Raw genomic sequence first — 57671 nt, forward strand, 5'->3', positions numbered from 1 at the left:
GCCTTTAATTATAAAAGGTTTAACAAAGGACTGGCCTGCAAGGGAAAAATGGTCAACCGATTATTTTAAAGAAATCGCAGGGGATATTGAGGTAAAACTGGTTGATAATTCTAAAGCTGATCCTACCAAAGTAATCAATGCTTCTATTGCCACTATGAAATTTGGAGAGTATCTCGATTTAATAAAAAGAGAGCCAACACAGCTTCGTATTTTTTTCTTCAATCTTTTTAAACACAGACCCGAGCTAATTAATGATGTAAAAGTTCCAAAGGAATTAATGGGTGGTTTTATAGAAAGCATGCCGGCTATGTTTTTTGGAGGTTCAAGTGCTTTTACTTTTTTACATTACGATATCGATTTGCCTCACCTTTTTCACACCCATTTTGGAGGAAGAAAACACATCATATTGTTTGATTATAAATGGAAGAAAAGACTTTATTGCGTTCCTAATACTACTTATGCCTTGGAAGATTATGATGTTGCAAATCCTGATTTTGAAAAATTCCCCGCTTTAAAAGGTGTTGAAGGTTATGAGGTTTTTCTGGAACATGGAGACACTTTGTTCATGCCAACCGGAATGTGGCATTGGATGCGCTACGTAGACGGTTCTTTTTCATTAAGTCTTCGTGCATGGGATCGATCTATAACGCGAAAAATGGCCAGCGTTTGGAGTTTATTTATGCATGGCGCAGTTGATAGTGCTATAAAAATAGTTTTTAGAGAACGTTATGCGATATGGCGTGAGAAACTAGCTTTTAAAATAGCTGACAAAGAATTGAAAAGAAACAAGCCAAAAGGTAGTGTGGCTTAGATTTTTTTTATTCAGTTTTTGGGAGTCTGATTTTTGTTTTATCCCATTTGATTATATCTGAGTTATAATATTCATCATTTTTCTTTTTGTATTTAAGAACAGTATCTTCTTCTTGTGTTGTTCTTCTTGTAGAAAAAGATCTTAGTTGGTTTTCATTTAAATAAGAAAGTAGAGCATTATTTCTTATAGTATCATTTTGAGATGCAATTACAAGCATGCGTTTCATTTCATTTCTATTTGCAACATTTTGTTTTATAAAATCAATAATGCTATTATTTGGCACTTTAATTATCTCAATTGGTTTAATGTTGAAAAAATCTGGAATTGTATCTTTTTCTGATTGAATGCAATGCCAAGGCGTATATTCTTTTTGATAAAAATAAAAATCCCCTTTTTGATCTATAATTAGATTGTTGTAGGAGTAAAATCCAGAAGGTGGGAGTGGAATATTTTTCTTTTTTAATTCATTTAAGAATTTGCTCTTCTCGATGGAAATTACATAAGAAGTCTTCTCTTCTTTTTTGTTGCAATTCAAAAGAAGCAAGAAGACCACAAAACCAAAAAAAATTCTCGTCATAACAATCAAGATTTAAAATAAAGATATAAAAAAATCCCATTTGCCTTAGCGAATGGGATTTTATATGATTAGAAGTTTTAAAACTATCTAATTGTATTATTTTGAATCAAATCGATGTACAAGTTGATCTTGTCTTTCAATTCTTTTCTAGGCGTGATAAAGTCTAGGAAACCGTGCTCTAAAAGAAACTCAGCAGTCTGGAAACCTTCTGGCAAATCCTTACCCGTTGTGTCACGAACAACACGGGGACCAGCAAAACCAATCAAAGCACCTGGCTCAGAAATATTGATATCTCCTAACATAGCGTATGATGCGGTTGTCCCTCCGGTTGTTGGATCTGTACAGAGCGAAATATAAGGTAATTTAGCTTCAGCTAACTGGGCTAATTTTACTGATGTTTTAGCTAATTGCATTAATGAATAAGCGGCTTCCATCATACGAGCTCCTCCTGATTTAGAAATCATGACAAAAGGTAATTTGTTTTTGATGGCGTGATCAATACCTCTGGCAATTTTTTCTCCAACAACAGCTCCCATAGATCCACCAATAAAGGCAAAATCCATACAGCAAATTACAAGCTCTTTTCCTTTAGATTTTCCAACTCCTGTACGAACAGCGTCCTTAAGGTGCGTTTTCTCCATTACATCTTTTAATCTTTCTGCATATTTTTTTGTGTCTACAAAATGCAGAGGATCTTTAGATGTCATGTTTTTATCTAATTCAACAAATTCGTTATTGTCGAATAAAATTTCAAAATAGGTTGCGCTTCCAATTCGAACGTGAAAATCATCTTCTGGGCTTACAAATAAGTTTCTCGCTAATTCGTCAGCATCAATAATTTTTCCAGTAGGAGATTTGTACCACAATCCTTTCGGAACGTCCATCTTATCTTCAGTCGCGGTCGTAATTCCTTTTTCGTGTCTTTTAAACCAAGCCATATTTATTAATTTTGTTGTTTCAGGTTTCAGGTTTCAAGTTGCGACACTTGAAACCTGAAACTTTAAACTTTTACTTATAGTGTATTCACATTATTCAAGTCTGCAAAAGCTTGCTCAAGTCTTGTATTGAATGTCACTTCGCTTTCACGTACCCATCTTCTTGGGTCATAATATTTTTTGTTAGGAACATCAGCACCTTCTGGGTTACCAATTTGAGATTTTAAATAGTCAAGGTTTTTAACCATATAATCACGAATTCCTTCTGTATATGCAAATTGTAAATCGGTATCAATGTTCATTTTGATAACTCCGTAGCTGATTCCTTCTCTGATTTCTTCAAGTGTTGAGCCTGAACCTCCGTGGAAAACGAAATCTACTGGGTTATGTCCAGTGTTGAATTTGTTTTGAACGAAATCCTGAGAATTTTTTAAGATTTTTGGAGTCAATTTTACGTTTCCTGGTTTGTAAACACCGTGAACGTTTCCAAAAGCTGCAGCAATTGTAAATTTAGGACTTACTTTAGATAATTCTTCGTAAGCATAAGCAACTTCTTCAGGTTGTGTGTATAATTTTGAACTGTCAACATCAGAGTTGTCAACACCATCTTCTTCACCACCTGTAATACCTAGCTCAATTTCTAATGTCATACCCATTTTACTCATTCTTGCTAAATACTCTTTACAGATCTCAATATTTTCTTCGATTGGCTCCTCAGACAAATCGATCATATGTGAACTGAATAATGGTTTTCCTGTTTCTGCGAAATGTTTTTCAGATGCATCTAACAAACCATCAATCCAAGGTAGTAATTTTTTTGCACAGTGGTCAGTATGTAAGATTACAGTTGCCCCGTAAGCTTCTGCCAAAGCGTGAATATGTTTTGCTCCTGCGATTCCGCCAGCGATTGCTGCTTTTTCGCCTGCGTTAGACAATCCTTTTCCTGCGTTAAATTGTGCTCCTCCGTTTGAAAATTGAATGATAACTGGCGCATTAAGTTTCGCTGCAGTTTCAAGAACTCCATTAATTGTGCTTGACCCCGTAACATTTACTGCTGGAAGTGCAAATCCTTTTTCTTTCGCATAATTAAAAATCTCCTGTACCTGATCTCCTGTAGCTACTCCTGGTTTAATATTGTGTGCCATTGTAATTTTTTTTAGTTGTTTTTAGGTTTTTAGGTTGCAAAAATAAGAATTAATTAGCATTAGAAAGGATAATTTATTCCAAAATTTAAAACGGAGTGCCCAAAATTGTACTCTTTGAACCAACGGTCTCCCTTCTCATGCGCCGGATTATAAGTCTTAAAGCCTAAATCCAATCGAACAACAAAAAAGCTTAAATCGTATCGTAATCCGAATCCTGTACCTAAAGCAATTTCAGCTAAATCGTTTACGTTGTTAAATGTTGCCTTATCATCGGTGACATTATCGAGCACATTCCAGATATTTCCGGCGTCTGCAAAGACAGCTCCTTTAACATCTCCAAAAACTTTGAATCGTAATTCGGCACTTAATGCAATTTTCATATTTGCCTCATTAAAATCATCTAACGCATCTGTGCTTCCAGGTCCTAATGAATAAGGTTGCCACGCACGATTATCATTTGAACCCCCGGAATAATAACTTCGTGAAAACGGGATATAATCTGAATTACCAAAAGGAATCGCAATTCCGAAAAAGCTTCGGACAGCCAAAACTTTTTCTTTTCCAAAGTCCCAATGTTTAATATAATCAAACTCTGTTTTAATATATTCTGAATATTCTAAGTTGAATATTTCATAGTTACCGTTCACATTTTGAGGAAGATTCGCAACGTTTGAAATTAAGGACAACAAAGTACCGGCTGATTCTATTTTAGCTTTAAATTGATAGAAATTATTGTCGGCAAGATCTTTTTTTGTTGTTTTAGTAAAGGTATAACTTGACGCTAGAATAAAATCATTTTCAGTCAAACGAACTCTTCTTTCTTCTATACTCTCAACATCTTTATATTGTTGGTCCGCTGGAGTTAAGGCTGTTTGTCCGCTTAAAACATCATCAGTAAAACCTGTTGTTCCTGAGGAAATTATTAAATTTCCATTACTATCAACATTGCTTGGTGTTGTATTGTAAACATTTGCAATACCATTTAATTCATCATATGAAGAGGTGTAAACATTAAAATAATTATCAGGATTTAAGTTACGCACAAATTGAGCATTAAGTACTTCTAATTTGGCGGTGTTCAAACGTTTTGGAGACCAGTTGTATGATAATGCGCCGGTAAAATTTTCTTTATCTAAACCAATATTTCGCTGTTTTGAGAAACCAGCTGCAATACTGGTAGAAGGAATCATTCTTTTAGGAATAATCTTTTCTGTTCCAAAAGGCATTAAGATTCTTGGAAAATTAAGTTTAGTATCAATTCCATATTCCGAAACATTAAAGAAATTATTATTAGGATTGGCCATATCCTTGGATGAACCGACATTTACACGTGCTGAAATTTCTAATGTTTCAGCTCTGTTAAAGACATTTCGAATCGTTTCTGAAACACTGGCTCCAATTCCAAAATCCTGAATATTAGAATGTGTTACATCTAGCGTTGCGCCAAAACTATATTTTTTTCTTGGTGTTAAATAAACATTAGCGACTAAGGATTGCGCAGTCGAATCGCGTTTATCGACTTCATATTGTATAGAAGGATAATTAAAAATCTTAAGGTTATTTAAATAACGCGATGAAAGTGTTGTTCTTGTGTCAGAGTAGGTACTTCCTTTATTAATAAAAATAGCGTCTGTAATTGCTCTGGGTTTGTATTTTAGCTTTTTGTAGCTGTATAAATTAAAGTTTTTATAAGTTGTACTGTCCGTTATTTTGCTTTTTGCATTGGCAGCAGAGTAATCGGTATAAATATTTACATCGCTTATTTTATATAATTTAAATGGTTCAGTTCTGCTTGAATCTCTTTCCTGAATATTATTATTGCCAATTTTTAAATTAATATCTGCCTTATTTTTTTTACCAATTGTATCGATATCAAAAGTAACATAAGTTGGTTGGAAGAAATAAGCACCGTGATTTCTAAAATAAGTTGTAATACGATTTTTTTCTTCTTCAAAATCTGAAGTTTTATATTGCTTTCCGGATTTTAAAACAGAAGGTTCCGGATTTGTCTTATATAAAGAATCTAAGGCAGGAGTTAAAATAGTTGTTCTGATAGAATCTAAAGTATAACCGGGTCCGGTAAGAATATTATAATTTATCCTGGCCTTTTTTGGAGCAATACTGTCAATTGTATAATCTGTTTTTACATTGAAATAACCATTGTTGAAATAATAGAATTTTAAACGTAATAAAGTTTTTTTTGTTTTTGATGTGTCAATAATAACAGGCGGTTCACCAGTATTTTTTAAGAAATCATGAATACCTTTGTACAAAAATGATTGTCCAAGACGATCTACTTGTTTTGCAGAAAGTACCTTTGACCAATTTTCATATCGGCCAGGGTGATTTTTAAATCGTGCCTGATAGGTTGAATCAGGATTTAAATTGGCTAAGTTGTATAAATTCAAACGTAATTTGTAACCTAATAGAGTACCATTTGGTTTTTGATACATTTGATTTGATGCATTTTCATCATTTGTAGACTTTCCATTTACAAGAATATTATTTTTTACGAGAAGATTTTTTCCATCGGGAACTCTTTTTACGGCATTACAAGCAGAAATAAATATTGCTATTAGAATAAATGCTATTATTTTTGTGGAATTCTTTTTCAAGTGTTTTTAAATATTTAATTCAAAAGTACATTATTTTATGGTTAGTAAAAACCAAATAAAACTTATAACAGGTTTACATCAAAAAAAGCAACGTTTTGCAAATCAATTATTTTTTGCCGAGGGCGTAAAAGTAATTCAGGAATTGTTGCAATCCAATTTTGAATTAGAACATTTATACACGACTCTAAATGATTTTGAGACTGTTCAGTCTGCAAAGCGTACTCTTATTAATGAGCAGGAACTTAAAAAAATAAGTGCTTTGGCAACTCCAAATTCTTGTTTGGCTGTGTTTAAAATCCCTGTCGAAAATAAAGTAATCGATTCAGGATTAATCATTGCTTTAGACGACATCCGCGACCCCGGAAATTTGGGAACGATTTTGCGTCTTTGCGATTGGTTTGGTATCAAACAAATCATTTGCTCTAAAGAAACAGTAGATATTTATAATCCAAAGGTAGTTCAGGCTACAATGGGGTCTATTGCCAGAGTAAATGTTAATTATGTTGATTTAAAAACTTTTCTCACACAAACAAAATTACCGGTTTTTGGAACTTTTATGGATGGTGATAATATCTATCAGTCCAATCTGCCTCAAAGTGGAATCATTATTATGGGTAATGAAGCCAATGGTATTTCAGCAGAAATTGAAAAAATAGTAACCAGCCGAGTCTCAATTCCAAGGTTTGGAGAGCTACAAAAAACAGAAAGTTTAAATGTGGCTACCGCAACAGCAATTATTCTTAGTGAATTTAAACGGAATAGTTAAGAATTTGTTTTAATGAAAAGTGAAATTTATTAAAATTGCTCTCGACTTCATTGAGTCAATATTATCTGTCCACGGACTTGGTCCTTTTGCAGGATTGTCACGAATTAATTCATCAGTAATACCAAACATTCCTCTAATCGAAGGTGAGAAAATAAAGTATTCAGAGAAAATATCTATTCCAAAACCCAGTTCGTAAGCTGCGGTCCATGGTTTTACTCTAAATTTCCCTTCAAAATTATCATCTTGCGATTTTGAATTACTAGATAAGTTTAATGTAGTCGACATTCCTCCTACTAAATACGGACGAATATTTCCGGTACGTAGCGACGAGAATTTTAATAACAACGGAAAGTGAATGTAAGTACTGTTTACTTCTCTCAAGTAATCTTTCTCTAAAGCCATGTTTGGATAATACAAATCACGTTTTGTATAGTACAACCCTGGTTCAAAACGTAAATTAATATATTCCTGTAATCTTAAATCGGCAACAACACCAACATTAAAGCCAGTAGTCTTTTTTACCTGAATATCCGGACCCGGATTTTTGTAGTCAAATTTAAAATCAAAACTATTGAATCCCAGGTAATAACCAAAATACAGGCGTTGCTTTTGCCAGTTTTCAAGATTGATAATAGGATCTTTGCTAAACATACTTTTAGCAAATTGCGAATATCCTTTTGTCGATAAGACTAATAAAAGTAAGATTACTGTTTTTTTCATACTATTTTTTAGAAGCAGAATAAATGGTTGCAACTCCAAAAGTTTGAGGCATTGCCACAACATCTATAAACCCAATTTTTCTCAAAATATTGTTTAAAGCTTCTCCATAAGGAAAAACAGCAGCAGATTCTGATAAATAGCCATAAGCTGAATTGTCTTTTGAAAATAATTTTCCAATTATTGGGAGTATATTTTTACTATAAAATCTATAACCTTGTTTATAGGGAGTTTTATCTGGAACTGAAGTTTCTAAAATAACAAATACACCACCAGGTTTTAAAACTCTTAAAATTTCAGAAAAACCTTTTTCCAGGTTTTCAAAATTTCGAACTCCAAAGCCAACGGTAATAGCATCAAAGTAATTATCCTCAAAAGGAATGTTTTCTGAATCTCCTAAGACTAAATCAATAATACTAGAAAGATTTTTATCTTCAACTTTCTTTTTTCCTACCTCAAGCATTCCTGCAGAAATATCAAGACCAATGATTTTTTCAGCCCTAGTCTGAGCCATTAAAATAGCCAAATCGCCGGTTCCTGTTGCAATATCAAGAATGATTTTCGGATTAGTATCCGATACTATTTTTAATACTTTTTTTCGCCATTTAATGTCGATTCCAAAGGAGATTACGCGATTCAAATTGTCGTAGTTTCCAGAGATGTTATCAAACATTTGGGCAACTTGCTCTTTTTTACCTAAAGAAGAGTCTTTATATGGGGTTATTTTTTCAGACATTTTTTTTATTTACGCAAATATAATACAAACTGTGTTAACTGTAATTGCGTTTTTTAATTTGTAAATCAAATGTTTTAGAATAAGCTTTTTAGAAAGTATTTCCTTTCAGATCTTATAGCTCACTAAAAGTGGGTATTTTAAAAAAATCACTAAAAGTGGGTATTGTATGATACTGAATATATAGCCACTTTTGCTAAAGATAAAATGATGAAGTTTTAATGATTGATGGGATAGAATGACTTAAATCAAATGAATACTTTCTTTGCACTGGTAATCTCATTTGTTCTTGTAAGTAGTTTTGGAAGTATTGTTTTTAAACCACAATACTGTTTTTTTTAGAAGTGCAAAATACGTTCTTAGGATTAAATTTGTTTTTGGAAATTTTAATTTTCTTGCCTTTAATATCTTAGTGGTATTTGTTATTAAGGGCTCTTTTTTGAGGTTTATCCTCAATTAACTTTAATGTTATTCAGTTAATTCAAATGTTTAAACATTTGTGATTTTTACAAAAACTATTTCCTGAAAGAGTCAGCTCTAAAAAATCAATCGTTCTTTAAAAAACATCCTTCAAAAGAGGATGTTTTTTTATTTATCGTCTAATGTAAGTTTCGTAAGTATAATCATAAAGATGTTTTTCGTCTCTAAAATTTTCTTCGGATTCGACTAATTGCCAATCGGTTTTGTCAATTTCAGGAAAATAGGCATCAGCATCAAAACTATGATGTACTTTGGTTATTTCTAATATATCAGCATGCTCCATTCCTAAATTGTAAATCTCGCCTCCGCCAATGATATAGGAATCTTCATTTTCTGGACAAACAGCAATCGCTTTTTCTATGCTGTCTACAACAATACAACCTTCAGGATTGTAATCGCTTTGACGTGTTATTACAATATGAACTCGGTTTGGTAATGGTTTAGGAAAGCTTTCAAAAGTTTTTCTCCCCATGATAATGTGATGATTGGTTGTAAGAGATTTAAATCTTTTAAAATCATTTGGCAAATGCCATACTAACTCATTATTTTTTCCAAGAGCGTTGTTTTCGGCTACCGCCGCTATCATTATAATCATGGTATTCTGAGACTAAATTTTATTATCGGTATCCTCATTTATTTTGGACTCTAATTGACTGATTCTTTTTTGCTGTAAAGCAACAAGTCTGTCAATTTGTTCTCTTTCCCATTTTTTATTCATAAATCGGTCTGTAATATAGACTTTAATAAAGTGCAGGATAAAGATGAAAAACCATGTTGTAATGCCCCAAATACACCAGTTTTGATCTGTGTTAGCACCGAAGCCAAAAAATCTGTTTGCAATAAATAAAAATAAACTACCTAAGAGAAAAAGTACAAAATGAAAATATAGTATTTTCTTCTGTCTAAGTCTTCTTCTGGCATATTCGTATTGTTCGTGTACTTCTTTTTCCATAGGACAATTAATGAATAATGAGGTTATAAAGTTAAAATTTATTTTGAAATCATGGGGTTTTTGATCGTAGAATATTTGTGCTCAAGGGAGTGCTAAATGAGAAATACGAAATTTTTTACACTTTAAATTATGGATATAATTAAAAAAATATACTGTTTTTAATATTATAACAAATCGATATGGAGGTTGTTGAATGTTCAGCTGAATTTCTGTAATTTAGGTGTATAAATCTAAAAACTAAATAGTTATGTCTTTAAAGAAACAATTTATCAAAACAAAACCAGTGTGTAAAGTTACTTTTTCTGTAGAGGCTAAAGATGCAAATTCGGCTGCGGTAGTAGGAGATTTTAACAATTGGAATCCAGAAGAAGGGACTTTGAGCAAATTAAAAAACGGAACTTTTAAAGCTACTTACGACTTAGTGAAAGATGCTATTTATGAGTTTAAATATGTAATTGACGGATTATATGTGAATGATCCTGAAGCTGATTCTTATAAATGGAATGATTTTGCAGGAAGTGAAAATAGTGTTTTAGTTGTATAAAAAAATCCGCAATCAGCGGATTTTTTTATATTTATACAGCAACACTTCCTTTTATGCCAGCATGTGGTTCATAATCTAAAAGTGTGAAGTCGTTAAACTCAAAATCAAAAATATTTTTGATATCAGGGTTTAAAATCATTTTTGGTAATGGTTTTGGCTCACGGCTTAATTGCAACTCTAGTTGTTCGATATGGTTGTTGTAGATATGTGCGTCTCCAAAAGTATGAATGAATTCGCCTGCCTCTAAATCACAAACCTGAGCGATCATCATGGTTAGTAACGCATAAGAAGCAATATTAAAAGGAACTCCTAAAAATATATCAGCACTTCGTTGATACAACTGGCAAGAAAGTTTGCCTTTTGTCTCGCCTTTTTCAATGTCGGGACTCGAAACATAAAATTGAAAAAAGGCATGGCAAGGAGGTAAAGCTGCCTTGTTGTTGGCTACGTTTTCTTCGAATGATTTTTTCGTATCTGGTAAAACAGACGGGTTCCATGCAGAAACCAGCATTCTGCGGCTGTTTGGGTTTGTTTTAAGTTCGGTAATCAATTCAGAGATCTGATCAATTTCTTCACTATTCCAATTGCGCCATTGATGACCGTAAACAGGTCCTAAATCGCCATTTGAATCTGCCCAGGCATCCCAAATTTTGACTCCGTTTTCCTGAAGATACTTAATGTTAGTATCGCCTTTTAAAAACCAAAGTAATTCGTAAATGATCGATTTTAAATGTAGTTTTTTGGTCGTAACCATTGGGAAACCTTCACTTAAATCAAAACGCATTTGGTAGCCAAAAACACTTTTTGTTCCTGTTCCTGTTCGGTCTCCTTTTTGGCAACCGGTTTCTAAAACATGTTTTACTAAATCTAAGTATTGCTTCATGATTTTTTTGCTTTAAGCTTTAGGCAAGAGGCTTTAAGCTTACTGCCTAAAGCTTATTGCTTATTGCTTTATAATTATCTTTTCGAGATTTCGTCTCTAATTTTAGCTGCTTTCTCATAATCTTCCTGAGAAACGGCCTGGTCTAAAAGCTCATTAAGTTCTTGCAAAGTATGTTTAGCATAAACATCTCCAGATTGATTACTTTCTTCTTCATGACCAAAAGTTTCCGGATTAGAAAGTACATCATCAATTTCCTGAGCGCCTGAATCGGTGTCTGCAGTATTTGATTTTAAATAAATTCCCGCTTTATCCAGAATGTTTTTATAAGTAAAAATCGGAGCATTAAAACGCAAGGCAAGTGCAATAGCATCAGAAGTTCTGGCATCAATAATTTCTTCGATTTTATCTCTTTCACAGATTAAACTTGAATAGAAAACACCATCTACCAATTTGTGAATGATTACTTGTTTTACGACTATATCAAATCTTTCTGCAAAGTTTTTAAATAGGTCGTGTGTTAATGGGCGAGGAGGTTTTATTTCTTTTTCTAAGGCAATGGCAATTGATTGGGCTTCAAAAGCACCAATTACAATTGGTAATTTTCTTTCACCGTCAACTTCATTCAAAATTAAGGCATAAGCGCCATTTTGAGTTTGACTGTATGAAATTCCTTTTATGGACAATTTTACTAGACTCATATATATGGGTAAAAAAGGGCAATTACTGCCTCATTTTAATACTTTTTTTGATTGAAAAATAAAGGTGCAATTTTAATCAAAAAATATGGAACAAAAAAGCTACCTAAAACAAAGATACGATTATCTTGTTTTTAGGCAGCTATATTTTGATAGAGAATTTTAAATTAAGAATGTTGTGCTTTAAAAGCTTTTAATTTCTCTGTTAACTTAGGTACGATTTCAAATGCATCTCCAACAATACCATAATCAGCTACTTTAAAGAAAGGAGCTTCAGGGTCACTGTTGATTACTACTTTTACTTTTGAAGAATTGATTCCCGCAATATGTTGGATTGCCCCAGAAATTCCAATTGCAATGTATAAGTTTGTTGCTACTGGTTTTCCTGTTTGCCCAACGTGTTCGCTATGAGGTCTCCACCCTAAATCTGAAACTGGTTTAGAACATGCTGTTGCAGCACCTAATACTGCAGCTAAGTCTTCAACTAATCCCCAGTTTTCAGGTCCTTTTAACCCACGTCCTCCAGAAACTACGATATCAGCATCAGCGATAGAAACTTTTCCTGTTACTTTTTCTACTGATTCTACTTTTACCCCAAAATCATTGTCTCCAATAGACGGATTGAAATCTTCTTCAGTTGCAGATCCAGCACTTTCGAAAATTCCATAAGAGTTTTTAGCCAAACCAAGAACTTTTACATCAGTACTGATTTCAGTAATGTTAAAAGCTTTGTTTGAGAAAGCATTTCTTTTCACCTGAAAAGGAGAAGTGCTAACCGGCAATCCAACAACATTTGAAGCGAAACCTGCATTTAATGCCACTGCAACTAGTGATGAAAGATAGATACTGTCTGTAGTAGAAGAAAGTAATACTAATTTTGTTCCTTCTTTTTCAGCTGCTTGTTTGATAACATCGGCATAAGCTTTAGCTGTAAAACCTGCTAATTTATCGTTGTTTACTTTTAGAACTTTATCAACTCCGTATTTAGATAATTCGCTTACGTCACTGATGTTTACGGTTAAAGCGGTTACAGTTGTCCCTAAAGATTCTGCTACTTTCTTAGCGTAAGAAGCTAATTCAAAAGCAACTTTTTTAAATTTTCCTTCTGCAGATTCTGCATATATTAATATTGACATATTTTTTTTGTTTATAAGTTTAAAGTTTCAGGTTTCAAGTTCGAAAACTGAAAACTGCGACTGAATACTGATTACTAGATTACTTTAGCCTCGTTGTGTAATAAATTGATTAACTCATCTAAATTATCAGGAGAAATTAATTTCACTGCTGATTTAGGAGCTGGTTTTTCAAATTTCACTGCCTTTGTATTTACAGGAGCATCAACTGGCTCAAGAATAGTTAAAGCTTTTGTTCTTGCTGTCATAATTCCTCTCATGTTTGGAATACGTAAATCTTTTTCTTCAACAAGACCTTTTTGTCCACCAATAATTAATGGTAGAGTGGTGCTTACTGTTTCTTTTCCACCATCGATTTCACGAACTGCTTTTACATTGTTTCCGTCAACGGTTACATTTGTACAAGAGTTTAAAAAGTTAGAGCCTAAAATTCCTGCAATCATTCCAGGAACCATCCCTCCATTATAATCTAAAGACTCTTTTCCGGCAATTACAAGATCGTATCCGCCATTTTTAATTACTTCTGCTAATTGTTTTGCAACAAAAAAACCATCAGTTGGATTAGCGTTTACACGAATCGCTTCGTTTGCGCCAATTGCCAATGCTTTACGTAAAGTTGGCTCTGTGTCAGGTCCTCCAACGTTAATAACAGTTACAGTTGCTCCTTGTTGTTCCTGAAACCAAATTGCACGTGTTAAACCAAACTCGTCATTAGGATTAATTACATATTGTACACCGTTGGTATCGAATTCTGAATCACCATTGGAGAAGTTAATTTTTGAAGTAGTATCAGGTACATGGCTGATGCAAACTAATATTTTCATAAGTATATATTTTATATTTATAATATGCTTTGACAAATTTAGAAATTAAAATCGGAATAATATACTATGCATGCATAATATTTTTTAAAAACTATTACGTTTTCGAAGATTCTGGAATTTGAATGTCCTTTTGTTAGAATATGAAATTGAAAATTCAGTTATTTACTCTGATTCTTAGGAATTTTGCAATAGCATTACGGTAGGTAACTGTTAAATTTGAAGTCGATTTGTACTAATTTTTGATTTGTTTCGTTTGAAGATAGAATTTACTCTAACCAGAATTAAACAAATAAGGTTGAGTTTGTCTGAAAAATGTTTTTGTGTAGAGGATAATCGCAATTATATCGATTTCGTAATATCACAATAAAATTTAAAAAGTTAAAAGCGAAGAAGAGAAGGAACTTCATGTGATTTTAAATTCAATTTATGCTTTTAAGTTATTTAAAATATTTATTTTTGCTCTTCAGAAAATTCAACATACAATATAAATATGAGAACAATACAATTTAGAGAGGCCATTTGTGAAGCGATGAGCGAAGAAATGCGTCACGATGAATCCATATATTTAATGGGCGAAGAAGTTGCAGAATACAACGGAGCATATAAAGCTTCAAAAGGAATGCTTGCTGAGTTTGGCGAAAAAAGAGTAATCGATACTCCAATTGCTGAGCTTGGTTTTACAGGAATTGCAGTAGGATCAGCTATGAATGGCTGTCGTCCTATCGTAGAGTACATGACATTCAACTTCTGTTTAGTTGGTATTGATCAAATTATAAATAATGCTGCTAAAATGCGTCAAATGACTGGGGGACAATTTAATGTGCCAATCGTTTTTCGTGGACCAACTGCTTCTGCAGGTCAATTAGGAGCAACTCACTCTCAAGCTTTAGAAAACTGGTTCGCTAATACTCCTGGTCTTAAAGTTGTAGTTCCTTCTACACCTTATGATGCAAAAGGACTTTTGAAATCTGCAATTCGTGATAATGATCCTGTAATTTTTATGGAATCTGAGCAAATGTATGGTGACAAAGGTGAAGTGCCAGACGGAGAATATACAATTCCATTAGGAGTTGCTGATGTTAAACGTGAAGGAACAGATGTTACAATCGTTTCTTTTGGAAAAATCATCAAAGAAGCTTTTATCGCTGCTGATGAATTAGCTAAAGAAGGAATTTCATGTGAGATTATCGATTTAAGAACAGTTCGTCCAATGGATAACGAAGCAATTTTAAAATCTGTTAAGAAAACAAATCGTTTAGTAATTTTAGAAGAGGCTTGGCCTTTTGCAAGTATTTCATCTGAAATCACTTATATCGTTCAGGAACAAGCTTTTGATTTCCTTGATGCGCCAATTCAACGTATTACAACTGCAGATACTCCTGCTCCTTACTCTCCTGTTTTACTAAAAGACTGGTTGCCAAATGCAGCTGATGTAGTAAAAGCAGTAAAGAAAGTAATGTACAAATAGTCAAACAAACAATACTTATAAAACTTCATCAGTCATATTAATTGATGAAGTTTTTTTTTGCCACATGATAAAGAAAATAATTTTACTCAGCCTGTTTTTGGTATTTGCATTTGCAAATATTGCTACTGCACAAACTAAAGTGAGCGGAATTGTTTTGGATAAAATGAATCAGCCTGTTCCGTTTGCTAATATTGTTTTTAAAGGCTCAAATACCGGAATAGTATCTAATGAAGATGGTCGTTTTTATTTAGAATCACCAAAAACATATACGGCATTATTAGTGACTTCGGCAGGATTTTCGGACAAGGAAATTCCTTTGGAAAAAACAGTTAATTATAATTTTAAAATTGTTTTAAGCGAAGCTGAAGCGTTAAATGAAGTTGTAATTTTTACCGGAAAAACGTCAAAAAAGAATAATCCGGCATTAGATATTTTGAGGAAAATTTGGGAACGAAAACGTAAAAACGGTTTGTACCAATTCAATCAATACCAGATGCAGAAGTATGAAAAAGTCGAGTTTGATATGAACACGATCGATAGTGCTTTTATGAAGAATAAACTGTTCAAAGGAATGGAGTTTGTTTTTAATCATGTGGATACTTCTGATGTTACCGGGAAAACATACCTTCCAATTTTCATCAATGAATCTGTATATGATGTATACGGTGACAATAAATTAAAGAAAACAAAAGAGAATATTACCGGAAGTAAAACCTCTGGTTTCAATGGAAATCAACAGATCCTATCTTTTGTAAAAGACCTTTACTCCGATTATAATATCTACGATAATCATCTTACTTTTTTTGATAAGAGTTTTACAAGTCCGCTTTCAAAAACAGGGATTGATGTATATAATTATGTTTTAAAAGACAGTGCTTATATCGACAAAAAATGGTGTTATAATATTGTTTTTTATCCAAGACGAAAAAACGAATTGACTTTTAAAGGAGATTTTTGGGTCAACGATACCACGTTTGCGATCAAGAAAATTAATATGGGTGTTACTAAAAGTGCCAATATTAACTGGGTGAAAGATATTTATATAGAGCAGGAATTTGATGTAGAAAATGATTCTGTTTTTCTATTGACCCGCGATTATATGATGTCTGATTTTGCGTTGAATAAAAAGGAAAAATCGAAAGGTGTTTACGGAAAACGAACAACATTATATCGAGACCATAAATTCAATATTCAGAAACCGGAGAAGTTTTACAAAGAAGAAGTCAATTATATAGACAATGCTGTTTATGATCGACCGGATGAATTCTGGGACGAGAATCGTTTTGAAAAATTAAATAAAGATGAATTGGGTATTTATAAAATGCTCGATACTTTACAGACCGTCAAGCGATTTAAGCAAATATATAATTTGGTTTCTATCCTGGGAAGTGGATATGTAGAGTTTAAGAATTTTGATTATGGACCAATTTTCTCCACATTTGGATATAATGAAGTAGAAGGTTTACGGGTACGTGTGGGAGGAAGAACCTATTTTGGACCAAATGACCCTTGGCGTATACAGGCTTACACTGCCTACGGTTTTGATGATAGTAAATTCAAATATGGAGTTTCAGGAAAATGGATGGTCGATAAGAAAAAACGATTCATTATTTCCGGAGGAAATAGGCGTGACATTGAACAAATTGGAGCAAGTTTAACAACAACCAACGATATTTTAGGACGAAGTTTTGCGTCTTCTGCTTTGTTTACAACAGGAAGTAACGGAAAATTAACGAATATTAATTTGAGTAACATTTCATTTGAAATGGAACCGATGAAGAATTTTGTGGTTCAGGCGGGACTTTCTTACAGAACTTTAGAATCGGCTTCGCCTACTTTTAGTTTGGATTATTATACTACTTTGCCAACGCCTGCAAACCCTGCCGGAGTTGTAGCAAGTGCGGTAACACAATCTGAAGCTAATATCCAATTTGAATTTATGCCTAACCGAAAAACTATTGGTTTTGGTGTAGAAAGAGATCTTGTAGACAGTCCGTTTAGTCATTTCTTTGTGAACTTTAGCTATGGTTTAAAAGGCGTTTTCAATAGCGATTTTGCTTATGAAAAAATACAGATTTACTATAAACAACCTATCATAATCGGACCTTTAGGAAGATCTAACATTATTTTGGAAACAGGTAAGACTTTTGGAACAATTCCGTTAGGATTAATGAGTGTTATTCCGGGTAACCAGACGTATTTTACTATTGAAAATACATTTAGTAATCTGAATTTCTACGAATTCATAACAGATCAATATACGACCTTGCAATGGAATCATGATTTTGGAGGAAGGTTATTTGCCAGAATTCCATTTATGAGAAAATTAAACTGGAGAGAATTTGTTGGTGTAAAAGGAGTTTACGGAACTATATCAGCTGCGAACAGAGCCATCAATGCATCTGATCAGCCTTACAATGCACCGGAAAATGTGTATTGGGAGTATAACGCCGGAATTGGAAATATCTTCAAGGTTTTTCGTATTGATTTCTCCTGGAGGGGAAGTTATCTAAACACTCCGGATGCTAATAAATTTGCAGTAAAAGGATCTTTCGGATTCTATTTCTAGATAAAAATATATTGCCACAAAGACGCCAAGTCGCTAAGTTTAATTCTTTGCAACTTGGCGTTTTTGGCTTTTTACAACTTAATAATTTCACGCAGATTTTGCAGATTTAAGCTGATCTGCGCAGATTTTTATAATTTCGGTTTAAAGAAATAAATCTGCTGAATCTGCTGAATCTGCGAGCAAAAAAAATTTCGCAACTTTAAAAGATTATTTTTTTATTTAATTTTGAAATAGACTTAGAACAAAAGTAATGCAAGAAGCCATCGATTTTCTATCAACTAAAAACCCAATATTTCAGGAAATCATTAAAAAATATGGATTGCCACCAATCCCAAAACGCCCTCAGGGTTTTGAAACTTTGGTTTTACTAATACTCGAACAACAAGTTTCTATAGATTCGGCGAAAGCCACATTTTTAAAAATCAAAGCCTATACAACTTGTAATCCTGAAACAATGTCTATTGTATCTGATGAAGAATTTCGAACCTTGGGTGTAAGCCGGCAAAAGACAAAATATATTAAAATACTTGCTGAAGCTGTTTTAAATAAAGAATTGGACATAGAGAGTTTAGCTTCAAAATCAGCAAAACAAGTTCGGGAGGAGCTTATAAAACTGAAAGGAATTGGAAATTGGACTGTTGATATTTACTTAATGTTTTGTCTTCAGGAACTAGATTTGATTCCGCTAGGCGATATTGCAGTTGTAAATACAATCAAAGAATTACTAGATATTCACGATAAAAATGAAATGGAAATTCATGTTGAACAATGGAGTCCCTACCGATCTTATGCGACCTATTTATTGTGGCATTATTACTTAAATAAGCGAAACAGAAAAATTACATATTAACTGTTTGTTATTTAAAAGAAAAGTGTGTAGATTAATGCAGTTTTTTATTGTAAAAAAGGATTCTTTAGTTACTTTTGCAATCGAATTTATAGAAATAATAAAAAACGAAAATGACCGCAGACAAACTAACGACTTTCGATGTATTGATCGAAATACCAAGAGGAAGCAGAAATAAATACGAGTACGATTTTGAAATCAAAAGAATGCGTTTTGACAGAATGTTGTTCTCTTCGATGATGTACCCTGCTGATTACGGATTTATTCCAGAAACATTAGCTCTAGACGGTGATCCTCTTGATGTATTGGTTTTGATTAACGAACCAACTTTTCCTGGATGTGTTATAGAAGTAAAACCAATTGGAGTTTTCCATATGGCAGATGATAAAGGACCAGATGAAAAAATCATTTGTGTACCAGTTTCAGATCCAATCTGGAATTCATTAAATGACCTTTCAGATATTAACGGACACTTATTGAAAGAAATCGAGCATTTCTTCCAGGTTTACAAAGATCTTGAAAACAAACAAGTAGATGTAGAAGGTTGGGGAGATGTAAAAGAAGCTTTTGCAATTATTGCTGAGTGTACTAAGCGTTTTAACGATATCGAAAACAAACCGGAAGGATTATTTAGTATTAAATAATTTTTACCCTATTCTATTATAAAAAAAGCAATACTCCGTTAGGAGTATTGCTTTTTTGTTTAAATTCGTTTTAGTTAGTTTATTGACTATTAACCAAAACCATTACTATATTATGAATGCATTTATGATTTACTTGCCAATTGTTATGGCAATTTTAGGATTACTTTTCATGGGAATAAAAAGGACTTGGGTTTTAAAACAAGATGCAGGAGACGGGAAAATGAAAGAAATTTCAGATCACATTTATGAAGGAGCCCTCGCATTTTTAAAAGCGGAATATCGATTATTGACTTTTTTTGTAATTGGTGCAAGTTTAGTATTAGCCGGAGTTTCTTTTATTGTTCCTACCACACATATATTAATAGTAGTTGCTTTTATTTTTGGTGCCTTTTTCTCTGCTTTAGCTGGAAATATGGGAATGAAAATAGCAACAAAAACGAATGTTAGAACAACGCAGGCTGCGCGTACAAGTTTGCCTCAGGCTTTAAAAGTTTCTTTTGGAGGCGGAACTGTAATGGGGTTAGGTGTTGCAGGTCTTGCCGTTTTAGGATTAACAGGCTTCTTTATTATTTTCTTTCAAATATTCATGAACGGAACCTGGACATCATCTGAGGATATGACTAAAGTTTTGGAGACTTTAGCTGGATTTTCACTTGGTGCTGAATCAATTGCATTATTCGCCAGAGTTGGAGGTGGAATCTATACAAAAGCTGCTGACGTTGGTGCCGATTTAGTTGGTAAAGTCGAAGCTGGAATTCCTGAAGATGACCCTCGTAATCCTGCAACAATTGCAGATAACGTAGGAGATAATGTGGGAGACGTTGCAGGTATGGGAGCCGATTTATTTGGTTCATATGTAGCGACAGTTTTAGCTGCTATGGTTTTAGGAAATTATGTAATTAAAGATATGGGTGGTTCTATCCAGGATGCTTTTGGAGGAATTGGTCCAATTTTATTGCCAATGGCAATTGCCGGTTTCGGAATTTTATTTTCGATTATCGGAACTACATTGGTAAAAATATCTGATGATAATGCCAAAGAAGCACAAGTACAAAAAGCTTTAAATATAGGAAACTGGGTTTCGATTGCTTTAACAGCAATTGCCTGTTTCTTTTTAGTACAACATATGTTACCAGAGACAATGCAAATGAGCTTCTTTGGTGAAGGATCTAAAGATATTTCATCAATGCGTGTTTTCTATGCAACATTAGTTGGATTAGTTGTTGGTGGTGCTATTTCATCAGTAACAGAATATTATACGGGACTGGGTACAAAACCGGTTATGGCCATTGTACAAAAATCTTCAACAGGAGCTGGAACTAATGTTATTGCTGGTCTGGCAACCGGAATGATTTCAACTTTTCCGACTGTTTTATTATTCGCCGCTGCAATTTGGATTTCATATGCTTTGGCAGGATTTTATGGAGTTGCATTAGCGGCTTCAGCAATGATGGCGACGACAGCAATGCAGTTAGCGATTGATGCTTTCGGACCAATCTCAGACAATGCCGGAGGAATTGCTGAGATGAGTGAATTACCAAAAGAAGTACGTACGAGAACAGATATTTTAGATTCAGTTGGAAATACAACTGCAGCAACAGGAAAGGGTTTTGCAATTGCATCTGCAGCCTTAACGTCATTGGCTTTGTTTGCTGCTTATGTAACCTTCACAGGAATTGATGGAATCAATATTTTTAAAGCACCAGTTTTAGCCATGTTATTTGTAGGGGGAATGATTCCTGTAGTGTTTTCAGCTCTTGCTATGAATTCAGTTGGAAAAGCTGCAATGGATATGGTATATGAAGTACGTCGTCAGTTTAAGGAAATTCCTGGAATCATGGAAGGAACTGGAAAACCGGAGTACGGAAAATGTGTTGAAATCTCTACAAAAGCTGCTTTGCGCGAAATGATGTTGCCAGGAATTTTAACAATTGGTTTTCCAATCGCAATTGTATTATTAGGTAAATTAGTTTACGGAGACAACAATCAGTTAATTGCTGAAATGTTAGGAGGATATATGGCTGGAGTTACAGTTTCTGGTGTACTTTGGGCTGTTTTTCAAAACAATGCCGGAGGTGCATGGGATAATGCTAAAAAATCTTTTGAAGCTGGAGTTATGATCAACGGTGAAATGACGTATAAAGGTTCTGATGCGCATAAAGCGGCAGTAACCGGAGATACAGTTGGAGATCCGTTTAAAGATACTTCAGGACCTTCAATGAACATCTTAATTAAATTAACTTGTTTAATAGGATTGGTAATTGCTCCAATTTTGGGAGAAGGTCATTCATCTTCAGGTATGGCTGAAAAAGGGTCCTGTTGTAAAATGGAAATGCATGCAGCCGGCGCTTCTAAATGCGGTGATTTATCAGGAATGACAAAAGAAGAATGCATTAAAATGTGCAAAGAAAAAGGATGTACAGCCGAAGAAACCGCAAAATGTTTAGCGCATTATGATGCAAACGGAAAATACACACATCAAAAAACAGATTGTTTCGATACAACTAAATATAGTAAAAATAGAGTTGAGGTTAATTTATCTACCACAAATGGTGTTACAGTTGGAACTGTAACCAAAACTGAAAATGGAAAAACGACAACTGAAGTTTATGAAGGAACTGAAGCTGAGGTTAAAGCAAAGATTGAAGCTGCGAAATAAAAATGATTGATGATCTTTGTCAAAGTTTAAAACTTTGACAAAGATTTTACAAATAGAAAATGCCCCTAAAATTTTTTAGAGGCATTTTTTATATTAGTGTAAATAGGTATAATTCGTGTTTTTTAAAACAACCCGTTCAATTCAGCATCAATTCTATTAATAATGTTTCCTAAATCTTCAGGATTATCTACGAAGTTAATGTTGTCAACATCTATAATCAATAATTTTCCTTTGTTATAAGTCTGAATCCATGCTTCATATCTTTCGTTCAGTCTGCTTAGGTAATCTATCGAAATGGAGTTTTCGTACTCACGTCCCCTCTTGTGAATCTGACCCACCAAATTCGGAATAGAACTTCTCAAATAAATCAATAAATCAGGAGCTTTTACTAATGATTCCATCAATTCAAATAAGGAAGTATAATTTTCGAAATCACGACTGGTCATTAATCCCATTGAATATAAGTTGGGAGCAAAAATATAAGCATCTTCGTAAATCGTTCTGTCCTGAATGATTTTTTTTCCACTTTCTCGAATTTGCTGCACCTGACGAAATCTGCTATTTAAGAAATAAATTTGCAAATTAAATGACCAACGTTCCATTTGGTGGTAAAAATCATCTAAATAAGGATTGTCAACAACATCTTCATAATGGGGTTCCCATTTAAAATGTTTGGCCAATAATTTAGTCAAAGTTGTTTTTCCAGCGCCTATGTTTCCTGCTATTGCTATGTGCATTACGGTGTTACGATTTTATAATTGGTGATTTCTTTAGTTGTAAAAATAGATAAAATTTGGTCTTTGTAGCAGAATTTATCAAAGCTTTTTTGTAAAATTTCAATTTCAGAAACGCTGTCTGAATTTACGCTGCTAATGTCTTTAAAATACAACAAATTAGCTTTGCTGAAAATATATTGATGATCGTTTAAAATTTCAATTTTATCAAAGTCAGAAACTTTTCCTAAAGCCGTTGTTTTTCCGAAAATATCACAAGAGAACCAATTGTTTTTTTTATCAATCCAGAAAAAGGTATTAAAGTCCGTTTGATAATATTTTATAGTTTCTGTCAGAGGTGTTGATACTGTTTTATATTCATTTTTCAGATAATCAAAAAGGCCAATTTGTTGGTTTAGGGTGTTGAAAATCCACAATTGATTTTGGGTCGACATGCCAATTGCGGACACCACAATAGGGGTGGTGTTTTGAGAGAAATTAATTTCGGTCATTTTATTTAATTGATTGTCTAATAAAACAACAGTATTAAAATCTTCATAAAATAAAACTATTTTAAGAGGGTTGAGAATATCGACTTTGGTAATATTTCCCAACGAAACATTTTTGTACTCAAAAACTTCATTTCCTTTGATTTTTTTAAAAACATTATTTTTAATATGATAAGAAAATCCAAAGGAATCATAACCTAAAAAATCATCAATAGCAACAGTAAAAGTTGAAATTAAAGAAGCCTCTATTTTTTGATTTTGTGCTGAAACGGCTGAGAACGAACAGGCGATAAAAAGTAAAACTAAAATTTTGTGCACTGTTTTGTTCATATGAAGTAGGTTTCAGGAGAGCCAAATTACAAAAAACTACAGTATGAAACAGTGTAAATCACATATTTAGGCTGATTTTGTTTTTTAAATTTTTTAAAACAGCAACAGTCTGGTTAACAGTTGATTTCGTCGATGTGTAATTGGTATTGATCTATTTAATTTTTAGTATTTTAAAATTAATAATACATTTGAAAGTAAGTTCTATTGATTTACTCAATTTAAAAGAAAATGCAATGAAAAAAATAGTTATATATATGTCTCTAATGCTCGTATTTACTCACATGCATGGGCAAAAAGACTTTCAGGGAATGGCTGTTTATGAGTCAAAAACGCAGGCGCCTAAAATGGATGGGATGCGTGCCAATAGAGATATTACGCCCGAAATGCAGAAAAACATGGAGGAGCGTATGAAAAAAATGTTAGAGAAAACCTTTATTTTAAATTTCGATAAATCAGCATCTATTTATAAAGAAGAAGAAAAATTAGAAACTCCGGGACAACAAGGTGGAGGGATGCGGATGATGATGAACTCTTTTATGGGAGGCGGAGGTACTTTTTACAAAGATGTGAAAAGTAAATCGTATACGGTTGATAAAGAATTTATGGGAAAAGAGTTTCTGGTTATAGATTCTCTTCCAAAATTAAACTGGAAACTTGAATCGGAAACCAAGCAAATTGGAGGTTACACTTGTTATAAAGCAACGGCTGTAAAAGAAGCCAGTAAAACCGATTTTAGGAATTTCAGGCCTAAAAATGATAACGACAAAAAGCCTGAAGAGAAAAAAGAAGATGCTAAGAAAACTTCAGGCGATACGAAAACCAATTTTGCAGACAATTTTGAAATACCAAAAGAGATTATCATAACGGCGTGGTATTCTCCGGAAATTCCGGTCAACCAAGGTCCAGAAAACTATTGGGGTTTACCAGGTTTAATTTTAGAAGTGAACGATGGAAGAACCACAATTTTATGTTCGAAAATTGTTTTGAATGCTAAAGACAAAGTCGAAATAAAAGCACCTACAAAAGGCAAGGTAATTTCTCAAAAAGATTACGATGAAACCGTAATTAAAAAGATGGAAGAATTTAGAGAAATGAACCGTGGTCGCGAAGGTGGTCCCGGTGGTGGACCGGTAATAATCAGACGTTAATTTAACTACATCACCTTTAGATTTTTCCAATGAAAAATACACTTCTCTTTGTTATTTTATTAATGACGTCGATAAACTTTGCCCAAACGGTACGTTTTGATGGTTTTATTCAGGATGAACAGAAAAATCCGTTGGAAATGGCCAATATTATGGCCGTGAACAATGGAACAAAAGCAATGGATTCGTATGGAATCACCAATGATAAGGGAAAGTTTCAGCTTACTTTAAAACCAAATACGGCATATACGGTTAAAGTAAGTTATCTCGGGATGAAATCTAAAGAAATTAGTCTTTCAACAAATACGGAAAATATAGTTCAGAATATTGTTATGGATGGTTCAGGCATTGAACTTGAAGGTGTCGAAATTGTTCGCGAAATGCCAGTTTCTATAAAAGGCGATACGATTGTTTATAATGCCGATTCTTTTAAATCGGGAACAGAAAAAAAGCTGGAAGATGTACTGAAAAAATTACCCGGAGTTGAGGTAAATGCCGATGGAGAGATTGAAGTTGAAGGAAAAAAAGTCAGTAAATTAATGGTGGAAGGAAAGGATTTCTTTGATGGTGATACCAAACTTGGTGTTAAAAATATTCCTGCAGATGCCATTGATAAAATTCAGGTTTTGCGAAATTATAATGAAGTTGGTGCTTTAAAAGGTTTAGAAAACGATCAGGATAACGTCGCTATGAATATCAAGTTGAAAGAAGGTAAAAAGAACTTTTGGTTTGGCGATGTAACGGCCGGAATTGGAGTTGCAGAACTGGATAGTCGATATATTATTAATCCGAAATTGTTTTACTACAGTCCAAAATACTCCATCAATTTAATTACCAATTTTAACAATATTGGAGAATTGCCCCTGACGGCTCAGGATTATTTTAAGTTCACGGGCGGATTTAAAAATATGATGAAAAAGGGTGGGAGCAATTTCAACGTTTCGTCAAATGATTTAGGAATTTCAATTTTAAGAAACAATCGCGCTAAGGAAATTGAAACAAAATTTGGTGCAACAAACTTTGCTTATTCGGCTACAAAAGCTTGGAATATTAGTGGTTTCGGAATACTTTCTGCATCAAAAACAGACTTAGAAACCAAATCTCAAACTACCATTTTAGATTCCGGAGATCAACAGAAACGAGATGAACTAACACACCAAAAGAATAATTTGGGTCTTTTTAAATTGAGTTCGACCTATAAACCAAACGATAAATTTCAGTTTGATTATGACATCTTAACCAAATTGTCCAAGCAAGATGAAGATACCGATTTGTTGCGTGAATCTGTCGTAAATGATATTTCTGCAGTTGAAACCATTTTAACAAATAAAAAGCAGAACCCGACATCGGTAAATCAAAATCTGAGTTTGTATTATACGCAAAGCAATAAGAATATTTTTGCTTTTGAAATGCAACATTTATATCAGGATGAAAATCCGTTTTACAATGCCAATCTGCGTTCACAGCCGTTTGATTTGTCGGGATATATTGCAGGGCAGCAGCGAAATGATTTGAATCAGGATCGTTTTGTTAAAACCAATAAATTGGATGCAAAACTGGATTACTATTATATGGTAACGCCAAAAAGTAATATCAACATTACTTTAGGGAATACGTATTCCTATCAGGATTTCAATTCTCATATTTTTCAAATGTTGGACAACGGTGATAAAAATGATTTAAATGATCCTCAAAATAACAATCAGGTAAATTATAATTTTAATGATACTTTTTTAGGTTTTCATTATAAAATTTTAACCGGAAAATTTACTTTGACACCTGGAGTTAGTTTGCATTCTTATTCGATGACGAATACGCAGCTGGGAACGGATTATTCTCAAAATTTCACAAAAGTGTTGCCTGATTTTTTCGCCTTATATCAAATCAAAAAATCAGAAACACTGACTTATAATTTTTCTTTATCAAATGATTTTACAGATATAAATCAGTTGGCTGCAGGTTATGTTTTATCTGATTACAGCAGTTTATTCAGAGGAAATCGGTTATTGGAAAATGCAACTTCGCAAGTACATTCTTTACGTTACTTTAAGTATAATATGTTCAATTTTGAGAACATCTTTGCAAATGCTACCTATACAAAAAAGGTAGACGCCATTAAAACCAAAGCTGATTTTGATGGAATTAATCAATCTTCAGTTCCTTATAATTCGAATTTAGCCGATGAAACTTTTTCAGGAATGGGAAGTTACGGGCGTTCTTTTTTAAAGAATTACAAAGCCTCGGCAGTTGCAAGTTTAAACTGGTCGAAATTCAATAACATTCAGAATAATGTTTTGGCAACCACAGAAAGTTTTACTCAAAGTTATACTTTAAAAGCAGCGACAAACTACAAAAACTTTCCAAATCTGGAAGTGGGTTACAATGCTTTAATCAATCAATATAGTGGTTCGACGTATTATACAGATAAACCTTTTGCAAGACTGGATTATTATTTCTGGAACAGCTTTTCATTTGTTTCAGAATATGAATTTTATCATTATTATAATTCGGATAAAACAGTTGATAACGAATATGATTTTTTAAGTGCCAGTTTAATTTATCAGAAGAAAGATAGTAAATGGGAATATAAAGTTGCTGCTACCAATCTTTTAAATACGAAATATCTTAACGAAGACAGTTTCTCTCAATTCTCTACACGAGTTTCACAATACACAGTTCAGCCACGTTATATCATCTTTTCGATGAAATATAATTTATAGTATTTTAATTACAAAATATTCTGTTTTGTGATTTGTTTAATGAGGAATACGATATCTTTGCGCGCGATATTAATAACCAAAATTTTAAGCATGCGTACTTTTATCTGGAGTTTCTCAGTGTTTTTTTGTGTAATACTTTCTTCTTTTTCTCAAGTAAAAAATATAGAAAAAGCAACCTATCTTTCAACAAATAAGGGGCAAAAAATCAAATTAAATTTATTAGACAATAATAAATATGAATTGGTTTTTTATTCAGGAGATTATGAAATTAAAGGCGATTCACTTTTATTTTCGCAAAAGATAAAATCAGAAAATACTTTTGATGTTGCTTTTACAACTGATAAAAAAGCAAAGAAGATTAAAATTAAATTTTTAGACCCTTCTTATTATTCGTTCTATGTAGGAACACAAAATTCAAATAATCCTGTTCAGTATCAAAAAATTACTGATATCAGAACGAAAGTTGATCCGGAATGGACTCAGACGAATTTAGAATTTGAGGTAGACAAAGCAGATTATTTGTATTTGGTTTATGAAGATTATAATGGCGAAAGTAAATTGACAAAATTTGCTTTGCCAAAAGATGTTTCTGAAGTAGTAGTTAATTATCAGCTGGCTGCTTTAGATGATTTAAATATTGCCGGATTCTTTGATAAAAAAACAAATGAATTGAAAATTTCCGAGCAAAAAGGAAAGAATCCGTTGGTTTTTTTAAATGAAAAAGATACGCCTCAAGCTTCAGCTTCTAAAGTTATTCCACTGGAAAGTCAGACTATTTCAAACTGGACGTATCCTGGAAAACAACCATTGATAAGTGATGATTTTGGTTCGAAAGGTGAAGTGGTTGATAGTGCTGCCGTTGCTGTAGATGCTTATGCTCCGCCCGCTCCTCCTAAAAGTGATTTTAAGTTGAGAATTGAAAATAATTTGAAAAACGCTGTTGCATCAACTAAAAATAAACTCTTGGTTGTATATGTTGATAGTAAAAATCCATCTGCAAAAGCTGATTTTGATACTTTTATAAAAGAACAGGAAGCGCAGCTAGGATATACTATGTATGATGGGTATCATGCTGAATATGATCTTTTTAATTATTATTTGGCTTCCGAACAAGATAAAAAATGGCTGAAAACCAATAAAATAACAGATAATCCAGGCCTAATTGTGTTAAATGAAAACGGAGAAATTTTAGCAACTTCAAAATCTAAGTTGGCTGAAAAACAAGCTCAGTTTAATTATTATGACGGATTTTATAAAAAAGCGCAGCGAGTAAATATTTTACTCTCTTTTGATAAAGCAGTTAAAAATAAAAAGGCGACGGATGCAGATTTGATCATGGCTTTTAATAAAGCAGCCGTTCTCGAAATGCCTTACGATTATGATTATACTGAAACAAGTGAGGAAAATCCTGAGGATTTTAAACTTGTAAAAGTGACGCTGGATAAAAAAACAGTTTCTCAAACCTGGAAGAAGTTAATTGAAGCGCATCAAAAAGATACAAAACCAAATATGTATTTGGTAGAAACAATTTTAAAAGAAATTAAAAATCAAGGGTTTTACAAGCAGTTTTTTAATGAAGATAAAGTGCTGACAGATACTGATTTTTTAGCTATTGATTATTTGATAAAACACGCTGACGCTATTGAAACTGAAAGAGTAGTTTTTAATGAAAAAGAAGGAGAAAAACATTTAGTTGGTAATGTGGTTGCTGAGATTACTTCGGCATTACAGCAAAATACTTATATAGAAGCTGATGGCGTTTCCGGGGAAGCAAATAAAGACAAGACAATATCAGTTTATAAAAAAATAATTGGTTCAGGAAAAGGAAACTTTGAATGCTACCGCAATTATTTTGCGTATTTGAGCGAAGTAGAGGATAAGGACGGTTCGAATACAAGTTATTTAAAAGAGTTTAGCAGTTATTTTAATGCCAATTTAGCAACTGATAAAGGAAGTGCAATTGAGCGATTAGATGAAATGTATGCGACTTTAGACCCAATTTCTGATTACTCGTACAACGGTTGGAATGCTTTTAAAGAATACCATTCAAACTTATGCAATTCCGCTGCATGGACAGTAGTTTTAAAACCTGGTAATGCCGACTTTTTAAAATCTGCAATCGGTTGGTCTGAATATAGTTTGGCAGTAACCAAAAACAATCCTTATTATTTAGATACTTTAGCGCAACTGTATTATAAGGACGGACAAAAACAAAAAGCCGTTGAAACTCAAAGATTAGCAGTGAAATATTTAAACGCTGAGGTAGAAGCAGAAACTGCTGTTGAAATCCGAGAGACTTTAACTAAGATGCAAGACGGAACGTATTAGATTTCTTGTAGTAAATAAAACAAAAACCCGACATATTTTTGATCTGTCGGGTTTTTGTTTTATTATAGGAAGAAGTACTTGCTTTGGGATATCTTTCAGATTTAAAAGGCATTTTTTTGTTGATAAATTAGTAAGTTTGGAATACTAAATTTAAACGTATGAAAAACAAAATGATCTTAGGTTTGCTTTTTTGTGGAGGACTTGCTTTTTCACAAACAATCAAAAAACCTTTAGTTTCGGCAATAACGGATAAGGATCTTAAAACTGATATGTACCAGATGGCAGGGGACCATTTTAACGGTCGTGAGGCAGGAACTTTAGATGAGTTAAAAGTATCGATGTGGCTGGCTAATAAAGCAAAAGAAGCGGGAATGGCTCCGGCTGGAGATGACGGAACTTATTTTCAGTTTTTTGATTTGTACAGACATCAGGTAACTCCCAATACAAAATTCAAAATTGGACAAAAGGAATATAAACTTTGGAAAGAAGTTTTGGTAGCAGAAACCACAAATATTAAGGTAGAAGGTTCTTTAGTATATTTGGGTGCGGCGACAAAAGAAGAAATTGAAAAAACGGACGTTAAAGGAAAAGTAGTTGTATTGTTAGCTTCAAAAGAAGGAATTGCTGATGATATTTCGCTTTTCGACAGACGTTATCCAGGTTTGGTGAGAAACAAATACTATGATCTTGTAGTTAAAAAAGGGGCTGCAGCACTTATTATGGTGGCTGATGCATTAGCAGAAGAAAGTTGGTCGCAGGTTGAACCACAGATGACAAGAGGAATTTACGGAATTGAAGGTTTCCGAGATAAGATTGGAGCTACAATGCCGGTTTTCTGGGTACATGGTGATCAATTAGAATATCTTAAAAATACTAAAGATGTTTTATCAGCAGAAGTAGTTTCTGAAACTTATAAATATCCATCAGTAAATGTGGTTGGAACGATTGCAGGAATGGATCCAAAACTAAAAAATGAATATGTGCTTTTCAGTGGACATCAGGATCATGATGGAGTTCGTCAAAAATATGGTAAAGATTCGATCTATAATGGCGCCGATGATAATGCAAGTACCTGCGTTGCGATGTTGGCTATTGCAAGAGCTTATAAGAAACAACCCGGAAAAAGAACCGCTTTGTTTGTATTTCATGGTTCTGAAGAGCGTGGTTTGCTAGGATCAAGATGGTATGCAGCGCATCCTACAGTTCCTGAAAAAGACATCATTGCAGTTTTAAACGGTGACATGATAGGAAGAAATAATGTAAATCAGGCTGCTTTATTAGGTTCAAGTTCTCCTCACGAAAATTCTTCTGATTTGGTTGCTATTGCAAAAAAAGCAAATGACGAAGGGCCAAAATTTGATTTAGATAAACTTTGGGACAGACCAGAACATCCGGAATATTTTTACTTCCGTTCAGATCATTTGCCTTATGCGAAGAGAGGAATTCCATCTGTTTTTTATACCAGTGTTTTACACAGTCAGTACCATACGCCAATGGATGAATCTGAGAATATTGATTTCGTGAAATTGCATAAAATGACTGAGTGGATATACCGTACAGGTTGGATTTTATCTAATGATGCAGGTCGACCTAAAACATTGCCGAATGTACAATTAGAGCGATAACGAATTTTATAGATTTGTTTTATTTGTATTGAAAATAAGACGCGGATGAAACAGATTCGCTTTGCGAAAACGCGGATAAAAACGGATTTTTTCCTTTCTTTATATTCTATTTTAAGCAGAATATAAAATAAAATCCGTTTTCATCCGCGTCTTTACGAAGTAAATCCGTTTCATCCGCGTTCAAATAAACACACAGAGTTCAAAATCCACTAAAAATAAAAGAGGCTGTCTAAATAAATAGACAGCCTCTTTTTGTATATAAATGTCAGATTGAATTACAATCCAAATTCAGATTTTACTTTGTCAACAAAATCAAGTTTTTCCCAGGTAAACAATTCAACAGTAACTGTTTTTACATGTCCTCCAGGAGCAGAAAAAGTTTTAGTTACTACTTCTGGTGTACGTCCCATATGTCCGTAAGCAGCAGTTTCGCTATAAATAGGATTTCTTAATTTCAAACGTTGCTCGATAAAGTAAGGGCGCATATCAAAAATAGCTTCTACTTTTTTAGCGATTTCACCGTTTGTTAAGTTTACTTTAGAGGTTCCGTAAGTATCAATAAAAATACCCATTGGTTCAGCAACTCCAATTGCATATGAAACCTGTACTAAGATTTCGTCAGCAACACCTGCAGCAACTAAGTTTTTAGCGATATGACGTGTAGCATAAGCAGCACTTCTGTCTACTTTACTTGGATCTTTTCCAGAGAAAGCACCACCACCGTGAGCTCCTTTTCCACCGTAAGTATCAACAATGATTTTTCTTCCTGTTAAACCAGTATCTCCGTGAGGTCCTCCAATAACGAATTTTCCTGTTGGGTTAATATGGTAGTTGATTTTATCATTAAATAAATGCGCGTGAGCCGGATTTTTAGCAATGATTCTTGGAATCAAAATTTCGATAATATCTTTTTTGATTTTAGCCAACATTGTAGCTTCTTCATCAAAATCATCGTGTTGCGTCGAGATTACAATCGCATCAATACGAGTTGGTTTGTTATCGTCGCTATATTCTAAAGTTACTTGCGATTTAGCATCAGGACGTAAATAAGTGATTTCTTTGTTTTCACGTCTTAAGATGGCTAACTCTTGTAATAATTTATGAGATAAATCAAGTGCCAATGGCATGAAGTTTTCAGTTTCGTTAGTTGCGTAACCAAACATCATTCCCTGATCACCCGCACCTTGCTCTTCTGGCTTAGCTCTGTCTACACCTTGATTAATATCAGCAGATTGTTCGTGAATTGCTGATAAAATTCCACAAGAATTTGCTTCAAACATGTACTCGCTTTTTGTATATCCAATTTTACGGATTACCTCGCGTGCAATTTGCTGAACATCAAGATAGGTATTCGATTTTACTTCACCAGCCAAAATTACCTGACCAGTTGTAACTAAAGTTTCACATGCTACTTTTGAGTCAGCATCAAATGCCAAGAAGTTATCAATTAATGCATCCGAAATTTGATCTGCAACTTTGTCTGGATGCCCTTCACTAACAGATTCTGACGTAAATAAATAAGCCATAATAATTTATTAAATTAAAATTAAGTGAGGAAAAAAATTGCTTAAAAAGGGCTAAAGGAGAAAGTCTGCTTTAGCATTTTTTACTGCCGAAATTTATCTTTCAGCATTCATAACGAACCGTTTCATTATGAAGAGGTTGCAATCAGTTCAAATTTTTCCTCTGTATTCGGGTGCAAAAGTACAAAACCATTTTGATTTGCAAATTAAAGTTCAACTTTTTTTATTTTTATAAGCAGAAATTTAACATAAACATACTAATCTGATAGGGTAATGGAAATTATTTTGTAATTTGTTTGGCCGAGTAAAAAATAGTTCTCACATTTGCATCATCAAAATAAAAGAAAAAATGAAATTAACAGTTTGCAATATGTCTTGTATGATGCCGGAGCCTTCCGCAGAGACACTATTGTAGTTTATTTTCAAACTTAATATATAGACCTCTGCGTAATGGCAGAGGTTTTTTTTTGTTCGAAAGTAAAATGAAAACCAAAATTTTTATTACATCTAATTACTTGATATTGTTGGGGTAATAAAATTTTAATGTTAAATATCAATATTTAATTTGGTGGTTCAATAAATACTTATTACATTTACTCTATCGAATTAGTCGAGTTTAAAAAAAGGAATTAATTTTAAATAAAATAAAAATGAAAACAATAGCAAGAACAAATATGATGTGTTGTAGTGTGATGCAAATGTGCATCCAACCTTGCTGTTGCCAAAAGTAAAAGATACAATCTTTGTTATAGTTAAACTATAAGCCCTTTTGGTCGCCATCCGAAAGGGCTTTTTTTATTTTCAACACTTTAAAATTTAAAATCATGAATACATTAGATATAAATACAATCGCATTTCAGTACTTATTGAGAACAGAATCTCAAAAAAATAATAATAAATCTGCAGAACCAACAAGTGAAACCCTAAAGTATAATCCGGAACATTATATAAAAGGTCAAAAATCTTTATTATTTCATATGTATAATCTTGAAGAAGAAGATTTATACGTTTAAAACAATATCAAATTACAATATATCATATTAACAATATTTAAAAATTAAGAAATCATGAGTACACAAAAATTTGCAACAAACGCATTACACGCAGGACACGACGTAACTAAAAACGGAAGCACCAGAGCAGTGCCAATTTATCAGACATCATCGTATGTTTTTAATAGTGCAGATCACGCAGCCAATCTATTTGGTCTTGCTGAAGCTGGGTTTATCTATACGAGATTAAATAATCCAACAAATGATGTTTTAGAACAACGGCTTGCAGCGCTTGAGGGCGGAATTGCGGCTGTTGTTACGGCATCAGGAGCATCGGCAATTGCTACTACTTTTTTGACTTTGCTAAAAGCAGGCGATCATATTGTAGCGTCAAATAGTTTATATGGAGGAACATATAATTTATTGAAAGTGACTTTGCCTCGTTTAGGAATTACAACAACATTTGTAGATCCTTCAAAACCAGAAAATTTCACTAAGGCGGCAAAAGAAAATACGAGAGCTTTCTTCGTGGAGTCATTGGGGAATCCAAAATTGGATGTATTGGATTTGAAAGCAATTTCGAAGGAAGCTAAAAACTTCAAAGTACCTTTTATTGTTGATAATACGGTTGCCACTTCTTATTTGCTAAAACCAATTGAGCACGGAGCCAACATCGTTATTCATTCCTTAACTAAATATATTGCCGGAAACGGAACTTCACTAGGAGGTGCCATTATCGATGCCGGAACTTTTGACTGGTCAAACGGGAAATTTCCTGAATTTACAGAGCCTTCTGCAGGATATCATGGTTTAATATTCCACGAAGCTTTAGGAAATGCAGCTTTTATTGCAAAAGCAAGAATTGAAGGATTACGCGATTTTGGTTCGGCTTTGAGCCCGTTTAATGCTTTTCAAATCATTCAGGGATTAGAAACATTGCCAATCCGAATTAAAAAACACAGCGAAAATGCTTTGGCTTTGGCCCAATGGTTAGAGCAACAAGATGAGGTCGTTTGGGTGAATTATCCTGGCTTAAAATCGAATAAATATTATAATCTGGCACAGGAATACTTACCTGAAGGTCAAAGCGGAATTATCACTTTTGGATTAAAAGGTGGTTTTGATGCGGCTAAAAAAGTAGTTGATGAAACGAAATTATTCTCTTTACTAGCAAACATAGGCGATACAAAATCATTAATTATTCATCCGGCAAGTACAACGCATCAGCAATTATCTGATGAGGAGCAATTGGAAACAGGAGTTTCAAAAGATTTGGTCCGACTTTCTGTGGGAATTGAAGATATCGAAGATCTGATCGCGGATTTACAAACTGTTTTTGCCAGCGTGACGCAATCGCAATACAGTATTAATAAAAATTAGAATTAGGTTTTTTTGTTTTTTGTTTGAAAAATTGCCTTTAGCAATGTGGTGTTGCTAGAGGTGATTTTTTATGATAAAAAACTTAGCATAAATTTTTTGAACGATATAAGTCATATTTAGTAGAGACGCACAGCAGTGCTTCTAACATAATACAGGTTTAGTAGAGGCGCAGCATGCGTCTAATTATAAAATTGATTATTAAATGAACTTATATGACTTATATGGTTCAAAATTTAACACCAACACATAAAATTATGTCTAAGCTTAAAATAAATATTATCCTTTTTGGAATTGGGAATATCGGAAGTACTTTAATCAATCAGATTATAGAAAGCCAGGAATTTTTTCTTCAGAGTAAAAATATTGATTTTCATTTTCCGATTATCACCAATTCTACTGTTGCTTTTTTCGAGAAAGAAGGCGTTGGATATGCCTGGGAAACCAATTTTAGAGAATTGGCTGTTCCTTTTAAAGTAAAAGATATCGTAGAATTTGCGAAAGAAAATGAATTCGAGAATCTGATTGCAGTTGATGCAACGGCCAGCGACGAATTGATTGGTCATTATAATACGTTGATTGAAAACGGATTTAATATTGTAGCAGTAAATAAAAAAGCCAATACACTACCAATTGATCTTTATAAAGAGATCCGTGAGAATCTTAAAAAGTATGATAAGGAGTTTCTATATGAAACTTCAGTTGATACTGGATTTCCGGTTTTGCAGACTTTGAGGGATCTATATTATTCAGGAGAAAAAATAACAAAGATTCGTGGCGTTTTCTCTGATAATCTGAGTTATGTTTTTAACCGATTTTCTGCAGAAGAAGCTTCTTTCTCCTCTATATTAAAAGATGCCAGTTTGTTAGGTTTGATGCGTTCTACTTTTAAAGAAGATTTGTCAGGAAATGATACCGCCAGAAAATTACTGATTTTGACAAGGGAAATTGGAAAAGATTTTGAATTATCAGATATAAAAATTAATTCTCTTATTAAGGAAGAACATTTAGAGAAAAACGGAATCCTTAATAAAGAAGCAATTGACAGATCCTTTAAAATTGCAAAAATTACTCAGGCAGACCATCATGTATTAAGATATGTTGGTGAATTTGATGTGGAGCGAAATTTATTAGAAGTCAAATTAGTTTCAGAGCCGGTTTCATCTGCAATAGGCCAATTGAAAGGTTCCGATTCGATTTTTGAGATTTACACGCAATCTTATGCTAATGTTCCAATTGTCATTCAGAGTGCTTCACCGTGCAAACAAGCAATTTCAAGAGGAATTATTACTGATATATTAAAAGTGTCAGAAAAAATTAAAAATAAAGAGGCAGTCTGGCTTTAAAAACTAACGCTGAATTTATTTTGAAAGTTCTTTGATAAACTGATTTGTGGAGATATTACAAGAGTAAAGCTTTGTTTTGTAGGTTTTTACTTTGTTTTTATAAAACAAAACTTTTGTAAGATGTTTTATATCGTTAAAAAGCGCTTTTTCGTCGTTTTTTTGTCTTAATTTACTTAAAATAATTTGTGTATTTAAAATAATATTTGCATATTTGTTAAACCCAAAAGCTACTGAATCAATGAACTTAAATGTCTATAAAATGTTTTGCGCCATTTCGGTTAATACCGTTGGGATGTCTTTTGCTTAAATTGTAAGAAAACAACAATATTATACGCAAAGCCTCCCAATAATTTTAGGAGGCTTTTTAATTTTATATGAAAATGCAAGAATTTAAAATAACAAATAAATCACAGATGAATAAATCCCTACAGATGAACAAGATGTTCACTGTCGCATTTATTTGCGTATGCGTCTGTTGATTCCAAAAGAATATATAAGTTTAAAAAACTTAAACCCTTTTGGTACACTAATCCAAAAGGGTTTTTTTATTCCATCCGGCTGGCTTAACACAATAGTAAACGAATAATAAAGATAATAATACACAAACTAAACTAAACTTAAATATCATGAGCACATTAAACTACTTATCAAAGACATTTTCAACATTGAAAAACAGAAGTAAAAGGAACAATCCTCCGCCGAAAAACGAATTGATCCATCCAAGATTCGGAATAACTGAAACGGATAAAAAAACAGATAAAAAAGAACCGAATTCTTTATTGTTTTTGATGTATTCAAAAGAAAATGAAACGCTTTTTATCTAAATCGAAAAGTATCATAAAATAGGGGAAAACCTGCTTAATTTTACTGGGCTTTTAGTTCGGTAAATTTTTGCGTGTAATAAGTTTTAGTTTGAATTATATTTATGAAATTGATGAATCAGTTTAGATAAAATTTGTTTGTTTAAGAAAATAGTAGTTAATTTGCACCTTTAAGTTCAAAAACGTATTGAAATGTTATAAAGAAAGGACGAGGGATTAGACCCGATGAATCCTTAGCAACCCTTCGGTAAAGCGAAGAAGGTGCTGCATTCTACCACGCCCAAACGTGGAAAGATAACAACAAGAATTTTTCTAGTTTCACTCTAGACTTTTCTTTCTAATATTTCCAGATACAAATCAATAATACAACAGATTTGAAAATTGGAAAATATACCAAACCCCATTAGCATACAAAATTTCACCACCGAAAATGGTGCACTTTATCGTTCGTTACCTTTAAGTTTTACCATTTCCGGTTTGCCATTACATAGCGCGCCTATTGTTTTGGTTAATCATGCTTTGACAGGAAACGCTCAGGTGACCGGCGAAAATGGTTGGTGGAACGACTTAATTGGAGAAGGAAAAACAATTGACACCAATAGATATACCATACTGGCATTTAATGTTCCGGGTAACGGAACAGATTCTTTTTTAATTGAAAATTACCAGGATTTTACGACCAGAGATATTGCCCGAATTTTTATTAAAGGACTTGAAAGCTTGGCTATTAATCAGGTTCATACTATTATTGGGGGTTCTGTTGGTGGAGGAGTTGCCTGGGAAATGTTGGCTTTAGAATCTAACATCACTCAAAATTTGATACCCATTGCAACCGACTGGAAATCGACGGACTGGATGATTGCGAATTGTTTTTTACAGGAACAAATCCTGAACAATTCATCAAAGCCAATTGAGGACGCAAGGATTCATGCTATGTTGTGTTACAGGTCTCCAGAATCATTTAAAGAAAAATTTCAACGTACGGTCAATGAAAATCTTTCCATTTTTAATATAGAAAGCTGGTTGGCACATCACGGAGATAAATTGCAAAAGAGATATCAATTAGCTTCTTATAAATTGATGAATCAATTGCTTAAAACCATAGATATTACAAGAAATAGTGCCGATTTTGAAACTTTAATGTCAAGAACAAATGCAGCGATTCATATTATCGGAATCAATTCGGATTTGTTTTTTACTGCCAGAGAAAATAAAGAAACCTATCAGGAATTAAAAAAGTTTAAAGAAAATGTTTTTTACAGCGAAATTGATTCGGTTCACGGACATGACGCTTTTTTAATCGAGTACAAACAATTAGATCATTTACTTGCCGATATATTTAAGGCAGAAACAATAGCAAAATAAAATGAAAATATTAAAATTTGGAGGTAAATCATTATCAAACGGAGAAGGACTTAATAAAGTTATTTCGATTATTTTAGATAAAGTAAACCAAGGAGAAAAAATCGCCGTTGTAGTTTCAGCACGAGGAAATGCGACAGATGAACTGGAAGACATTTTAAGAATTGCTGCTAAAAACGGAAATTATAAGCCGTTATTAGAAAGCTTTAAGGCATATCAGACATCCGATTATCCACAAGTTGATTTATCAGAAGAATTTAATATTTTAGATAAACTTTTTGAAGGTGTAAGTCTGATAGGTGATTATAGTAATAAAATCAAAGATCAGATTTTGTCTAAAGGAGAATTGCTTTCGGCTAAATTATTGACTTCAATTTTAATTGAAAAAGGTATTCCTGCAAATTTTGTGGATACCAGAGAATTGCTTAAAACGGACTCAAAATTTGGCGATGCACAACCATTAGAGCAACTTTCTAAGAAAAATGTAGTTAACTATTTCAAGCTTCATAACGGTTCAACAGTAAATATTGTTACAGGTTTCATAGGTTCAAACAATAACAATGATACAACTACATTAGGAAGAAACGGAAGTAACTATACCGCTTCGTTAATTGCTAATTATTTAGATGCCGAAGAACTTCAAAACTTTACACACGTAGACGGAATTTACACTGCAAATCCTGATTTGGTCGCCGATGCTAAAAAGATTGAATATCTGTCTTTTAACGAAGCAAATGAGCTGGCTAATTTTGGTGCAACAATTCTTCATGCTAAAACCATTATTCCGTTATTGGAAAAAAATATTCCGCTTCGTATTTTAAATACATTCAATCATGAAAACCGCGGAACTTTAATTACCTCAGATTCTGCTAAAGAAGGTATTAAAACGCTTTCTGTTTTAGAAAATGTTTCGCTGGTAAATCTTGAAGGACGCGGATTACTTGGAAAAGCGGGAGTTGATGCCCGAATTTTTAAAGTTATGGGAGATCATAACATCAGCGTAAGTATTATTTCGCAAGGTTCTTCAGAAAGAGGAATTGGTCTTGTTGTAGCGACAGATAAGGCAACTACAGCAATGGTCGAACTGGAAAAAGAGTTTGAAAATGACTTTTATTCTAAAGATGTCAATCAGATCACGGTTACTGATAATGTTTCTGTAATTTCTATCATTGGTCAGGATTTGAGTACTTTTCATAAACCTTACACGGCATTAATCAAAAACAAAATAGTTCCAATTTTATTCAACAATACTGTTACGGGTAAAAACGTGAGTTTGGTGGTTAAAAAATCAGAACTGAATAAGGCTTTAAATGTAATTCACGGAGAGATTTTTGGAGTTTCTAAAAAAATTAATATCGCCATTATTGGTCATGGTTTGGTAGGTGGAACTTTAATCAATCAGATTTTAGAATCGGCTTCATCCATTGAAAAAAGAAAAGATGTAAGACTGAATGTTTTTGCTATTGCCAATTCTAAAAAATTACTTTTAAACAAAAATGGCGTAACTTCAGACTGGAAAAATGATATTCAGAATAAAGGCGAGCAATACACTATTAATGACATTATTGCTTACGCAAATGAACATCATTTAGAAAACTTAATCGCAATTGATAATACGGCGAGTGCTTCTTTCGTAGAGAACTATATTCCACTTGTAGAAAGCAGTTTTGATTTGATTTCTTCTAATAAAGTAGCCAATACATTAAGTTATGGTTTTTATAAAGAACTGAGAAAATCTCTTGCTGAAAACCAAAAGAATTATTTGTACGAAACGAATGTTGGTGCAGGATTACCGTTAATAGATACTATAAAATTATTACACCTTTCAGGAGAAAATATTACGAAGATTAAAGGAGTTTTCTCTGGAACATTAAGTTATTTATTTAATAATTTTTCTGCAAAAGACGCTCCATTTAGCGAAATTTTGAAAGAAGCAATTGATAACGGATACACAGAACCAGACCCACGCGAGGATTTATGCGGAAATGATGTGGGAAGAAAATTATTGATTTTAGCCAGAGAATTGGACTTACAAAATGAGTTTGAAGAGATCTCAATTCAGAATTTGATTCCGGAGCATTTAAGAGAAGGAAATGTGTCTGATTTCTTGACTAAACTAAAAGAATTTGACCCAATTTACGATAAAATAAAAGCAGATCAAAAGCCAAATCACGTATTAAGATACATTGGTGAATTGTCTGGAGATTTGCAAAACGATAAAGGAAATTTAGAAGTGAAATTAGTTTCAGTTCCTTCAGATACGGCGTTAGGCGGATTAAAAGGCTCTGATTCTTTCTTCGAAATTTATACAGAATCTTACGGAGATCGTCCAATTGTAATTCAGGGAGCCGGTGCAGGTTCTGCAGTTACAGCGAGAGGCGTTTTTGGAGATATTTTAAGATTGTCTGATAAAGGATAATATCGATTTTAGATTTTAGAGTTCTGATTTTAGATTGTTGAACTCGAACAACAAAACAAAAAACAAAAAAAATGAAAGTAACCTTAAACAGAGTAAACGACGCGTTTCATTTCAAACTAAAAAATGAAAGAGGTCATGTAGTTGATGTTGATAGCAGAGCCGAATTTGGCGGAAGCGATTTAGGTGCAAGTCCGATGGAATTAGTATTGATGGGTGTTGCAGGATGCAGTGCAATTGATATGATTTCAATTTTAAAGAAACAACGTCAGGAAATAACATCCTTTAACGCTGAGGTTGAAGGCGAGCGCGTTCAAATTGGAGAAGCGAAACCTTTTAAAGAAATCGATGTGGTGTTTTATTTAGAAGGCGACATCAATCCTGAAAAAGCAAAACGCGCTGCAGAACTTTCTTTTGAGAAATATTGTTCCGTTGCCAAAACAGTTGAGCCAACAGCAACCATAAAATATAAAGTTGTTTTGAACAACGAAATACTATAAATTAGAAAATGAGTCAATTAGAGAATTAGATAATTTTTAGATTGGCTAAAAAGACTCACTTGTTTACGTTTTCAAATCATTGTTTTACACATCGTATAAACCTGAAACTTGAAACCTGACACGAGGCTTTAGCCGAACTGGCGAAGCAAACAAAAAAACAAAAAATAATGAACGAACAAGAATTTGGTTTTGAAACCCAGGCCATACGTACACATTTAGAAAAAACACAATTTCAGGAACATTCAACTCCTTTGTATTTATCATCAAGCTTTGTATTTGAGGATGCAGAAGATATGAGAGCCTCTTTTACAGAAGAAAAAGTACGTAATATTTACTCTCGCTTTAGCAACCCAAATACAACAGAATTTGTGGACAAAGTTTGTGCAATGGAAGGTGCCGAAGCTGGTTATGCTTTTGCAACGGGAATGGCTGCGATATACTCTACGTTTGCAGGATTATTAGAATCTGGCGACCACATTGTTTCTGCGGGAAGTGTCTTTGGATCAACGCACGCTTTATTCATGACTTATTTTCCAAAATGGAAAATCGAAACTTCTTATTTTGATATTAATCAGCCGGAAACGATTGAAAGTTTTATTAAACCAAACACTAAAATTTTATATGCTGAAACACCAACAAATCCTGGTGTAGATGTAATTGATTTAGAATTATTGGGGCAAATTGCAAAAAAGCACAATTTGATTTTAATAATTGATAACTGTTTCGCAACACCATACATTCAACAGCCTATTAAATACGGTGCTCATATCGTAATTCACTCGGCAACAAAACTGATAGACGGACAAGGTCGTGTATTAGGCGGAGTTGCTGTTGGAGATGCTGAATTGATTCGTAAAATATATTTATTTTCAAGAAATACAGGACCGGCAATGTCACCATTTAATGCGTGGGTTTTGTCAAAAAGTTTAGAAACTTTGGCTGTGCGTGTTGACAAACATTGCGAAAATGCTTTGAAAGTGGCTGAATTTTTAGAAGCTCATCCAAATGTACAAAGTGTGAAATATCCGTTTTTGAAATCACATCCAAAATATGAAATCGCAAAAAAACAAATGCTTTTAGGCGGTAATATTATTGCGATTGAAATTAAAGGTGGTCTTGAGGCAGGTAGAAAATTTTTGGACAAGATTAAATTATGTTCTCTTTCTGCAAACATTGGAGATGTAAAAACCATTGTAACGCATCCAGCCTCAACAACACACAGTAAATTGTCTGTTGAAGAAAAGCTTGCAGTCGGAATTACAGAAGGTTTAGTACGTGTCTCTGTAGGTTTAGAAACGGTAAAAGATGTTATTGCCGATTTAGATCAGGCACTTTCTTAAGAAATTTTAGATTTATGATTTTAGATGTTAGATTTTGAATCTGATATCTAAAATCATATTTTTATGGTATGGCTAAACCAAAACTACTTATCCTGTCAGATTTATTTGGAGGACAACATCCGGAATGGATAAACTACTATACAGATACATTACGGTCTAAATTTGAGATTCAGTATTATGATGTTCTTGAATTAGCCTGTATTGATGCTTCTAATCTTGTGGAAGCAGATATTCACAAACAATTTCTCGATGGAGGAATTGATAAAGCAGTTGAAACTTTATTAAAATTAGAAACTGATAAAGTAACAGTTTTGGGATTTAGCATTGGAGGAACAATTGCCTGGAAAGCTTCTTTGCAAGGATTAAAAACAACACATTTATTTGCTGTTTCCTCAACTCGATTACGATATGAAACGGAAGCTCCAAATTGTGAAATTAAATTGTTTTTTGGCGATCAGGATTCAAATAAGCCAAACTCAAATTGGTTCCTGGATTTAAAAATTCCTTCTGAAATTCTTCAAGATCAAAATCACCAATTGTATTTAGAAGAAAAAAATGCTACTGCGATTTGTGCTGAAATTTTAAAAGTTACATTATAAACAACGATTTTTTGACTGTAAATTTATTACTGTTAAAAAATCGTTTTTGGTTTTTATAATTGTTTCAGTAAAAAGTATATTTTTGTTTATAACGAAATCAAAAAGATATACTTAACCTTAAATCAACCTTTATCGCTTATGAGCAATTCTACTTATATTTTAGATGATACATTATTGGTGTCCAGCGGGACTCGTTTTTTGAATTACATTATTGATCTTTTCTCCTTTTTTATTTTCTTAATTGCAATTGGAGTTGTATTAGGGATTTTGACCAATTTATTTGGAATGACTTCGCTCGGCCTTTGGGTTGACGGTTTGGGGGATTTTGGATGGAATATTGTAGCTATCATTGTGTCCGTAATTTATTATACTATTATGGAAGGATTGTTTGGTCGATCTGTAGGCAAATTTATTACGGGCTCTGTTGTTGTGGATGAAAATGGAGAAAAACCAAGCTTTGGAACCATTTTTAAAAGAAGTTTATGTCGCTATATCCCATTTGATGCCTTTACTTTTTTAGGAGGCTCAAGAGGATGGCACGATTCGATTTCTGATACCTATGTTGTTAGTAAAAAAGGATTGGATGAAAGTGTAAAATCTTTTCATGATTTTAACTTAATTGGTGTTCCTGAAACCGAATTAATTTAAACTATACTAATTTAGTAGAATATAGTTGGTCATTATATTATTATTCTCGTTCAAAAAGTATATTTTTGTAACAGAAAAATATTTAAAATGTAGATTTAAGATTTCGAATCTAAAATCTATATTCTAAAATCTAAAATTACACACGTGCTTTCAAAGAAAACAAAATACGGAATTAAAGCTTTAACATATTTAGCCAGACGAGAGAACAACGAACCGGTACAAATTGCTGAAATTGCCAAAAGCGAACATATTTCGATTAAATTTCTGGAGAGTATTTTATTACTGCTTCGAAACTCCGGTTTTCTTGGAGCGAAAAAAGGAAAAGGCGGTGGCTATTATTTGATCAAGGATCCAAAAGATATTAGTATGGCCAAAGTTTATCGCATCCTCGAAGGACCTATTGCACTTTTACCTTGCGCCAGTCATAATTTTTACGAAAAATGCGATGATTGTGATGATGAGTCAACTTGTGCTGCCAGACGTTTAATGACTGAGGTTAGAGATAACACGCTTAAAATTTTGGAAAGCAATTCTTTGGCAGATATTGCTTTTTAACTGACTCTGTTCGAAATAAATCATAATAAAAAAGACCTTTTCATTAATTTGAAAAGGTCTTTTTTTATATTTTGAAGATTCCTTCTTCTAGAAAACTAATTTATAACCTGCCAGAAAAAGCATTACTGCAATAGCGTTTCTCAGAAATAAATCAGGTACTTTTCCGCTTAACATACTTCCCATAAAAATTCCCGGAAGTGATCCCATTAATAATTGGCCTAATAATCCCAAATCTAAATTTCCCATTGAGGCATGTCCGATTCCGGCAACAAGAGTTAGGGGAACGGCGTGGGCAATCTCGGTTCCAACCAAACGAGGCGTTGGTAATAGTGGATAAAGGAAAAATAAAGTTACAGTTCCTAAAGCACCAGCGCCAATTGAAGTAAGTGTAACCGTTGCTCCTAGTAAAACACCAATTCCGATAGTCAGCATATTTTGAGTGTGACTTTCGGTATGAAATTTGTCTCCGGCATGTTTTTGAGAAAAAACTAAAAGTTTCTTTTTGAATAAAATAGCTATTGATGTAAAAAGTAGTGCCCAGCCTAAACTGTATTTGATTAAAGCATTTATAGTAGAAATATCAGTTTTAATACTATGTAAAATCCATAAGGTAAGTAAAGCTGCAGGAACACTGCCTAAAGTAAGCCAGCCCGTTATCTGCCAATTGATATTGCTTTTTTTATGATGCACAAATACGCCTCCCATTTTGGTAAATGCCGCATATAATAAATCGGTACCTACTGCTGTTGTTGGAGGAATACCAAAGTATAATAAAATAGGAGTCATTAAAGAACCGCCGCCAACACCTGTTAACCCTACCACAAAACCAACTAGTAAACCCGCTATAACAAGACCTATTTGAAAATCCATAATAAAAATTTGCGGTAAAAATAACAACAATTTTATAATTATCCTATGGATGTGGTAGACTTTAAAGTGTTATATTTGTAAACGAATATCATTAATGTTTTATTTAGCTGTAATACAGTGCAATATGTTTTATAACTTAATAAGTCAATTTGTTATATTATCTAAAGTTGATACTTACTTAAACAAAAGAGAATTAGAGTTGTAAAAAAATTAAATAATGTTTTGATATTTAGAAATAAGTACTAATTTTGCATAGTAATCTATTAAGCCGATAGGGTAATGGATTTAGCAGCTGAAAACCAAGCCAGAGAGTATGGAAAAAGAATTGAAAATAAATAGTTATGATGGTAGGTCTGATGGATCGTTAAAAGAAAAATTGTGGGTTTTAATTCCGGTTGTTTTGTTGGTAGGTTTATTGTCTACGTTGGTATACAATCACTACGCTGAGTTTACATGGACTGGATTTGTTGGAGGTTTTAATCAGGAATTTTTAGTGTTTTTTGCTATTGGTGTTTTTGCACAGTTGGTAGACGGGACATTAGGAATGGGTTATGGAGCAACTTCGACTTCTTTTTTATTGGCTTACGGAGTTCCGCCAGTAATAAGCAGTACTGCAGTTCACGTATCTGAAATGTTTACAACGGGAGCATCGGCGCTTTCTCATCATAAGTTCGGAAACATCAATAAAAAACTAGTGAAGCATTTATTGATTCCGGGAGTTTTAGGTTCAATTACGGGAGCTTATTTGTTGTCAGATGTAATTAATGGCGATATTATAAAGCCATTTATTGCCGTTTATATGATTGTTTTGGCGATCATAATTATTAGAAAAGCGTTAGCAAAAACGATAGTTAAAAAGAAAACTAAAAAACTAGGATATTTAGCCACTTTTGGAGGTTTTATGGATTCTGTTGGCGGTGGAGGCTGGGGACCAATTGTAACTTCTACATTATTAGGAAGAGGAAGAAATCCTCGTTATACGATTGGATCAGTAAATGCAGCTGAATTTGCAGTTTCATTTGCAAGCGGAATTACCTTCATGCTTTTTGGAGGAATCCATGGTTGGCAGGTTATTTTTGGGTTGATTTTAGGAGGTGTCATTGCAGCGCCATTAGGAGCTTATTTGATCAATAAAATCAAAAGAAAACCAATGATGATTGCGGTTGGAATTTTAATAATACTATTGAGTTTAAAAACATTATCTAAATTATTGTAATCAATTTTTTAGAAAGGAAAAGAGAATATGAGTGCGACAGTTATACAAACATTATTAGATAAAACGAAAAATTTTTCACTTGATGAAACCTTAGTTTTTTTAGCTACGGAATTTCCGGGAAAAGTAATTTTTTCGACTTCTTTTGGTCAGGAAGATCAGGTAATTACAGATTTCATTGCCAAAAGCAATACTGATATTACCATTTTTACTCTGGATACCGGAAGATTGTTTCAGGAAACTTATGATGTTTTTCATAAGACATTAAAAAAGTATAAAAGACCAATTGAGGTTTATTTTCCGGAAGCAACAGCAGTGGAAAATTTATTAAAAGAAAAAGGCCCAAACAGTTTTTATGATTCGGTTGAGAATAGAAAAGAATGTTGTTTCATTCGAAAAGTAGTTCCGTTAAGAAAAGCTTTGGCAGGAAACTCAGTTTGGATTACAGGTTTAAGAGCAGAACAATCTGAGAACAGACAAGATCTGAATCTATTTGAATACGATGGAGGTTTCGAAATCATCAAATTCAATCCATTATTAAAATGGTCTTTAGAGGAAGTTGAAACGTATTTATCAGAAAACAATGTTCCTCAAAATGCTTTACACAAACAAGGTTTCGTAAGCATAGGATGCGCACCATGTACGAGAGCCATTTTCCCGGGAGAAGATATCAGAGCCGGAAGATGGTGGTGGGAATCAAGCCATAAAGAATGCGGATTGCACAGCGCTAAGAAGGAATAAAGAGAATAGAATAAAGAGAATAGAGGCAAGAGCCACGAAGCAGGAGAGTAGAATAAAGAGAATAGAATAAAACAATAGTTGAAAATTTTAGGTCACCACAAAACTTGAAACCTGAAACTTGAAACTTTTTAAACAAAAAACAATGAGTTCAGTATTAAAAACAAACGCTTTAGAGAGTGAAGCAATATACATTTTCAGAGAAGTAATTTCACAGTTTGATAAACCGGTTTTACTTTTCTCTGGAGGAAAAGATTCTATAACATTAGTGCGTTTGGCGCAAAAAGCATTTTTTCCTGCTAAGATTCCGTTTCCTCTTTTGCACGTTGATACGGGACATAATTTTCCTGAAACGATTGCTTTCAGAGATAAATTGGTTGAAGAATTAGGTTTAGAGTTAATCGTTCGTAATGTTCAGGATGCTATTGATGAAGGAAAAGTGGTGGAAGAAACTGGAAAATATTCTAGTAGAAACAGCTTACAGACTATTACACTTTTAGACGCAATTGAAGAATTTAAGTTTGATGCTTGTATTGGTGGTGCACGTCGTGATGAAGAAAAAGCAAGAGCTAAAGAACGTATTTTTTCTGTTCGTGACGATTTTGGTCAATGGGATGAAAAAAATCAACGTCCGGAATTGTTTGATATTTTGAATGGAAAAATAGAAAATGGTCAAAACGTTCGTGTTTTCCCAATTTCAAACTGGACAGAATTAGATGTTTGGAGTTATATCGAAAAAGAACACATCGAGATTCCATCAATCTATTTTTCACATAAAAGAAAAGTTTTTTTGAGAGACGGTTTAATCTGGTCGCATTCTCCTTTTGTGTATCAGGAAGAAGACGAACAAATCGAAGAACGAATTGTTCGCTTCAGAACCGTTGGAGATATGAGTTGTACAGCAGCTGTTGAATCTTACGCAGCAACAATTCAGGAAGTTGTTGGAGAAATCAGAACTTCAACTATTTCTGAAAGAGGTGCCAGAATCGATGACAAACGTTCTGAAGCTGCAATGGAGAAAAGAAAACAACAAGGATATTTTTAATAATTATGAGTTATGAATTGTAAATTATTAATGCAATTCGGAATGTAATTAAAAACGAAATCAGAAAAACAAAAACATACAGTTTTAAATTTTAGACAAAGTTTTTCAAAACCTGACTCGAGAGCTTTGCTCGAACAGGCGAAGCAAACTTGAAACAAAATTTAAACTTGAAACAAAACATAAGAATGGAAGTTTTAAAAATAGCAACAGCAGGAAGTGTAGATGACGGGAAAAGTACTTTGATTGGAAGATTATTGTATGATACAAAGTCATTGACTACAGATAAAATTGAAGCAATCGAAAAAAGCAGTAAACAAAAAGGGTATGATTATCTTGATTTTTCTTTGGCAACTGATGGATTAGTAGCAGAGAGAGAGCAAGGAATTACAATTGACGTAGCGCACATTTATTTTTCGACTGCAAAGAAAAGTTACATTATTGCAGATACTCCGGGTCACGTAGAATATACCAGAAACATGGTTACAGGAGCTTCGACTTCTCAGGTTTCTATTATTTTAATTGATGCCAGAAAAGGTGTAATTGAGCAAACGTACCGTCACTTTTTTATCAATAATTTATTGAGAGTAAAAGAGGTAATTGTTGCGATTAATAAAATGGATTTAGTTGATTATTCTGAAGAAGTTTACAACAAAATCAAAGCTGATTTCCAGGCATTAAATGCAAAAAGCACTTTCAAAGAGCAAAACGTAAGTTATATTCCGTTAAGTGCAATCAACGGTGGAAACGTGGTTGATCAATCAAAAGATATGCCTTGGTACACAGGACAAACAGTTCTGGAACATTTAGAAGGATTACATTCTTCAGATGTTTTTGAAGCAGGAAAAGCACGTTTCCCTGTGCAGACAGTTATTCGTCCAAAAACAGAAGAGTACCATGATTTTAGAGGTTACGCTGGAAAATTATACGGAAACTCCATTAAAGTTGGAGATGCTGTAACAGTTCTTCCTTCTTTAACAGAATCAAAAGTATCAAAAATTCACTTTTTCGATAAAACATTTGATGAAGCTGTTGCAGGTTCTTCGATCACAATTGAATTAGAAAATGATATCAATGTGACAAGAGGCGATATGATTGTAAAAACATCAGAACTTCCAAAAATTGAAAAAGATATCACGACAACAGTTTGTTGGATGGATTCTAAAAAATTAGTTGCCGGAACTAAATATATCGTTCAGCATAATACAAACAGAGTTTTGGCAAAAGTAGAAAGTATCAAAAATACAATCTCAACAGATTATTCAGGAACCAAAGAAGCATCGCAATTGGCGATCAACGAAATTGGAGAAGTAACCATCAAATTGAGCAAGCCTTTATATTTTGATGCTTATAACGATAATAAATCAAACGGAGCCTTCATCTTAATTGATACAGCAACAAATACAACAGCAGGAGTAGGATTCATTCGCTAGTTGATAGTTGATGGTTTTTGGTTGATAGTTATTCTGCCAGCAAACCAACAACCAACAACTGACAACCAACAACTAAAGAGAAATGGAAAGTTTTAGAACAGAAATAGAAAATCCGATAGTTCAGAAAGAGATTATCGATTTAGAAAAAAAGATTCATTTATTCCGTGGAGGAAAAATTGATGACGAGCGTTTTCGTAGTCTTCGTTTAGCACGTGGAATTTACGGACAACGTCAGGAAGGCGTTCAAATGATTCGTATTAAATTGCCATATGGTAAAGTAACCAGTGAACAATTGGTACGTATTACTAAAGTTTCTGATGAATATTCTACAGGACGTTTGCACATTACAACGCGCCAGGATATTCAGATTCACTATGTGAGTTTAGACAGAACACCGGAGCTTTGGGCAAATTTGGCTAAAGATGATGTGACGTTGCGTGAAGCTTGTGGAAACACGGTTCGTAATATTACAGGAAGTGAATTGGCTGGTGTAGACGTAAACGAACCATTTGATGTTTCGCCTTATGCACACGCTTTATTCCAATATTTATTAAGAAACCCGATTTGTCAGGAAATGGGACGTAAATTCAAAATTTCGTTTTCATCATCTGACGAAGATACAGCTTTGAGTTATTTGCACGATTTAGGATTCATTCCAAAAATTGTTGACGGACAACGCGGATTCAAAATCATGTTTGGTGGAGGTTTAGGATCTCAGCCAGCACATGCTGAATTACTTTCAGAATTTGTTCCGGCAAACGAAATCATCCCGACAGCAGAAGGAATCATCCGTATTTTTGACCGATACGGCGAGCGTGCAAAAAGAATGAAAGCGCGTATGAAATTCTTAATCAAAGAAATGGGACGAGATGTTTTCCTTGATTTAGTTGAAAAAGAGAAAAAAGCAATTGCTTTTGAAACCTACGAAATTGATACAACCGCTTTTGACGGGCCAATTGCAGAGCCTTTATTAGAAGTTCCGCAAGTTACAATTGAAGATACCGCAGCTTATGAAGCCTGGAAAAAATCAAATGTAATTGCTCAGAAACAAGGAGGTTATTACGCGATTGGAATTAAAGTTTTATTGGGAGATTTTTATACTGATAAAGCAAGATTATTAGCCGCCTTAATTAAAAATTACGCAGCAAATGAATTACGTTTTTCATTGCGTCAAAATATTGTAATACGTCATGTAAAAGAAGAGAATCTTCCTTTCTTTTATCAGGAATTAGCCAAATTAGACTTTGTTCATTTAGGATATAATTCTACTGTAGATATTACGGCATGTCCTGGTACTGATACTTGCAACTTGGGGATTGCAAGTAGTACCGGTATTGCAGAAGAATTAGAAAGAGTAATAAATGCTGAATATCCGCAGTATTTAAACAACCGCGAAATCGAAATTAAAATTTCTGGTTGTATGAATGCTTGTGGACAACACAATATGTCAGCAATTGGTTTTCAGGGAATGTCTATCAATTCTGGAAAATTAGTAGCTCCGGCATTACAAGTATTATTAGGTGGAGGAAGATTAGGAAATGGAGAAGGACGTTTTGCAGATAAAGTAATCAAAATTCCAAGCAGAAGAGGTCCAGATGCATTGCGTACGATCTTAAATGATTTTGACAAAAATGCAAACGGAGAAAAATTCCTAAACTATTACGATCAAAAAGGAGAGAAATATTTCTATGAAATCTTGAAACCTTTTGCAGATGTAACCAATTTAACAGAAGCTGATTTCGTGGATTGGGGTAACGCAGATAACTACGTTAAAGCAGTTGGAGTTGGAGAATGTGCTGGTGTTGTGATCGATTTAGTAGCGACTTTATTATTAGAAGCTAAAGATAAATTGACTTTCGCGCAAGAATCTTTCGACGAAGGAAAATGGTCGGATGCTATTTATCATGCTTACGCCGGATTTGTAAATGGAGCTAAAGCTTTATTACTTTCAGAAAATGAAAAAACAAATAATCACGCAGGAATTGTGGACTTGTTTGATAATGTTTTTATCGTAACAGGAAAAATCGAATTGGCAACATCGTTTAAAGAATTAGTGTATCAAATCAATCAAAATGATCCTTCAGAAGCTTTTGCAAAACAATATATTCAGGAAGGAATTGCCTTTTTTGATACAATAGAAAAATATAGAGCTCAAGAATTAGCAAATGCATAATACAATAAAACCAAAAGTAACTTTAGTCGGTGCAGGTCCCGGCGATCCGGATTTGCTTACGCTGAAAGGCGCAAAAGCATTGGCTGAAGCGAATGTGGTTTTGTATGATGCATTGGCCAATGAAGAAATACTAGCTTACGCACCCAAAAATGCAATTAGAATTTTTGTTGGTAAAAAAATTGGGAATCACGCTTACACACAAGATCAGATCAATCAATTAATTGTTGATAACGCTTTGACTTACGGAAATGTAGTTCGTTTAAAAGGCGGAGATCCGTTTATTTTTGGGCGTGGAAGCGAAGAAATAGAATTTATTGAAAGCTTCGGAATCGAGACCGTTGTCGTTCCTGGAATTTCTTCAGTAGTAGCAGTTCCTGCAAGTCTGGGAATTTCGATTACAAAAAGAGGTGTTTCAGAAAGTTTCTGGGCGATTACAGGCACAACTTCTGACAGAAAATTATCTGCAGATGTAGCTTTGGCCGCACAGTCATCCGCAACAGTTGTAATTTTGATGGGAATGCACAAATTGCCTCAAATTATCGATTTGTTTCAAAAAGAAGACAAAGGAGATTTACCCGTAGCGATCATTCAAAGCGGAACAACTTCAGAAGAAAAAGTGGGCGTTGGAACCGTAAATTCGATTTTAGAAATTGTAAAAGAGAAAAAACTGAGTTCGCCCGCAATTATTGTTCTCGGAGAAGTCGTAAGAGAAAGCAATAAATTAAAAGGTTTTTACGAAGAATTTTTGTCGAAAGAAATTACAAGATAAAGTTCCGGAGGAACAATTCATATTGTAGCGTCGGGTTTCAACCCGATGAAAGAGAAAGCAATAAATTAAAAGGATTTTACGAAGAATTTTTATCAAAAGAAATCGTTAGATAAAGTCCTGGAGGGACGAACAATATGTAGCGTCGGGTTTCAACCCGATGTACGTATAGCATATAAAACCAATGCTGTTAAAAATAAATCATCTAATTTTGATTAGATGAAAATAAATTAAAATGGAACAGAATGAATTATATCCAATATTCTTAAAGCTTCACAATCTGAATGTATTGATTGTAGGTGGAGGAAATGTCGGATTAGAGAAGCTTTCTTTTTTGCTAAAGTCAAGTCCAAATGCCAATGTTGAGGTCGTAGCGCCCGACTTTCATTTAGAAATTAAAGTTTTAGCCGAAAACCATCCATCAATTAAATTGACGGAAGCGAAGTTCAAAAAGAAAATGCTCAAAAAGCGCCATATGGTAATCGCTTGCACCGATGATTTAAAAGTCAATAAAAAGGTATACGATTTATCCCGAAAGCGTTATTTGATTTGCAATATCGCCGATACGCCCGATTTATGTGATTATTATTTAGGCGGAATCGTAACAAAAGGAAATGTAAAAATCGCCATTTCGACCAACGGAAAATCGCCTACAACCGCCAAAAGATTGCGGGAGTTTTTCGAAGAAGTAATTCCGGAAGATATTAATCAAATGGTTGAGAATCTAAACGAATACCGAAAGACACTAAAAGGAGATTTTGAAGAAAAGGTTAAAAGAATGAATGAGATAACCAATTCATTAAAAAATAAAGAATAACAAAAAGTCCCGGAGGGACAAATTATATTGTAGCGTCGGGTTTTAACCCGATGGAAAATTACACAAAGAAATCAATGATAAAAATCATTGGCAGAAGAATAAATTATTCGTTTCTTTGTATTATTAAGAATGATTATAAACAACAACATAATGATTAAAACAGATATACTTATAATTGGAGCAGGACCAACAGGTTTATTTGCCGTTTTCGAGGCAGGACTATTGAAATTAAAATGTCATATTTTAGATGCTTTACCACAAGCAGGAGGGCAACTTTCAGAATTGTATCCAAAAAAGCCTATTTATGATATCCCTGGTTTTCCAGAAGTTTTAGCAGGAGATTTAATTGATAACTTACAAGAACAAATTAAGCAGTTTGAACCAGGTTATACATTAGGAGAAAGAGCTGAAACAATCGACAAGCAAGAAGATGGAAGTTTTATTGTAACATCAAATAAAGGGACTAAATTTCATGCGCCGGTTATCGCTATCGCAGGAGGTTTAGGAAGTTTTGAGCCCCGCAAGCCACTTATTGAAGATATCGAGTTTTATGAAGATAAAGGAGTAAAATACTTCATCAAAAATCCGGAGAAATTCAGAGATAAAAGAGTTGTAATTGCCGGAGGAGGAGATTCAGCATTAGACTGGAGTATCTTTTTGTCTAATGTAGCTTCAGAAGTAACTTTGATCCACAGAAGAAATGAATTTAGAGGAGCTCTTGATTCTGTAGAAAAAGTACAGGAATTAAAAACTGCCGGAAAAATTAAATTAATTACGCCTGCAGAAGTAATCGGAATCAACGGTGCTGAACACGTTGAATCATTAGATATCGAAGAAAACGGAGCACACCGTAAAATCGAAACCGATTTCTTCATTCCACTTTTCGGATTGACTCCAAAATTAGGACCAATCGCAGACTGGGGATTAGATATCGAGAAAAATGCGATCAAAGTAAACAATGCATTAGATTACCAGACTAATATTCCGGGAATCTTCGCCATTGGAGACGTAAACACTTACCCAGGAAAATTAAAATTGATTCTTTGTGGTTTCCACGAAGCAACTTTGATGTGTCAGGCGGCATACCAAATCATCAATCCAGGTAAAAAATATGTATTGAAATATACCACAGTTTCTGGAGTAGACGGTTTCGACGGAACACGTAAAGAAGCACCTAAGGCAGTTGTGAAAGCGATTGTTTAATTTGAGGGGCTAAGGTTCTAAGGTACTGAGGTACTAAGATTTTTTATATAGGAAAGCTCAAACTCTTTAGTTTGAGCTTTTTTTAATCCCGTAGGGATGGAATGTTTATAGAATTAATGATGCCGTATTGAAAGAGCCCCAGCGAGGCGACATATAATTATTTATAAATAACATATCGCTCCGCTGGAGCTCTGGTCAAACGTGAATTTTTTTGCTATAAACATTGTGCTCCGCTGGAGCTTTGTTAAATAATAGTAGTTGGTTTTAATTAATCCTGTAGGGATGACATGTTTATAGAATTAATGATGCCGTATTGAAAGAGCCCCAGCGGGGCGACATATAATTATTTATAAATATCATATCGCTCCGCTGGAGTTCTGGTCAAACGTGAATTTTTTTGCTATAAACATTGTGCTCCGTTGGAGCTTTGTTAAATAATAGTAGTTGGTTTTAATTAATCCTGTAGGGATGATATGTTTATAGAATTAATGATGCCGTATTGAAAGAGCCCCAGCGGGGAGACATATAATTATTTATAAATATCATATCGCTCCGCTGGAGTTCTGGTCAAACGTGAATTTTTTTGCTATAAACATTGTGTCCGCTGGAGCTTTGTTAAATAATAATAGTTGGTTTTAATTAATCCTGTAGGGATGGAATATTTATAGAATTAATTATGCCGTATTGAAAGAGCCCCAGCGAGGCGACATATAATTATTTATAAATAACATATCGCTCCGCTGGAGCTTTTGTTAAACCTATAAATTTTATCTATAAACATAATGCTCCGCTGGAGCTTTAATAAAAAAGGTACTATTTGAATTAACGAAGGTTCTAAACAATTTTATTTTAGGTATTTAACATAGCCAGTAGTTTCAACCACTGGAGTGCAACGTATAGACACAACGTATAATCAATATACATGATCACAACACAAACGAATTGTCACAATACGTTCCCCGTGGTCGAAACCGCGGGCTATATTTGAAAAACAAAAACAAAACTTAGTACCTTAGCATCTTAGCATCTCAGCACCTTTAAAAAAATCCTTAGAACCTTAGCAACTCAGTCTCTCAGAACCTTCAAAAAAAAACTTGCAAGTCGCAACGCTATTTCATACCTTTGCACCGTTCCTAAATTTATTGAAAGTTATCACGAAAGGCGGAGGGATAGACCCGATGAAACCTTAGCAACCCTTTATCATAAAGAAGGTGCTAAATTCTACTTTACACTAATTCATAGTATTAAAGATAGATAACACAAATACATAAAGTATTTCCTCAACTTTTCCTGACAACCTTACAATATTATTTTACTGAATTCACAGTTTAATGAGCGAATTATTGGCGCATTTATGCCAACATCGTTCCCGCTTTTCGTTGCAATCTTTTGTCCGCCGGGGTGGACAAAAGGATTTCCACTTCAATCGGGGCTAATTAGCCAACAATAGTGAATTTTTGGAATCAATGTGAATCAAAACGCGTATCCTAACAGGTTTTCAAAACCTGTTAGGTATGTTTTAAATAATAGAATAAAAAACTTAGCATCTTAGTGCCTCAGCACCTTAGTAGCTAAAAGACAAAAGAAATGGCAATAACTATTCAGGAAGCAATTAAAAAAAATATACTAATCCTTGACGGGGCAATGGGAACAATGCTGCAACGCTATAATTTCTCAGAAGAAGATTTCAGGGGAGAGCGTTTCAAAGATTTTCCACATCCGTTAAAAGGAAACAACGATTTACTATCCATAACACAACCACAAGCGATCCGCGATGTTCACGCAGCGTATTTTGATGCTGGCGCAGACATTGTCGAAACCAATACTTTTTCAGGAACTACGATCGGTATGGCCGACTATTTCCTGGAAGATTTGGTTTACGAATTAAACTACGAATCGGCTAAAATTGCGCGTGCAGTAGCAGATGAATTTACAGCTAAAAATCCAGACAAACCACGTTTCGTTGCCGGATCCATCGGACCGACAAACAGAACAGCAAGTATGTCGCCAGATGTAAACGATCCGGGTTACAGAGCTGTAACTTTTGATGATTTGCGAATTGCGTACAAACAACAAGTAGAAGCGTTAATGGATGGCGGATGTGATTTACTTTTAGTAGAAACAATCTTTGATACGTTAAACGCAAAAGCAGCACTTTTCGCCATTGAAGAAGTAAAAGACGAACGTAATCTTGATATTCCAATCATGGTTTCAGGAACGATTACCGATGCTTCAGGAAGAACACTTTCCGGGCAAACGGTTGAAGCTTTTCTTATTTCAGTATCCCATATTCCGTTATTAAGCGTAGGTTTCAACTGTGCTCTTGGAGCCGATTTGTTAAAACCGTATTTAAAAACATTATCACAGCATACACAATTCAATGTTTCGGCACACCCAAATGCAGGTTTGCCAAACGCGTTCGGACAATATGATGAAACACCAGAACAAACTCAGGCTTTAATCAAAGAATATTTAGACGATAATTTAATCAATATAATTGGTGGTTGTTGCGGAACAACTCCGGATCATATTCGATTGATTGCTGAGGTTGCGAAGGATTATAAGCCACG

General features: G+C 33.8%; 48 protein-coding genes and 2 riboswitches (2 of these 50 running past the window's edge). Of the genes, 32 read left to right on the forward strand and 16 right to left on the reverse strand.

What is annotated here, in order from left to right; genetic code table 11:
• Window positions 1-811, forward strand: the 3' portion of a protein-coding gene (locus tag B0A65_RS08070; protein ID WP_074660411.1) for a cupin-like domain-containing protein. 83 nt of this gene lie to the left of the window's left edge; the window shows 811 of its 894 coding nt (coding positions 84-894); its start codon lies off the left edge, out of view; its stop codon occupies window positions 809-811.
• Window positions 812-818: 7 nt separating this feature from the next.
• On the opposite strand, the gene B0A65_RS08075 is transcribed toward B0A65_RS08070, so the two are convergent.
• The 4 genes from B0A65_RS08075 to tamL all read right to left on the reverse strand — a co-directional run bounded on the left by B0A65_RS08075 (window position 819) and on the right by tamL (window position 6083).
• Complete coding sequence (locus tag B0A65_RS08075; protein ID WP_074660412.1) at window positions 819-1388, reverse strand: hypothetical protein; 570 nt, start codon at window positions 1386-1388, stop codon at window positions 819-821.
• An 83-nt stretch (window positions 1389-1471) separates the two neighbouring features.
• Window positions 1472-2326, reverse strand: a complete 855-nt coding sequence (accD, locus tag B0A65_RS08080; protein ID WP_029271807.1) for an acetyl-CoA carboxylase, carboxyltransferase subunit beta — start codon at window positions 2324-2326, stop codon at window positions 1472-1474.
• 74 nt (window positions 2327-2400) lie between these two features.
• On the reverse strand, window positions 2401-3468 hold the full coding sequence (gene fbaA / locus B0A65_RS08085) for a class II fructose-bisphosphate aldolase (protein ID WP_072970385.1): 1068 nt from the start codon (window positions 3466-3468) through the stop codon (window positions 2401-2403).
• A gap of 59 nt (window positions 3469-3527) precedes the next feature.
• Window positions 3528-6083, reverse strand: a complete 2556-nt coding sequence (gene tamL / locus B0A65_RS08090) for a translocation and assembly module lipoprotein TamL (protein ID WP_083370458.1) — start codon at window positions 6081-6083, stop codon at window positions 3528-3530.
• Window positions 6084-6120: 37 nt separating this feature from the next.
• Between tamL and B0A65_RS08095 the strand changes: the two genes are divergently transcribed.
• Window positions 6121-6849 (forward strand): TrmH family RNA methyltransferase, encoded by a 729-nt coding sequence (locus B0A65_RS08095; RefSeq protein WP_074660413.1) that lies wholly within the window; start codon window positions 6121-6123, stop codon window positions 6847-6849.
• 9 nt (window positions 6850-6858) lie between these two features.
• On the opposite strand, the gene porT is transcribed toward B0A65_RS08095, so the two are convergent.
• The 4 genes from porT to B0A65_RS08115 form a co-directional block, all read right to left on the reverse strand.
• On the reverse strand, window positions 6859-7569 hold the full coding sequence (gene porT, locus B0A65_RS08100; protein ID WP_074660414.1) for a type IX secretion/gliding motility protein PorT/SprT: 711 nt from the start codon (window positions 7567-7569) through the stop codon (window positions 6859-6861).
• A 1-nt stretch (window position 7570) separates the two neighbouring features.
• The gene (ubiE, locus tag B0A65_RS08105; protein ID WP_074660415.1) at window positions 7571-8302 is read right to left on the reverse strand and encodes a bifunctional demethylmenaquinone methyltransferase/2-methoxy-6-polyprenyl-1,4-benzoquinol methylase UbiE; all 732 of its coding nucleotides are present in this window, start codon (window positions 8300-8302) and stop codon (window positions 7571-7573) included.
• A gap of 589 nt (window positions 8303-8891) precedes the next feature.
• On the reverse strand, window positions 8892-9374 hold the full coding sequence (locus B0A65_RS08110) for a dihydrofolate reductase (protein ID WP_074660416.1): 483 nt from the start codon (window positions 9372-9374) through the stop codon (window positions 8892-8894).
• Window positions 9375-9386: 12 nt separating this feature from the next.
• Window positions 9387-9731, reverse strand: coding sequence for a 2TM domain-containing protein (locus B0A65_RS08115; protein ID WP_074660417.1), 345 nt, complete (start codon window positions 9729-9731; stop codon window positions 9387-9389).
• Between the two features lie 247 nt (window positions 9732-9978).
• Here B0A65_RS08115 and B0A65_RS08120 point away from each other — a divergent pair, with 247 nt between their 5' ends.
• The gene (locus tag B0A65_RS08120; RefSeq protein ID WP_056190188.1) at window positions 9979-10275 is read left to right on the forward strand and encodes an isoamylase early set domain-containing protein; all 297 of its coding nucleotides are present in this window, start codon (window positions 9979-9981) and stop codon (window positions 10273-10275) included.
• Between the two features lie 31 nt (window positions 10276-10306).
• Here B0A65_RS08120 and B0A65_RS08125 read toward each other — a convergent pair whose 3' ends face one another.
• From B0A65_RS08125 to B0A65_RS08140, 4 genes are all read right to left on the reverse strand, one after another.
• Window positions 10307-11158 carry a thymidylate synthase gene (locus B0A65_RS08125; RefSeq protein ID WP_074660418.1) on the reverse strand — a complete coding sequence of 284 codons (852 nt, stop codon included), beginning with the start codon at window positions 11156-11158 and terminating at the stop codon, window positions 10307-10309.
• Window positions 11159-11232: 74 nt separating this feature from the next.
• Window positions 11233-11856, reverse strand: a complete 624-nt coding sequence (locus tag B0A65_RS08130; protein ID WP_056190192.1) for a bifunctional nuclease family protein — start codon at window positions 11854-11856, stop codon at window positions 11233-11235.
• 164 nt (window positions 11857-12020) lie between these two features.
• Window positions 12021-12989, reverse strand: coding sequence for an electron transfer flavoprotein subunit alpha/FixB family protein (locus tag B0A65_RS08135; protein ID WP_074660419.1), 969 nt, complete (start codon window positions 12987-12989; stop codon window positions 12021-12023).
• Between the two features lie 74 nt (window positions 12990-13063).
• The gene (locus tag B0A65_RS08140; protein ID WP_074660420.1) at window positions 13064-13810 is read right to left on the reverse strand and encodes an electron transfer flavoprotein subunit beta/FixA family protein; all 747 of its coding nucleotides are present in this window, start codon (window positions 13808-13810) and stop codon (window positions 13064-13066) included.
• 490 nt (window positions 13811-14300) lie between these two features.
• Between B0A65_RS08140 and B0A65_RS08145 the strand changes: the two genes are divergently transcribed.
• From B0A65_RS08145 to B0A65_RS08165, 5 genes are all read left to right on the forward strand, one after another.
• Complete coding sequence (locus B0A65_RS08145; protein WP_026983869.1) at window positions 14301-15278, forward strand: pyruvate dehydrogenase complex E1 component subunit beta; 978 nt, start codon at window positions 14301-14303, stop codon at window positions 15276-15278.
• A 67-nt stretch (window positions 15279-15345) separates the two neighbouring features.
• On the forward strand, window positions 15346-17847 hold the full coding sequence (locus tag B0A65_RS08150) for a DUF5686 and carboxypeptidase-like regulatory domain-containing protein (RefSeq protein WP_074660584.1): 2502 nt from the start codon (window positions 15346-15348) through the stop codon (window positions 17845-17847).
• A gap of 250 nt (window positions 17848-18097) precedes the next feature.
• Window positions 18098-18697: a DNA-3-methyladenine glycosylase family protein gene (locus B0A65_RS08155; protein ID WP_074660421.1), complete on the forward strand. Its 600-nt coding sequence runs from the start codon at window positions 18098-18100 to the stop codon at window positions 18695-18697.
• Window positions 18698-18807: 110 nt separating this feature from the next.
• A complete protein-coding gene (locus tag B0A65_RS08160; RefSeq protein ID WP_074660422.1) occupies window positions 18808-19338 on the forward strand; it encodes an inorganic diphosphatase in 531 nt (176 codons plus the stop codon).
• Between the two features lie 112 nt (window positions 19339-19450).
• Window positions 19451-21997 carry a sodium-translocating pyrophosphatase gene (locus tag B0A65_RS08165; RefSeq protein ID WP_074660423.1) on the forward strand — a complete coding sequence of 849 codons (2547 nt, stop codon included), beginning with the start codon at window positions 19451-19453 and terminating at the stop codon, window positions 21995-21997.
• 122 nt (window positions 21998-22119) lie between these two features.
• Here B0A65_RS08165 and B0A65_RS08170 read toward each other — a convergent pair whose 3' ends face one another.
• Window positions 22120-22734, reverse strand: a complete 615-nt coding sequence (locus tag B0A65_RS08170; protein WP_072970398.1) for a deoxynucleoside kinase — start codon at window positions 22732-22734, stop codon at window positions 22120-22122.
• Complete coding sequence (locus tag B0A65_RS08175) at window positions 22734-23549, reverse strand: hypothetical protein (protein WP_074660424.1); 816 nt, start codon at window positions 23547-23549, stop codon at window positions 22734-22736. Before B0A65_RS08175 ends, B0A65_RS08170 begins: the two co-directional genes overlap by 1 nt.
• Window positions 23550-23782: 233 nt before the next feature.
• Between B0A65_RS08175 and B0A65_RS08180 the strand changes: the two genes are divergently transcribed.
• The 4 genes from B0A65_RS08180 to B0A65_RS08195 all read left to right on the forward strand — a co-directional run bounded on the left by B0A65_RS08180 (window position 23783) and on the right by B0A65_RS08195 (window position 31367).
• Complete coding sequence (locus tag B0A65_RS08180) at window positions 23783-24697, forward strand: GLPGLI family protein (protein ID WP_074660586.1); 915 nt, start codon at window positions 23783-23785, stop codon at window positions 24695-24697.
• Window positions 24698-24726: 29 nt separating this feature from the next.
• The gene (locus B0A65_RS08185; RefSeq protein WP_074660425.1) at window positions 24727-27414 is read left to right on the forward strand and encodes a carboxypeptidase-like regulatory domain-containing protein; all 2688 of its coding nucleotides are present in this window, start codon (window positions 24727-24729) and stop codon (window positions 27412-27414) included.
• 90 nt (window positions 27415-27504) lie between these two features.
• Complete coding sequence (locus B0A65_RS08190; protein WP_074660426.1) at window positions 27505-29742, forward strand: hypothetical protein; 2238 nt, start codon at window positions 27505-27507, stop codon at window positions 29740-29742.
• A gap of 158 nt (window positions 29743-29900) precedes the next feature.
• Window positions 29901-31367 carry a M28 family peptidase gene (locus B0A65_RS08195; protein ID WP_074660427.1) on the forward strand — a complete coding sequence of 489 codons (1467 nt, stop codon included), beginning with the start codon at window positions 29901-29903 and terminating at the stop codon, window positions 31365-31367.
• A gap of 275 nt (window positions 31368-31642) precedes the next feature.
• Here B0A65_RS08195 and metK read toward each other — a convergent pair whose 3' ends face one another.
• Window positions 31643-32893 (reverse strand): methionine adenosyltransferase, encoded by a 1251-nt coding sequence (metK, locus tag B0A65_RS08200; RefSeq protein WP_074660428.1) that lies wholly within the window; start codon window positions 32891-32893, stop codon window positions 31643-31645.
• Between the two features lie 821 nt (window positions 32894-33714).
• Here metK and B0A65_RS08205 point away from each other — a divergent pair.
• The 11 genes from B0A65_RS08205 to B0A65_RS08255 all read left to right on the forward strand — a co-directional run bounded on the left by B0A65_RS08205 (window position 33715) and on the right by B0A65_RS08255 (window position 44846).
• On the forward strand, window positions 33715-33903 hold the full coding sequence (locus B0A65_RS08205; RefSeq protein WP_074660429.1) for a hypothetical protein: 189 nt from the start codon (window positions 33715-33717) through the stop codon (window positions 33901-33903).
• Between the two features lie 54 nt (window positions 33904-33957).
• Window positions 33958-35262, forward strand: coding sequence for an O-acetylhomoserine aminocarboxypropyltransferase/cysteine synthase family protein (locus B0A65_RS08210; RefSeq protein WP_074660430.1), 1305 nt, complete (start codon window positions 33958-33960; stop codon window positions 35260-35262).
• A gap of 254 nt (window positions 35263-35516) precedes the next feature.
• Window positions 35517-36605: a homoserine dehydrogenase family protein gene (locus B0A65_RS08215; RefSeq protein WP_074660588.1), complete on the forward strand. Its 1089-nt coding sequence runs from the start codon at window positions 35517-35519 to the stop codon at window positions 36603-36605.
• A gap of 626 nt (window positions 36606-37231) precedes the next feature.
• Complete coding sequence (locus B0A65_RS08220) at window positions 37232-37429, forward strand: hypothetical protein (RefSeq protein WP_026983853.1); 198 nt, start codon at window positions 37232-37234, stop codon at window positions 37427-37429.
• 189 nt (window positions 37430-37618) lie between these two features.
• Window positions 37619-37727: riboswitch (SAM riboswitch) on the forward strand.
• A gap of 80 nt (window positions 37728-37807) precedes the next feature.
• The gene (locus B0A65_RS08225; RefSeq protein WP_074660431.1) at window positions 37808-38791 is read left to right on the forward strand and encodes an alpha/beta fold hydrolase; all 984 of its coding nucleotides are present in this window, start codon (window positions 37808-37810) and stop codon (window positions 38789-38791) included.
• 1 nt (window position 38792) lies between these two features.
• Window positions 38793-41207, forward strand: coding sequence for a bifunctional aspartate kinase/homoserine dehydrogenase I (thrA, locus tag B0A65_RS08230; protein ID WP_074660432.1), 2415 nt, complete (start codon window positions 38793-38795; stop codon window positions 41205-41207).
• Between the two features lie 71 nt (window positions 41208-41278).
• Window positions 41279-41704 carry an OsmC family protein gene (locus B0A65_RS08235; RefSeq protein ID WP_074660433.1) on the forward strand — a complete coding sequence of 142 codons (426 nt, stop codon included), beginning with the start codon at window positions 41279-41281 and terminating at the stop codon, window positions 41702-41704.
• Window positions 41705-41871: 167 nt separating this feature from the next.
• Window positions 41872-43044: a trans-sulfuration enzyme family protein gene (locus tag B0A65_RS08240; RefSeq protein WP_074660434.1), complete on the forward strand. Its 1173-nt coding sequence runs from the start codon at window positions 41872-41874 to the stop codon at window positions 43042-43044.
• Window positions 43045-43112: 68 nt separating this feature from the next.
• Complete coding sequence (locus B0A65_RS08245; protein WP_074660435.1) at window positions 43113-43643, forward strand: hypothetical protein; 531 nt, start codon at window positions 43113-43115, stop codon at window positions 43641-43643.
• A 138-nt stretch (window positions 43644-43781) separates the two neighbouring features.
• The gene (locus B0A65_RS08250; RefSeq protein ID WP_074660436.1) at window positions 43782-44291 is read left to right on the forward strand and encodes an RDD family protein; all 510 of its coding nucleotides are present in this window, start codon (window positions 43782-43784) and stop codon (window positions 44289-44291) included.
• 144 nt (window positions 44292-44435) lie between these two features.
• A complete protein-coding gene (locus B0A65_RS08255) occupies window positions 44436-44846 on the forward strand; it encodes an RrF2 family transcriptional regulator (protein ID WP_012023576.1) in 411 nt (136 codons plus the stop codon).
• Between the two features lie 87 nt (window positions 44847-44933).
• Here B0A65_RS08255 and B0A65_RS08260 read toward each other — a convergent pair whose 3' ends face one another.
• Window positions 44934-45716, reverse strand: a complete 783-nt coding sequence (locus B0A65_RS08260; protein ID WP_074660437.1) for a sulfite exporter TauE/SafE family protein — start codon at window positions 45714-45716, stop codon at window positions 44934-44936.
• A 313-nt stretch (window positions 45717-46029) separates the two neighbouring features.
• On the opposite strand from B0A65_RS08260, the gene B0A65_RS08265 reads away from it, so the two are divergent.
• The 9 genes from B0A65_RS08265 to B0A65_RS08305 form a co-directional block, all read left to right on the forward strand.
• Window positions 46030-46932 carry a sulfite exporter TauE/SafE family protein gene (locus tag B0A65_RS08265; RefSeq protein ID WP_083370459.1) on the forward strand — a complete coding sequence of 301 codons (903 nt, stop codon included), beginning with the start codon at window positions 46030-46032 and terminating at the stop codon, window positions 46930-46932.
• 27 nt (window positions 46933-46959) lie between these two features.
• Window positions 46960-47670 (forward strand): phosphoadenylyl-sulfate reductase, encoded by a 711-nt coding sequence (locus B0A65_RS08270; protein ID WP_074660438.1) that lies wholly within the window; start codon window positions 46960-46962, stop codon window positions 47668-47670.
• A 142-nt stretch (window positions 47671-47812) separates the two neighbouring features.
• Window positions 47813-48712, forward strand: coding sequence for a sulfate adenylyltransferase subunit CysD (cysD, locus tag B0A65_RS08275; protein WP_072970415.1), 900 nt, complete (start codon window positions 47813-47815; stop codon window positions 48710-48712).
• 185 nt (window positions 48713-48897) lie between these two features.
• Complete coding sequence (locus B0A65_RS08280; protein ID WP_074660592.1) at window positions 48898-50142, forward strand: sulfate adenylyltransferase subunit 1; 1245 nt, start codon at window positions 48898-48900, stop codon at window positions 50140-50142.
• Window positions 50143-50224: 82 nt separating this feature from the next.
• Window positions 50225-52315, forward strand: coding sequence for a HEPN domain-containing protein (locus B0A65_RS08285; protein WP_074660439.1), 2091 nt, complete (start codon window positions 50225-50227; stop codon window positions 52313-52315).
• Window positions 52308-53084 (forward strand): uroporphyrinogen-III C-methyltransferase, encoded by a 777-nt coding sequence (gene cobA / locus B0A65_RS08290; RefSeq protein WP_074660440.1) that lies wholly within the window; start codon window positions 52308-52310, stop codon window positions 53082-53084. Before B0A65_RS08285 ends, cobA begins: the two co-directional genes overlap by 8 nt.
• A gap of 232 nt (window positions 53085-53316) precedes the next feature.
• Entirely contained in the window at window positions 53317-53898 is a 582-nt protein-coding gene (locus B0A65_RS08295; protein WP_074660441.1) for a precorrin-2 dehydrogenase/sirohydrochlorin ferrochelatase family protein, read from the forward strand.
• Window positions 53899-54048: 150 nt separating this feature from the next.
• Window positions 54049-55101, forward strand: coding sequence for an NAD(P)/FAD-dependent oxidoreductase (locus tag B0A65_RS08300; protein WP_074660442.1), 1053 nt, complete (start codon window positions 54049-54051; stop codon window positions 55099-55101).
• A gap of 1146 nt (window positions 55102-56247) precedes the next feature.
• Window positions 56248-56362, forward strand: a riboswitch (SAM riboswitch).
• Between the two features lie 326 nt (window positions 56363-56688).
• Window positions 56689-57671 carry the 5' portion of a homocysteine S-methyltransferase family protein gene (locus tag B0A65_RS08305; protein ID WP_074660443.1) on the forward strand. Its footprint extends 22 nt past the window's final position, so 983 of the gene's 1005 nt are visible here — the first part of the coding sequence; the start codon lies at window positions 56689-56691; the stop codon falls past the right edge of the window.

The organism is Flavobacterium frigidimaris (assembly GCF_002217275.1).
Classification (GTDB): Bacteria; Bacteroidota; Bacteroidia; order Flavobacteriales; family Flavobacteriaceae; genus Flavobacterium; species Flavobacterium aquidurense.

What these genes read in the sequence shown, in the direction of transcription:
- B0A65_RS08075 (WP_074660412.1), bottom strand. Translation starts at nt 1,388, where the DNA reads ATGACGAGAATTTTTTTTGGTTTTGTGGTCTTCTTGCTTCTTTTGAAT.
- accD (WP_029271807.1), bottom strand. Translation starts at nt 2,326, where the DNA reads ATGGCTTGGTTTAAAAGACACGAAAAAGGAATTACGACCGCGACTGAA.
- fbaA (WP_072970385.1), bottom strand. Translation starts at nt 3,468, where the DNA reads ATGGCACACAATATTAAACCAGGAGTAGCTACAGGAGATCAGGTACAG.
- B0A65_RS08095 (WP_074660413.1), top strand. Translation starts at nt 6,121, where the DNA reads ATGGTTAGTAAAAACCAAATAAAACTTATAACAGGTTTACATCAAAAA.
- porT (WP_074660414.1), bottom strand. Translation starts at nt 7,569, where the DNA reads ATGAAAAAAACAGTAATCTTACTTTTATTAGTCTTATCGACAAAAGGA.
- ubiE (WP_074660415.1), bottom strand. Translation starts at nt 8,302, where the DNA reads ATGTCTGAAAAAATAACCCCATATAAAGACTCTTCTTTAGGTAAAAAA.
- B0A65_RS08110 (WP_074660416.1), bottom strand. Translation starts at nt 9,374, where the DNA reads ATGATTATAATGATAGCGGCGGTAGCCGAAAACAACGCTCTTGGAAAA.
- B0A65_RS08115 (WP_074660417.1), bottom strand. Translation starts at nt 9,731, where the DNA reads ATGGAAAAAGAAGTACACGAACAATACGAATATGCCAGAAGAAGACTT.
- B0A65_RS08120 (WP_056190188.1), top strand. Translation starts at nt 9,979, where the DNA reads ATGTCTTTAAAGAAACAATTTATCAAAACAAAACCAGTGTGTAAAGTT.
- B0A65_RS08125 (WP_074660418.1), bottom strand. Translation starts at nt 11,158, where the DNA reads ATGAAGCAATACTTAGATTTAGTAAAACATGTTTTAGAAACCGGTTGC.
- B0A65_RS08130 (WP_056190192.1), bottom strand. Translation starts at nt 11,856, where the DNA reads ATGAGTCTAGTAAAATTGTCCATAAAAGGAATTTCATACAGTCAAACT.
- B0A65_RS08135 (WP_074660419.1), bottom strand. Translation starts at nt 12,989, where the DNA reads ATGTCAATATTAATATATGCAGAATCTGCAGAAGGAAAATTTAAAAAA.
- B0A65_RS08140 (WP_074660420.1), bottom strand. Translation starts at nt 13,810, where the DNA reads ATGAAAATATTAGTTTGCATCAGCCATGTACCTGATACTACTTCAAAA.
- B0A65_RS08145 (WP_026983869.1), top strand. Translation starts at nt 14,301, where the DNA reads ATGAGAACAATACAATTTAGAGAGGCCATTTGTGAAGCGATGAGCGAA.
- B0A65_RS08155 (WP_074660421.1), top strand. Translation starts at nt 18,098, where the DNA reads ATGCAAGAAGCCATCGATTTTCTATCAACTAAAAACCCAATATTTCAG.
- B0A65_RS08160 (WP_074660422.1), top strand. Translation starts at nt 18,808, where the DNA reads ATGACCGCAGACAAACTAACGACTTTCGATGTATTGATCGAAATACCA.
- B0A65_RS08165 (WP_074660423.1), top strand. Translation starts at nt 19,451, where the DNA reads ATGAATGCATTTATGATTTACTTGCCAATTGTTATGGCAATTTTAGGA.
- B0A65_RS08170 (WP_072970398.1), bottom strand. Translation starts at nt 22,734, where the DNA reads ATGCACATAGCAATAGCAGGAAACATAGGCGCTGGAAAAACAACTTTG.
- B0A65_RS08175 (WP_074660424.1), bottom strand. Translation starts at nt 23,549, where the DNA reads ATGAACAAAACAGTGCACAAAATTTTAGTTTTACTTTTTATCGCCTGT.
- B0A65_RS08180 (WP_074660586.1), top strand. Translation starts at nt 23,783, where the DNA reads ATGAAAAAAATAGTTATATATATGTCTCTAATGCTCGTATTTACTCAC.
- B0A65_RS08185 (WP_074660425.1), top strand. Translation starts at nt 24,727, where the DNA reads ATGAAAAATACACTTCTCTTTGTTATTTTATTAATGACGTCGATAAAC.
- B0A65_RS08190 (WP_074660426.1), top strand. Translation starts at nt 27,505, where the DNA reads ATGCGTACTTTTATCTGGAGTTTCTCAGTGTTTTTTTGTGTAATACTT.
- B0A65_RS08195 (WP_074660427.1), top strand. Translation starts at nt 29,901, where the DNA reads ATGAAAAACAAAATGATCTTAGGTTTGCTTTTTTGTGGAGGACTTGCT.
- metK (WP_074660428.1), bottom strand. Translation starts at nt 32,893, where the DNA reads ATGGCTTATTTATTTACGTCAGAATCTGTTAGTGAAGGGCATCCAGAC.
- B0A65_RS08205 (WP_074660429.1), top strand. Translation starts at nt 33,715, where the DNA reads ATGAATACATTAGATATAAATACAATCGCATTTCAGTACTTATTGAGA.
- B0A65_RS08210 (WP_074660430.1), top strand. Translation starts at nt 33,958, where the DNA reads ATGAGTACACAAAAATTTGCAACAAACGCATTACACGCAGGACACGAC.
- B0A65_RS08215 (WP_074660588.1), top strand. Translation starts at nt 35,517, where the DNA reads ATGTCTAAGCTTAAAATAAATATTATCCTTTTTGGAATTGGGAATATC.
- B0A65_RS08220 (WP_026983853.1), top strand. Translation starts at nt 37,232, where the DNA reads ATGAGCACATTAAACTACTTATCAAAGACATTTTCAACATTGAAAAAC.
- thrA (WP_074660432.1), top strand. Translation starts at nt 38,793, where the DNA reads ATGAAAATATTAAAATTTGGAGGTAAATCATTATCAAACGGAGAAGGA.
- B0A65_RS08235 (WP_074660433.1), top strand. Translation starts at nt 41,279, where the DNA reads ATGAAAGTAACCTTAAACAGAGTAAACGACGCGTTTCATTTCAAACTA.
- B0A65_RS08240 (WP_074660434.1), top strand. Translation starts at nt 41,872, where the DNA reads ATGAACGAACAAGAATTTGGTTTTGAAACCCAGGCCATACGTACACAT.
- B0A65_RS08245 (WP_074660435.1), top strand. Translation starts at nt 43,113, where the DNA reads ATGGCTAAACCAAAACTACTTATCCTGTCAGATTTATTTGGAGGACAA.
- B0A65_RS08250 (WP_074660436.1), top strand. Translation starts at nt 43,782, where the DNA reads ATGAGCAATTCTACTTATATTTTAGATGATACATTATTGGTGTCCAGC.
- B0A65_RS08260 (WP_074660437.1), bottom strand. Translation starts at nt 45,716, where the DNA reads ATGGATTTTCAAATAGGTCTTGTTATAGCGGGTTTACTAGTTGGTTTT.
- B0A65_RS08265 (WP_083370459.1), top strand. Translation starts at nt 46,030, where the DNA reads ATGGAAAAAGAATTGAAAATAAATAGTTATGATGGTAGGTCTGATGGA.
- B0A65_RS08270 (WP_074660438.1), top strand. Translation starts at nt 46,960, where the DNA reads ATGAGTGCGACAGTTATACAAACATTATTAGATAAAACGAAAAATTTT.
- cysD (WP_072970415.1), top strand. Translation starts at nt 47,813, where the DNA reads ATGAGTTCAGTATTAAAAACAAACGCTTTAGAGAGTGAAGCAATATAC.
- B0A65_RS08280 (WP_074660592.1), top strand. Translation starts at nt 48,898, where the DNA reads ATGGAAGTTTTAAAAATAGCAACAGCAGGAAGTGTAGATGACGGGAAA.
- B0A65_RS08285 (WP_074660439.1), top strand. Translation starts at nt 50,225, where the DNA reads ATGGAAAGTTTTAGAACAGAAATAGAAAATCCGATAGTTCAGAAAGAG.
- cobA (WP_074660440.1), top strand. Translation starts at nt 52,308, where the DNA reads ATGCATAATACAATAAAACCAAAAGTAACTTTAGTCGGTGCAGGTCCC.
- B0A65_RS08295 (WP_074660441.1), top strand. Translation starts at nt 53,317, where the DNA reads ATGGAACAGAATGAATTATATCCAATATTCTTAAAGCTTCACAATCTG.
- B0A65_RS08300 (WP_074660442.1), top strand. Translation starts at nt 54,049, where the DNA reads ATGATTAAAACAGATATACTTATAATTGGAGCAGGACCAACAGGTTTA.